At 47.9% G+C, this 52,134-nt stretch carries 50 protein-coding genes and 1 tRNA gene; 30 read left to right on the top strand and 21 right to left on the bottom strand.

All coding sequences use genetic code 11. The annotated features are described in order from the left end of the window. Window positions 1-52: 52 nt before the first annotated feature. Entirely contained in the window at window positions 53-718 is a 666-nt protein-coding gene (locus ACN08X_RS07835) for a TetR/AcrR family transcriptional regulator (RefSeq protein ID WP_419103822.1), read from the bottom strand. 150 nt (window positions 719-868) lie between these two features. Between ACN08X_RS07835 and ACN08X_RS07830 the strand changes: the two genes are divergently transcribed. From ACN08X_RS07830 to ykgO, 6 genes are all read left to right on the top strand, one after another. Then, window positions 869-1,672 (top strand): hydroxymethylpyrimidine/phosphomethylpyrimidine kinase, encoded by an 804-nt coding sequence (locus ACN08X_RS07830; RefSeq protein WP_419108408.1) that lies wholly within the window; start codon window positions 869-871, stop codon window positions 1,670-1,672. Between the two features lie 241 nt (window positions 1,673-1,913). Beyond that, window positions 1,914-2,606, top strand: coding sequence for a queuosine precursor transporter (locus ACN08X_RS07825; RefSeq protein WP_419103820.1), 693 nt, complete (start codon window positions 1,914-1,916; stop codon window positions 2,604-2,606). 153 nt (window positions 2,607-2,759) lie between these two features. Continuing rightward, entirely contained in the window at window positions 2,760-4,190 is a 1,431-nt protein-coding gene (locus ACN08X_RS07820; protein WP_419106231.1) for an amino acid permease, read from the top strand. Between the two features lie 268 nt (window positions 4,191-4,458). Then, window positions 4,459-5,829 carry an amino acid permease gene (locus tag ACN08X_RS07815; RefSeq protein ID WP_419108410.1) on the top strand — a complete coding sequence of 457 codons (1,371 nt, stop codon included), beginning with the start codon at window positions 4,459-4,461 and terminating at the stop codon, window positions 5,827-5,829. A 216-nt stretch (window positions 5,830-6,045) separates the two neighbouring features. After that, the gene (locus tag ACN08X_RS07810) at window positions 6,046-7,146 is read left to right on the top strand and encodes a GTP-binding protein (protein WP_419108407.1); all 1,101 of its coding nucleotides are present in this window, start codon (window positions 6,046-6,048) and stop codon (window positions 7,144-7,146) included. 34 nt (window positions 7,147-7,180) lie between these two features. Beyond that, window positions 7,181-7,303 (top strand): type B 50S ribosomal protein L36, encoded by a 123-nt coding sequence (gene ykgO / locus ACN08X_RS07805; RefSeq protein ID WP_419102357.1) that lies wholly within the window; start codon window positions 7,181-7,183, stop codon window positions 7,301-7,303. A gap of 98 nt (window positions 7,304-7,401) precedes the next feature. Here ykgO and ACN08X_RS07800 read toward each other — a convergent pair whose 3' ends face one another. Together ACN08X_RS07800 and tgt are read right to left on the bottom strand one after the other, a co-directional pair. Beyond that, window positions 7,402-7,857, bottom strand: coding sequence for a hypothetical protein (locus ACN08X_RS07800; RefSeq protein ID WP_419107455.1), 456 nt, complete (start codon window positions 7,855-7,857; stop codon window positions 7,402-7,404). 75 nt (window positions 7,858-7,932) lie between these two features. Beyond that, window positions 7,933-9,237 carry a tRNA guanosine(34) transglycosylase Tgt gene (gene tgt / locus ACN08X_RS07795; RefSeq protein ID WP_419108409.1) on the bottom strand — a complete coding sequence of 435 codons (1,305 nt, stop codon included), beginning with the start codon at window positions 9,235-9,237 and terminating at the stop codon, window positions 7,933-7,935. Between the two features lie 161 nt (window positions 9,238-9,398). Between tgt and ACN08X_RS07790 the strand changes: the two genes are divergently transcribed. Next, window positions 9,399-10,895, top strand: a complete 1,497-nt coding sequence (locus ACN08X_RS07790; protein WP_419108406.1) for a SulP family inorganic anion transporter — start codon at window positions 9,399-9,401, stop codon at window positions 10,893-10,895. Window positions 10,896-11,054: 159 nt separating this feature from the next. On the opposite strand, the gene ACN08X_RS07785 is transcribed toward ACN08X_RS07790, so the two are convergent. The 5 genes from ACN08X_RS07785 to ACN08X_RS07765 form a co-directional block, all read right to left on the bottom strand. Next, on the bottom strand, window positions 11,055-12,233 hold the full coding sequence (locus tag ACN08X_RS07785) for a glycosyltransferase 87 family protein (RefSeq protein ID WP_419108405.1): 1,179 nt from the start codon (window positions 12,231-12,233) through the stop codon (window positions 11,055-11,057). 586 nt (window positions 12,234-12,819) lie between these two features. After that, a complete protein-coding gene (locus tag ACN08X_RS07780) occupies window positions 12,820-13,047 on the bottom strand; it encodes a hypothetical protein (RefSeq protein ID WP_419108404.1) in 228 nt (75 codons plus the stop codon). A gap of 311 nt (window positions 13,048-13,358) precedes the next feature. After that, a complete protein-coding gene (locus tag ACN08X_RS07775; RefSeq protein WP_419108403.1) occupies window positions 13,359-14,591 on the bottom strand; it encodes an MFS transporter in 1,233 nt (410 codons plus the stop codon). 191 nt (window positions 14,592-14,782) lie between these two features. Then, window positions 14,783-16,045 carry a glycoside hydrolase family 76 protein gene (locus tag ACN08X_RS07770; protein ID WP_419102361.1) on the bottom strand — a complete coding sequence of 421 codons (1,263 nt, stop codon included), beginning with the start codon at window positions 16,043-16,045 and terminating at the stop codon, window positions 14,783-14,785. A gap of 83 nt (window positions 16,046-16,128) precedes the next feature. After that, complete coding sequence (locus ACN08X_RS07765) at window positions 16,129-17,193, bottom strand: pseudouridine synthase (protein ID WP_419108402.1); 1,065 nt, start codon at window positions 17,191-17,193, stop codon at window positions 16,129-16,131. A 148-nt stretch (window positions 17,194-17,341) separates the two neighbouring features. Here ACN08X_RS07765 and ACN08X_RS07760 point away from each other — a divergent pair, with 148 nt between their 5' ends. Then, window positions 17,342-17,932, top strand: a complete 591-nt coding sequence (locus ACN08X_RS07760; RefSeq protein ID WP_419108401.1) for a malonic semialdehyde reductase — start codon at window positions 17,342-17,344, stop codon at window positions 17,930-17,932. A 42-nt stretch (window positions 17,933-17,974) separates the two neighbouring features. Here the strand turns inward: ACN08X_RS07760 and ACN08X_RS07755 are convergent, their stop codons facing one another. The 3 genes from ACN08X_RS07755 to ACN08X_RS07745 all read right to left on the bottom strand — a co-directional run bounded on the left by ACN08X_RS07755 (window position 17,975) and on the right by ACN08X_RS07745 (window position 19,529). Continuing rightward, window positions 17,975-18,919, bottom strand: a complete 945-nt coding sequence (locus tag ACN08X_RS07755) for a DUF4232 domain-containing protein (RefSeq protein WP_419108400.1) — start codon at window positions 18,917-18,919, stop codon at window positions 17,975-17,977. A gap of 1 nt (window position 18,920) precedes the next feature. Further along, entirely contained in the window at window positions 18,921-19,241 is a 321-nt protein-coding gene (locus ACN08X_RS07750) for a 2Fe-2S iron-sulfur cluster-binding protein (RefSeq protein ID WP_419102365.1), read from the bottom strand. Window positions 19,242-19,453: 212 nt separating this feature from the next. Beyond that, window positions 19,454-19,529 (bottom strand) — tRNA-Arg (locus tag ACN08X_RS07745). A 446-nt stretch (window positions 19,530-19,975) separates the two neighbouring features. On the opposite strand from ACN08X_RS07745, the gene ACN08X_RS07740 reads away from it, so the two are divergent. Further along, complete coding sequence (locus tag ACN08X_RS07740) at window positions 19,976-21,838, top strand: phosphoenolpyruvate carboxykinase (GTP) (RefSeq protein ID WP_419108399.1); 1,863 nt, start codon at window positions 19,976-19,978, stop codon at window positions 21,836-21,838. Window positions 21,839-22,065: 227 nt separating this feature from the next. Further along, window positions 22,066-23,553 (top strand): sugar ABC transporter ATP-binding protein, encoded by a 1,488-nt coding sequence (locus ACN08X_RS07735; protein WP_419108398.1) that lies wholly within the window; start codon window positions 22,066-22,068, stop codon window positions 23,551-23,553. Window positions 23,554-23,673: 120 nt separating this feature from the next. Here the strand turns inward: ACN08X_RS07735 and ACN08X_RS07730 are convergent, their stop codons facing one another. Beyond that, a complete protein-coding gene (locus ACN08X_RS07730) occupies window positions 23,674-24,042 on the bottom strand; it encodes a hypothetical protein (RefSeq protein ID WP_419102368.1) in 369 nt (122 codons plus the stop codon). Window positions 24,043-24,396: 354 nt separating this feature from the next. Between ACN08X_RS07730 and ACN08X_RS07725 the strand changes: the two genes are divergently transcribed. Together ACN08X_RS07725 and ACN08X_RS07720 are read left to right on the top strand one after the other, a co-directional pair. Continuing rightward, window positions 24,397-24,849 (top strand): RrF2 family transcriptional regulator, encoded by a 453-nt coding sequence (locus ACN08X_RS07725; protein ID WP_419108397.1) that lies wholly within the window; start codon window positions 24,397-24,399, stop codon window positions 24,847-24,849. A gap of 138 nt (window positions 24,850-24,987) precedes the next feature. Beyond that, window positions 24,988-26,181 carry a globin domain-containing protein gene (locus ACN08X_RS07720; RefSeq protein WP_419102370.1) on the top strand — a complete coding sequence of 398 codons (1,194 nt, stop codon included), beginning with the start codon at window positions 24,988-24,990 and terminating at the stop codon, window positions 26,179-26,181. Between the two features lie 86 nt (window positions 26,182-26,267). On the opposite strand, the gene ACN08X_RS07715 is transcribed toward ACN08X_RS07720, so the two are convergent. Beyond that, window positions 26,268-27,671 carry a phosphomannomutase/phosphoglucomutase gene (locus ACN08X_RS07715; RefSeq protein WP_419102371.1) on the bottom strand — a complete coding sequence of 468 codons (1,404 nt, stop codon included), beginning with the start codon at window positions 27,669-27,671 and terminating at the stop codon, window positions 26,268-26,270. Window positions 27,672-27,786: 115 nt separating this feature from the next. Here ACN08X_RS07715 and manA point away from each other — a divergent pair, with 115 nt between their 5' ends. The 3 genes from manA to ACN08X_RS07700 are packed head-to-tail and all read left to right on the top strand — an operon-like array spanning window position 27,787 to window position 30,664. Then, window positions 27,787-28,989, top strand: a complete 1,203-nt coding sequence (gene manA / locus ACN08X_RS07710) for a mannose-6-phosphate isomerase, class I (RefSeq protein ID WP_419108396.1) — start codon at window positions 27,787-27,789, stop codon at window positions 28,987-28,989. A gap of 31 nt (window positions 28,990-29,020) precedes the next feature. Next, window positions 29,021-29,290, top strand: coding sequence for an ACT domain-containing protein (locus ACN08X_RS07705; RefSeq protein WP_419102373.1), 270 nt, complete (start codon window positions 29,021-29,023; stop codon window positions 29,288-29,290). A 9-nt stretch (window positions 29,291-29,299) separates the two neighbouring features. After that, entirely contained in the window at window positions 29,300-30,664 is a 1,365-nt protein-coding gene (locus tag ACN08X_RS07700; protein ID WP_419102374.1) for a PFL family protein, read from the top strand. A gap of 110 nt (window positions 30,665-30,774) precedes the next feature. Here the strand turns inward: ACN08X_RS07700 and ACN08X_RS07695 are convergent, their stop codons facing one another. The 4 genes from ACN08X_RS07695 to ACN08X_RS07680 form a co-directional block, all read right to left on the bottom strand. Beyond that, complete coding sequence (locus ACN08X_RS07695; RefSeq protein WP_419107442.1) at window positions 30,775-31,524, bottom strand: sugar isomerase domain-containing protein; 750 nt, start codon at window positions 31,522-31,524, stop codon at window positions 30,775-30,777. A 67-nt stretch (window positions 31,525-31,591) separates the two neighbouring features. After that, a complete protein-coding gene (locus ACN08X_RS07690; protein WP_419102376.1) occupies window positions 31,592-32,932 on the bottom strand; it encodes a PTS ascorbate transporter subunit IIC in 1,341 nt (446 codons plus the stop codon). Window positions 32,933-32,974: 42 nt separating this feature from the next. After that, a complete protein-coding gene (locus tag ACN08X_RS07685; protein WP_419103799.1) occupies window positions 32,975-33,262 on the bottom strand; it encodes a PTS sugar transporter subunit IIB in 288 nt (95 codons plus the stop codon). Window positions 33,263-33,291: 29 nt separating this feature from the next. After that, entirely contained in the window at window positions 33,292-33,723 is a 432-nt protein-coding gene (locus ACN08X_RS07680) for a PTS sugar transporter subunit IIA (protein WP_419107441.1), read from the bottom strand. A gap of 356 nt (window positions 33,724-34,079) precedes the next feature. Here ACN08X_RS07680 and ACN08X_RS07675 point away from each other — a divergent pair, with 356 nt between their 5' ends. The 5 genes from ACN08X_RS07675 to nagA are packed head-to-tail and all read left to right on the top strand — an operon-like array spanning window position 34,080 to window position 38,892. Then, window positions 34,080-34,967, top strand: a complete 888-nt coding sequence (locus ACN08X_RS07675) for an SIS domain-containing protein (RefSeq protein ID WP_419108395.1) — start codon at window positions 34,080-34,082, stop codon at window positions 34,965-34,967. A gap of 28 nt (window positions 34,968-34,995) precedes the next feature. Next, entirely contained in the window at window positions 34,996-35,955 is a 960-nt protein-coding gene (locus ACN08X_RS07670; protein ID WP_419108394.1) for a 1-phosphofructokinase family hexose kinase, read from the top strand. A gap of 59 nt (window positions 35,956-36,014) precedes the next feature. After that, a complete protein-coding gene (locus tag ACN08X_RS07665) occupies window positions 36,015-36,848 on the top strand; it encodes a class II fructose-bisphosphate aldolase (protein ID WP_419108393.1) in 834 nt (277 codons plus the stop codon). A gap of 57 nt (window positions 36,849-36,905) precedes the next feature. After that, entirely contained in the window at window positions 36,906-37,703 is a 798-nt protein-coding gene (locus tag ACN08X_RS07660) for a DeoR/GlpR family DNA-binding transcription regulator (protein ID WP_419108392.1), read from the top strand. 25 nt (window positions 37,704-37,728) lie between these two features. Beyond that, on the top strand, window positions 37,729-38,892 hold the full coding sequence (gene nagA / locus ACN08X_RS07655; RefSeq protein WP_419108391.1) for an N-acetylglucosamine-6-phosphate deacetylase: 1,164 nt from the start codon (window positions 37,729-37,731) through the stop codon (window positions 38,890-38,892). Between the two features lie 24 nt (window positions 38,893-38,916). On the opposite strand, the gene ACN08X_RS07650 is transcribed toward nagA, so the two are convergent. From ACN08X_RS07650 to tmk, 3 genes are all read right to left on the bottom strand, one after another. Then, entirely contained in the window at window positions 38,917-40,116 is a 1,200-nt protein-coding gene (locus ACN08X_RS07650; protein WP_419108390.1) for an MFS transporter, read from the bottom strand. A 97-nt stretch (window positions 40,117-40,213) separates the two neighbouring features. After that, complete coding sequence (locus ACN08X_RS07645; RefSeq protein WP_419102385.1) at window positions 40,214-41,359, bottom strand: DNA polymerase III subunit delta'; 1,146 nt, start codon at window positions 41,357-41,359, stop codon at window positions 40,214-40,216. Then, complete coding sequence (gene tmk, locus ACN08X_RS07640; RefSeq protein ID WP_419108389.1) at window positions 41,356-42,045, bottom strand: dTMP kinase; 690 nt, start codon at window positions 42,043-42,045, stop codon at window positions 41,356-41,358. Before tmk ends, ACN08X_RS07645 begins: the two co-directional genes overlap by 4 nt. A 138-nt stretch (window positions 42,046-42,183) precedes the next feature. Here tmk and ACN08X_RS07635 point away from each other — a divergent pair, with 138 nt between their 5' ends. From ACN08X_RS07635 to ACN08X_RS07615, 5 genes are all read left to right on the top strand, one after another. Continuing rightward, window positions 42,184-43,380: a trans-sulfuration enzyme family protein gene (locus tag ACN08X_RS07635; protein ID WP_419108388.1), complete on the top strand. Its 1,197-nt coding sequence runs from the start codon at window positions 42,184-42,186 to the stop codon at window positions 43,378-43,380. A 13-nt stretch (window positions 43,381-43,393) separates the two neighbouring features. After that, window positions 43,394-43,717 (top strand): DUF2516 family protein, encoded by a 324-nt coding sequence (locus tag ACN08X_RS07630; protein ID WP_419103788.1) that lies wholly within the window; start codon window positions 43,394-43,396, stop codon window positions 43,715-43,717. A gap of 203 nt (window positions 43,718-43,920) precedes the next feature. Continuing rightward, window positions 43,921-44,661 carry a phosphoglyceromutase gene (locus tag ACN08X_RS07625; RefSeq protein WP_419103787.1) on the top strand — a complete coding sequence of 247 codons (741 nt, stop codon included), beginning with the start codon at window positions 43,921-43,923 and terminating at the stop codon, window positions 44,659-44,661. A 141-nt stretch (window positions 44,662-44,802) separates the two neighbouring features. Beyond that, entirely contained in the window at window positions 44,803-45,975 is a 1,173-nt protein-coding gene (locus tag ACN08X_RS07620) for a sensor histidine kinase (RefSeq protein WP_419102401.1), read from the top strand. A gap of 81 nt (window positions 45,976-46,056) precedes the next feature. Next, window positions 46,057-46,740 (top strand): winged helix-turn-helix domain-containing protein, encoded by a 684-nt coding sequence (locus ACN08X_RS07615; protein WP_419108387.1) that lies wholly within the window; start codon window positions 46,057-46,059, stop codon window positions 46,738-46,740. Window positions 46,741-46,837: 97 nt separating this feature from the next. Here the strand turns inward: ACN08X_RS07615 and ACN08X_RS07610 are convergent, their stop codons facing one another. Next, window positions 46,838-47,362: a hypothetical protein gene (locus ACN08X_RS07610; protein ID WP_419106540.1), complete on the bottom strand. Its 525-nt coding sequence runs from the start codon at window positions 47,360-47,362 to the stop codon at window positions 46,838-46,840. 258 nt (window positions 47,363-47,620) lie between these two features. On the opposite strand from ACN08X_RS07610, the gene ACN08X_RS07605 reads away from it, so the two are divergent. The 5 genes from ACN08X_RS07605 to rlmB all read left to right on the top strand — a co-directional run bounded on the left by ACN08X_RS07605 (window position 47,621) and on the right by rlmB (window position 52,050). Beyond that, window positions 47,621-48,106 carry a CarD family transcriptional regulator gene (locus ACN08X_RS07605; RefSeq protein ID WP_419102392.1) on the top strand — a complete coding sequence of 162 codons (486 nt, stop codon included), beginning with the start codon at window positions 47,621-47,623 and terminating at the stop codon, window positions 48,104-48,106. Window positions 48,107-48,150: 44 nt separating this feature from the next. Beyond that, window positions 48,151-48,945: a 2-C-methyl-D-erythritol 4-phosphate cytidylyltransferase gene (gene ispD / locus ACN08X_RS07600; RefSeq protein ID WP_419108386.1), complete on the top strand. Its 795-nt coding sequence runs from the start codon at window positions 48,151-48,153 to the stop codon at window positions 48,943-48,945. Between the two features lie 8 nt (window positions 48,946-48,953). Continuing rightward, window positions 48,954-49,454 (top strand): 2-C-methyl-D-erythritol 2,4-cyclodiphosphate synthase, encoded by a 501-nt coding sequence (gene ispF, locus ACN08X_RS07595; protein ID WP_419102402.1) that lies wholly within the window; start codon window positions 48,954-48,956, stop codon window positions 49,452-49,454. An 82-nt stretch (window positions 49,455-49,536) separates the two neighbouring features. After that, window positions 49,537-50,958, top strand: coding sequence for a cysteine--tRNA ligase (gene cysS, locus ACN08X_RS07590; protein WP_419108385.1), 1,422 nt, complete (start codon window positions 49,537-49,539; stop codon window positions 50,956-50,958). A gap of 108 nt (window positions 50,959-51,066) precedes the next feature. Beyond that, window positions 51,067-52,050, top strand: a complete 984-nt coding sequence (gene rlmB, locus ACN08X_RS07585) for a 23S rRNA (guanosine(2251)-2'-O)-methyltransferase RlmB (protein WP_419108384.1) — start codon at window positions 51,067-51,069, stop codon at window positions 52,048-52,050. Window positions 52,051-52,134: the final 84 nt, after the last annotated feature.

Below are 52,134 nucleotides of genomic sequence, written 5' to 3'. Positions count from 1 at the left end.
GGGGTTTGATAAAACTTATCAAACCCCACGCATATAAATAAGAGGTGTACGGCTAAGAAACAGCTACTAAATAAGGGCTCTTTCCGTCCAAACGTACAGGATTTCCAACCTCATCAAAACGAGCGCCTAGACCCATTTGAATAAAACGAATCGTTGAATCAATATGACGTTGACGTGCCTTAGCGTCAGGTGTCTCGTCAGTGCGTTCTGCACTAGAAGAGAGAGAACCATGAATAAGACGAGCCATTTCGCGAATGTCGTTCTCTAGAATGTAACCTTGGTCGATAGCTTCTTGAAGTATTTTCCCCAGAACAATCTGTAACGCGGATACGTGCTTACCTAGTTTTGCGAAAGACTCGGGGGAGAGTACTGAGCGCATTGCTGGCCCCGGTGGCATGTGGTGTAGGGAAAGACGCTCAATTTCTAGGCGGATATATACGGCAAGTTTGTCAATCGGGTTGGTAATACCCTCAAGGCCCTCGTTAAGATCGGAGAGGAACTTGTCCGTTTCGTCCATTGCGTATGCTACAAGTAGCTCGCCCATATCTGCAAAATAGTTATAGACTGCGGTGCGTCCAATACCAGCGTTTTTTGCGACGTCGGTCATGGTGAGTCCGGGTAGTCCACGCATGTAGAGGAGCCGACCAAAAGAGTCGAGAATGGCACGTTTGGTGTTCTCGCGTTGTGCCGCGTTTGAGGCTGCAGAAATTCTAGGCATAACGCTACTGTATACTAACTTTGCTCAGATAGTGACAAAAACCGGAAAACTGTCAGCGTAATCTCAGAATGCAGAGTAGCCTGAATCACAAAAACACGGGTTTAGTGTAAAAAACGAGCGAATATCGCTACCACGCGGTACATTGACGCTATGACAAAACGACCCTACGCGTTAACCATCGCCGGTAACGAGGCAACCGGCGGAGCAGGCGCACAAGCAGACCTCAAAACATTCCAAGCCCTCGGCGTTTATGGTTCCCTCGCACTGACCTGCATTGTCTCATTCGACCCTAAGAACGACTGGGCACATCGCTTCGTTCCCGTGGACGCTCAGACTGTGCACGACCAATTAGAAGTAGTGCACGCAACCTACAATCTTGACGCCGTGAAAATTGGAATGCTCGGCACCGTTCCCACCATCGAAACAGTGGCACGCTTCCTTGAAGAACACACCCCTAAAAACCTCGTACTAGACCCCGTACTTATCTGTAAGGGACAAGAACCCGGTGCCGCATTAGATATTGACAACGCTCTTAAAGAAAAAATTCTACCGCTGGCAACTTTCGTCACCCCAAACCATTTTGAGTCAATGAGCCTGTCTGGTATGGATTCCATCACCACCGTTAAAGAGCTAGAGCAAGCAGTGCGCATCATCCACGAAAAGTCTGGCGCAACAGTTCTGGCAAAAGGTTCTATCCGACTCGAAGGTGATAATGCAGTGGACGTCTACTATGACGGAAACACCCTCGAAGTATTAGAAACACCCAAAATTGATGATGGTGCAGTTGTCGCTGGTGCAGGTTGTACCCTTGCCGCTGCCATTACCGGCTACTTGGCGCAAGGAAAGACGCCCCTTGAAGCAGCACAACAGGCGAAAAAGTTTGTGAGTGCCGGTATTGCAGAACGCGTCCGTTCTAACGCGCCCTTTGATGCGCTCTACCAAATCAACCAATAGCGCCATCCCTACACAAGCTACGCTGTAACACTCTTGGAGTGTTTATGACAACGCGCAATATGAGGGTACATCGTAGCTTCTGCGGTGACGAATACTATGTATGACCATAAAATTCGTCACCGCAGAAGTTTATCTTCTACCCTGAAGGCACTATACTTCTTCTAGAGAAAATGCCTGGGTGGCAGACGGGCAGCATATCTCAATGACACTCCCTACCTATTTAAGTTCAAGGAGCGACTTTATGCCCGCCACCGCCTCACAACAACACTATGCCCAGCCTTCTCGTACCTACTACGACCTATTACTGTGTGCCTCGGCTATTATTCTTATCCTCTCTAACATTGCTGCCACGAAAGGTGTTGCTTTCGGCAGTATCCTCACTGACGGCGGTTTCTTCCTCTTTCCCTTGGCTTACATTATTGGGGATGTTCTCTCCGAAATTTATGGTTTTGCGCGCACTCGCAGAGTCATTATTATCTCGTTTCTAGCGGCAGCTTTTGCAAGCCTTAGTTTCTGGATACTCATTAAACTTCCGAGTGCAGACTACTACGAGAACCAACAAGCCTTAGAAGCTGTGCTGGGTCCGGTGCCGTTGATTGTTGCTGGCTCTCTTGCTGGATACCTTATTGGGCAGCTACTGAACTCATGGGTTATGGTTGCCATGAAAAAACGTTTTGACGGTAAGTTCCTTGTTGGACGGCTTGTTGGATCTACCTTAGTAGGCGAACTTGCGGACACTATTATTTTCTGCACGGTTGCTGCACCGATTCTTGGAATTAGTACTTTTGATAATTACCTCAATTATGTTCTTGTCGGCTATTTCTATAAATGTCTTGTCGAACTTGTGCTGATGCCCGTCACTGTTCCGGTGATTTCGTGGTTTAAGAAGAATGAGCCAACTTATCGGAGCGTATCTGAGACGGCTTCTTCGTAGATTCGTGATGCTGTATAGAGAAGATAAGATGTGGCGCATCTAAAAGACCATAATCTGAACAAAACTCCGAAAGAGTGAGCCAAGAGCTGTAGCATATGTATCATCCAGTATGCATGTATATGCATTACCATCCACACCCATAAGGTACACCCCATGGCTTCTCAACAAGAACCCACCCCAGACGGCGGACTCGAACGCTCACTGAGCCACGGTCAAATGACCATGATTGCCCTCGGACTAGCCGTCGGCACAGGACTATTTCTCGGCTCTGGCGGAGCCATTGCCATTGCCGGCCCAGCCGTCATTATCTCCTACATGATTGGCTCACTCATTGCCGCAATCATCGGCGCTTGTGCCGGTGAAATGGCCGTACGCTATCCCGTTCGTGGTGGCTTTGGCACACTCGCCGGAAAATTCCTCGGCCCCTACGCCGGATACACTACACGATGGGCATATTGGGCGACGACTGTACCTCTCACCGGCGCCGAACTTGTAGCCGTCGGACAATACATGACCTACTGGTACCCCACCGTACCCCTCTGGATATGGGTTGCCCTCTCAGGGGCAATCATTGTGGGGCTGAACCTCACGAGCGTTAAATCTTTTGGAACACTTGAATTCTTCCTTTCTTCCATCAAAGTTATTGCCGTAATCGTTTTCATCATCTTTGGCTTATTGCTGGTCTTTGTTGGTCTTCCATCAAGCCCCGCAGTTGGTATCCAAAACCTCACCAACGACGGCGGATTCATGCCAAATGGATTGTCCTCAATCTGGCTCGCCTTGGCTATCGTGATGTTCTCCTTCGGCGGTATCGAACTCATCTCTATCTCTGCTGCAGAGGCGAAAGACCCCGTGCGCTCAGTTCGAGCATCCGCAAAAGCGATGATGTGGCGTCTTGCAACGTTCTATGTACTAGCACTTTTCGTTGTCGTTTCTATCATTCCTTGGCGTGAAGCCTCATCCCTTCACGGAGAGATTGAGACCTCTCCTTTTGTACTCGTCTTCTCTCAACTGAACATCCCCTATATTGCGGGTATCACTAACTTTGTTGTTCTGATTGCTGCTCTTTCTGGAGCTAATGCCGCCCTTTACGCCGCAACACGGCAGCTTCACGCCTTGGGACACGATCGTATGGCGCCCGCAATTTTTGCGCGAACCACCTCGCAGGGTATTCCGGCACTTGCTTTAGGCGTTTCGATGCTTGGCTCTGTTGTTGCTATTGTGATGGCTATTTCTGGTGTTGGCGGTATTTTCTCGTTGATGATGGCTTTGGTCATTCTCTGCGTCCTTGTTACGTGGACGATGATTCTTCTGAGCTACATCAGCTTTAAACGCGTTGAGGGTAACAGTTCTCCATTCCGTGTATGGGGCGGTTCTGCAACTGCTTCACTAGGTCTAATTGGTGTTTTTGCAACCTTTTTAGCGCTTTTCTTCATTGGTAATATGACCACTTCTGCGATGGTTGGTGTTGGCTTCTTCGCCCTCATCACTGTGGTCTATTTTGCAGGTGTTCGCTCTCGTCAACACGTTGATGACACTGCTTTTGAAGAGGCTCGTTCACATGTTGAGCATTATCAAAACTAGTGGATAACACACTAGACGGTTCGCACCATATTGCACGGTTGATATGAACTATCGCGCATCATATGGTGCGAACCGTAACGTTTTTCTTCTCTTTTTGTTTATCTTCTTCATCTTTTTGAGGGTTCTGTCTATCTTTTGGTAGTTTTGAAAACTCTACGGAGGACGAGGAACTCTCGCATCATAAAGGATATATATTGTGGCAACTTCGGTGACTAGATCTACATTCGAAGATTCTCGAAACCTTAAGCGTTCTTTGACCCATGGTCAGATGACGATGATTGTGTTGGGCTCAGCATTAGGTACGGGGCTTTTCCTTGGCTCTGGTAGCGCTATTGCGTTAGCTGGTCCAGCAGTTATTCTCTCGTATGCTTGTGGCTCTTTGCTTGCTGCCATTATTGGCGGAGCAACGGGGGAGATGGCAGTTCATTCTCCGGTGCGTGGCGGTTTTGGGTCTATCGCTGGTAAGTATCTTGGGCCTTTCGCCGGATTTTTGACGCGTTGGGCTTATTGGACGTGCACCATGGTCATTACCGGTATTGAGCTTGTTGCGGTGGCTTCTTATCTAAAGTTTTGGTGGCCTCAGCTTCCGTTGTGGGTCGGTATTGTGGCTTTTGGTGCTCTGATTATTCTGTTGAATATTCGTTCTGTGCATTATTTTGGCGTGATGGAGTTTGCTTTATCGTCGGTGAAGGTGATTGCGCTGAGTGCCTTTATTCTGGTGGGTTTGTGCTTGGTGTTCTTCGGTCTGCCGGGGCATGCTGCTACGGGTATTGCGCATTTGAGTGATGATGGTGGTTTTATGCCGGGCGGTATTAAGTCTGTGTGGCTTTCGTTGGCGATTGTGATGTTTTCTTTTGGCGGTATTGAGATGATTTCTATTTCTGCTGCTGAAGCGAAAAATCCGGCTCGTTCGGTGCGTTCTTCTGCCAAAGCGATGATGTGGCGTCTTGCAACGTTTTATATTCTTTCGTTGTTTGTGGTTGTTTCGGTGATTCCTTGGCGTCAGGCTGCAACGTTTAATGGGGAAGTTGAGGGTTCACCTTTTGTGTTGGTGTTCTCTGAGCTGGGTATTCCTGCGATTGCGACGATTACTAACCTTGTGGTGTTGGTGGCTTCGCTTTCTGCGGCGAATGCAAATCTTTATGCGGGTACTCGTTTGATGCATTCTTTGGCTGCTGATTCTATGGCTCCTCGGATGATGTCTCGTACGAATCGTCAAGGTATTCCTGTTCGGGCGATGTGGCTTTCTACGCTGGGTGTTGTTTTAGCTATTCTTTTGGCAGTGTTTAAACCTGGTGATGCTTTTGGCACGATGATTACGCTGGTTATGGTGAGTGCTTTGACGGTGTGGGTGCTGATTCTTTTGGCGTATCTTGCGTTTAAACGTGTTGAAGGTAATTCGTCTGCGTTTCGTCTTTGGGGCGGTCGTGCGACGGGTGCTCTGGGAATTGTAGGACTTTGTGCCGTATGGTCTGCGCTTTTTGCTACTCAGGGGACGATTGCTCCTGCTACGGTTGGGGTTGCGTATTTTGTGGTTTTGACGATGATGTATTTTGCGGTGGTACGTAAGGTTCATGTCGTGGATGAGAGTGCGTTTGAGGAGGCTCGGCGTGCTAGTGGGTCTTCTTCAGAGGCTTGATGTTTTATTAAAACTTTTTCTGCACAACTCTTGTATATGAGAATCGTTATCGTTTAGACTATAGGTATTAGAACGCGTGATCTTCTCATGCATTCAATGTCTGTGTGTTGCTCAAGGCCCCCGCCTCAAGGGGGCCTTGGCGTTTAATATCTCGTGTCGAACAACATGCTTCTTCTGAAGTTTACATGAGAACGATTCTCATTTATGCTTAGGTGTATGTCCATCACAGCTATCTCATCACTAAGCCATTGGGCACGAGACAACGCCCTCAATACCGCCCTCAAAGCGCTTAAAAACAACGCAGAGACCACGCCTACCATCCTCAGCTTCGACATCCTCGACCCCGAAGAAAACGCGCACCCCGAAAAAATCACCATACGAGTCACCCGAAACCACCACGAAATCACCAAAACCACCGACATCATCCTCAAAAGTAACTGCTCATCCTGCGCAACTACACTCCTCCTCTCCGACTGCCTACAACTATCAGATAACACAGAAGACATTCTCATCCTCCTACCACCAGGAGTATCCCTCAACACCGTCATCAACGTCGCAGAAAAACTAGAACACCACATACACAGCGCCATCCTCGCCCTCGACATCAGCACCATCGAAGACGAACTCTGGGACAACAAACCCCTCGAACAACGAGGCCTCAACGGCGGCTGCGAAGACGAACGAACCCCCGGAGAATTCATCATCACCGAAATCGCCTGGGCAGACACCGCCATCACCTCAGAAATACCTTTCACCCACAGCACCGACGCCGAAAAACACCGCGCCCAAGAACTCCTCGCACACCTCGGAACACACCTAAAAATCATCTCCTGCACAGAAACAACACAACCCATCTGCGGATGCCACCAACGAGAAGACAGCATTCAACGAGCACAAGCCGGACACCTAGGAATCAACACCCAAGAACTCACCCCCATCACCAACGAAACCCCACAACACACACCTATCAACACCGCCATACGCACCGGAAAAAACTTCACCACCGTCGTCCTCACAACCTCCGGAATCCTCCACCACGACAGATTCGCCTCCGCACTACCACACCTAGCAGAAGGCAACTGCCGACTTCGCGGAACACTCTGCATCAACAGCTACGGTTCAGAACGTATCGCCATCGAAGGCATCGGCCCCTTCGTCTGGCTCGAACAACAAGGGCAATGGGAACAACAAGAACCACACAACACCATCGCCATCACCGGAGACGACCTCAACCCCACCGAACTCCAAGAGCTTCTCAACCAATGCATTATCACTGGAGAAGAAATAGCAGAAAACCTCCTCAACAGCACCAGCTAACGAGGAACCAACACCCACCCAGAAAAGGAAAAACATGAAAGTTCGTAAATCACTACGCTCACTCAAAAACCTACCCGGAGCACAAGTCGTCCGCAGACGCGGAAAAACCTACGTCATCAACAAGAAAAACCCACGATACAAAGCCCGCCAAGGCTAAAACCCCACCAAAAAGCCCCTGCTGTACCACCTCCAAAAGAACACCAACGAACCACGAGGACACAGCAGGGGCTTACCACCACCTAAAATAGGCGACAACTACGAAGAAAGAACCTCCTCCAACTTCGTCAAAGAACCCTTCCACGTAGCAGCCACATCATCATGAACCTGCTCCGGCAACGGACCTACCTCAACCTTCACCGTAATACCTTCACCAACACCAGAAGACGTAATCACCGTACCCGGAACAAAACCAATACGAATACCCATCAAATGATCCGTCGGCTCACCCATCGGCCCAGCAATAGACTCCACCAACTCCAAACCCTCAAGAGAAATCGACTCAAAACGAAGATACACCGGAGCAAAAACATTCAGCTCAGACTCATGCTTCATCGCCAGCTGAACACGCCCACCACGCTGAGGCTCAAAAGTCACCGTATCCGGCTGAACTGACCAACCACGCGGCGGATACCACTGCAAAAAGAGATCACGCGAAGTAAACGCAGCCAACAACTCATCAGAACTGACCACAAAATCATGAGAAACACTCACAACCTCATTCTCAGAAACATGATCTAACGGAAAACCCGACACAAAACCTCCAAAAAATCAGAAAAAGAATAAACCCTACTCAGGGCGACGATCAGAATAATAATTACCGAGAAACTCATCACGATACGCAAAATAATCACCCTGATTAATTGCTTCACGAGCATCATCAACCATCTTCACAATAAAACGCTCATTATGGATAGACGCCAACGTCGCAGACAAACGCTCTTCAGCCTTAAACAAGTGATGAAGATACGCACGAGTGTAATGACCGCAGGTATAACAATCGCAACCCTCAAAAATCGGACGAAAATCAGTCTTAAAACGAGCATTCGTCAAATTCATACGCCCATCAGGGGTATATACCGCAGAATTACGGGCAACACGAGTCGGCGAAACACAGTCAAAAGTATCAACACCATTCTCAATACCGGTAAAAATATCGTCCGGCTCAGAAATACCCAAAAGATGACGAGGCTTATTCTCCGGCAACTCCTCAGTACACCAGCGAACAATCGTCCCCAAATTCTCTTTTTCTAAAGCGCCACCAATACCAAAACCATCAAACGGCATCGCACCCAAATCACGACAAGCCTGCCGACGTAAATCCTCATACTGGGCGCCCTGAATAACACCAAACAAAGCCTGATACGGCTTATCAGAACGCTCAACCGTCAAACGCTCATGCTCAGCAATACAACGCAAAGCCCACAAACGAGTACGCTCTAACGCCTTCTCCTGATAACGACGAGAATTATAAAGCGTCGTCAACTCATCAAAAGCAAACATAATGTCAGCACCAATTTTATGCTGAACCTGCATCGACACCTCAGGCGTAAACCGGTGCATACTGCCATTAATATGAGACTTAAAATTAACGCCATCATCATCAACATGCGCCATACGCTCACGCCCACGAGCAACATCATCATCACCCAACGGACGCCCATCAACACCGCGAGCCTGCTCAACGGTGCCCATATCAATCACCTTTTTGAACCCAGAACCTAAGCTCATCACCTGAAAACCACCAGAATCGGTAAACGTTGGACCCGACCAATTCATAAAACGACCAAGACCACCAGCAGTGTCAAGAACATCAGGCCCCGGCTGCAAATACAAGTGATACGCATTCGCCAAAAGAGCCTGCGAACCAAGCTCCTTCATCGCCTCAGGCAAAACAGCCTTAACCGTTGCCTTCGTCCCCACCGGAGTAAAAGCAGGAGTTTGAATATCACCATGAGGAGTATGAATCACACCAGTTCTACCACGAAACTCACCACCATTAGCAGCAGTACGTTCAGCAGAAATCTGCTCACGCTCGGCAAGACGCTCACCCAGCTCAAAAGAAAATGTTGGATTAGAAAAATCAGTATTCAGCACGGACACTAGTCTACTCGGTCGCCAGCTACAGACTCCATGACATCCGCACCTGCACACACTAAGCCGTGCTAACTCACACTCCCCACATCAGACACCAGCACATAACCCTGCTAGGCTTGTTCAAATATTCTGTCACCACACAACCGGCAAAAGAGAGCATGCACACCACAGCCCACCCCGCACTAAGCCCCACACAACGTGGAGTAACACTCACCGTCCTCAAACACCCCAAACTCTTACTCATCGAAATACTCGCCGGACTCGTCACCGCGTTAGCGCTCATCCCCGAAGCACTCGCATTCTCCGTCGTCGCCGGAGTAGACCCGCAAGTTGGGCTCTTCGCCTGCTTCACCATGGCAACAACTATCGCCATAACTGGTGGACGTCGCGCCATGATATCCGGCGCAGCAGGATCTACCGCCCTCGTTATCGCACCACTTATGGCAACCCACGGATTGCCCCACCTCATTGCAGCAGTGCTCCTTGCCGGAGTTCTTCAAATACTTCTAGCAGTTTTCGGCGTCGCTAAACTCATGCGTTTTATTCCGCGCCAAGTCATGGTCGGCTTCGTCAACGCGCTCGCTATCCTGATTTTTTCTTCTCAACTACCACAGCTCATCGACGTGCCTTTCGCCGTCTATCCGCTAGTTGTTGTTGGACTCATCATTGTGTTTGGTCTCCCTAAAATCACCACAACTATTCCAGCGCCTCTCATCGCTATTATTCTTCTCACCGCCGTGACAATATACGCGGGTATTAAAGTGCCTACTGTCGGTGAATATGGCGATCTTCCACATTCATTGCCGGTGTTGAGCGTTATCGACGTACCGCTCACTGTAGAAACTCTTAAAACCATTTTCCCCTTTGCGCTCGCTATGGCATTTGTGGGTCTGGTCGAATCCCTCATGACCGCAAAACTGGTCGATGATATTACGGACACTCATTCCAATAAAACCCGTGAATCATGGGGACAGGGTGTGGCGAATATCGTTACTGCAGCCTTTGGCGGTATGGGAGGATGCGCCATGATTGGGCAAACCATGATTAACGTTAAAACAGGTAACGCTCGTTCACGTGTTTCTACTTTCTGTGCAGGAATTTTTGTTTTGGTGCTCTCTGTTGTTCTTGGAGATATCGTTGCGAGAATTCCTATGGCTGCGCTTGTTGCTGTCATGATTCTTGTTGCTATTAGTACATTTAACTGGCATTCCGTACGCTGGAGCACCCTTAAAGCTATGCCACGAGCAGAGACCGCCGTCATGCTGATGACGGTGCTTGTTACTGTCGGTACACATAATCTTGCTCTTGGTGTTGGTGTCGGTATTCTTGTTGCGATGGTTCTTTTTGCTCGACGTGTTGCCCATGTGGTCACGGTGGAGCGTGCTGTGCAGGGCGAAAATACTGTAACGTACAGTGTCAACGGCCCATTATTCTTCGCCTCATCAAACGACTTGTACTACCAGTTCTCGTATAGTGATGACCCCAAGAATATTGTGATTGATTTGAGTAACTCTCATGTGTGGGATGCTTCTACTGTTTCAGCATTAGATTCCATTATTTTTAAGTATGAGACTCTTGGGAAAACAGCAACAGTTTTTGGTCTGAACGAGATGAGCCACGGAATGAATAACCGTCTTAGCGGAAAACTTGGCTAAAGAGCTACGTAACACCAACTAAAAATGCATCGCAGGACCTATTCCTGCGTATTGTGGTTGAAAGCGTCGCAGTAGAATCTAACTCAACTCTACATTTTTGATGATGCATGCAATACTGCATATCACTGTTTGCCACGGGGCTATGTCGGTACTGACCGATTATAGCCCCGTTTTATTATTTAAAATTCTTCTAGTGGTGTTCGCAAACATGTATATAATCCAAAGTATTCCGCACAACACAAGTGATGATCGGAAGAACTCGTAAAATAGTAGTGGTGCACCAACTGATGCAAGATAGTCACCTAAATCTGTTCCTTGGACCATACATACTAGCGACCATGCTACTGCAAGAGGTATCTTAAACAGCTGTCGGGTTGAGCGTAGGAGCCATATGATTGAAGGAACAGCCCAGACCCAATGGTGTAACCACGATACTGGTGAGAGCAGGCATGACGCGACTCCAATGATAGAAGCTACAGCTAGATAATCACCTAATTGTAATAGACGCGATGCTGCTATGAACGATATTGATATTACAAAAAGTGAAAGTAAGGCAACTAGTGCACTGTCGTGATTACCAGTCCATCTAGAGATAACACCTTGTATTGAGCTATTCCCCGACGTTGAAAAGTTTTGGCCTAAGTCTACTACTGAAGAGAGGTTAAAGATTTTAGAGGTAAAATATTCCACCGTATTGTGGGGAGTAAAAAGAAAACCTATAATGACTGTTATCAAAAATGAAATAGAAGAATAAATAAAATATTTCCATCTCTTTGAAAATAAGAAAAATGCGATAAATAGCGCGGGGGTCAGTTTAATTCCTGCAGCGATTCCTATTAATATACCTCGGGGGAGCACCTTTATGTTCTTGCGAAGCAAGTCATAAAGACATAAAAAGCATAGTATTATATTTATTTGCCCAAACATAAAGTGCTGAGCTATGATATTAAACGACGAAAAAATTAGTGAAAATAAAAATATTTTTATTCCGCTAATATCATTAATAGATATCTTGACTATATAAAATAGTAAAATTGCGTTTAAAAAAGTCCAAGTAAATACACCTAAAGGTTCTGGGAAATATCCTAAGGGATAGAGTATTATGGCAGAGAAAGGTGTGTATACAAAAGGAAGTCCCTGTTCTACATATGTTCCAATAGCATCATTGTCGTAGATACTTAAGCCGTGTTGCAGGAGACTGCTTACATTTTTATAGACACCGTAATCTACTGGATTATACCCAATATGAAGATGTATAAGAGATGTTCTAATAGAGGCTACTAATACCCCGTAAGATACTGCGAGTAAAAATACTTTATGATGTTTTATATTTCCCATTTATATTTTTGCTTATTGGTTACTGCAAAAGGTGTGATTTGTGATATATTCTTTACTCATGATAACTCCTTGGGTGGGTTTTGGAAGCAATAAAGATGATACAAGTCACTTTAGCATATTATTTTAATTGCCTCTAGATAGAAAATTAAGAATTTTTATAATAACTGTTAGTGTGAAGCGTTCAAAATAACTTTCATCTTGAGGTGGCTCGCAGAATTTGATGCAAAAGGTATCCGTTCTGAGCTGCTTGCACAGAAGGGCAAGAATACGCCATATGGCGATATGAGCAACCTTTGAGTTTAACATTTGAACAAAATTAGTATGACATATATTCAGTCAAGATACCTAGTAAGTTCCATATTTGGTGGGTCCAAGCAGGGGTTACTTACAAGAGGGGGTTCTTCTCTTCGGCGTTCGTTCAGGCTTCAGTAGAAGAAGATGAGAAGAGTTAAATCTTAGCTGCCTCAGATTCTTCTGGACGCTCCTACGGGAAAAATGTGAAGACAGCTCGAAAGAAACACTCAGCGCGTGACTTCTCAACAAAAGTCACGCGCTGACACTAACGATGCGATGAAAAAATCAACTACTATTTCTGGGTCTTCTTGCCCTTAGTAGAGTGTGAATCTTTCCAGACGTGCCATGCTAGGCTAGCCAAAAAAGTCACCATACCAAAACAATAGGTAACCCAGAATTCTTTTGAAATTCCTGCCCATCCGCTGGTAAAGAGTTCCCCTCCACTGAGCACTAACGCAATAGGTAATGGCATGAATAATAAAACTGCTACAGTGACAAGAAAAGCAACGAACTTATCCATGTGCTTACCCCCTTTACTTTATGCGTCCTCGCAATATGCTTTAGAAGCCCATCAAGAAAGACCTTATGAGCAGTATCTCTGCCCATAAAATTGCACCTTTTGAAGCGCAAATCATTAATTTTTTATACTACAGTCTTATACAAAACAAAACAACGGGCCATACAAGAAGTTCTCCTATTTCATCTTGTCAAAATACCCCACATCACACTCTCACCCCACCTTCCTTGAAGATAGAACAAAGCTCAAAGAACGTGATTTACAGAATATCCACACAATGACGTTCACTAAGATGAACTCTACACATAGGCTAATTAGCCGTTTTCAGATAAAACCGGAAGTTTTCTTATCTCGCCTGAAACTATAACCCACAACGGCGATACGCACAGCAACAACAGAAATACGATAAATACCGTACCAGCCTGCAAATACGCTAAAAGAAAAGATGCGAGAACAGCACCCAACGGATCAGCTCCCCACGTTAACAACCGCTGAGACATCGAGAACCTTCCCAACACATCATGCGGAACCAAAAGATGCTTAAGCGTCTCCGAAATCGAAATATTAATCATCATAGAGCTAGACCATAAGGCAAGCGAAACTCCCACGATAACAATCGAAAAAACATTATTAAAATACTGAGAAATATAGATTCCAACCCCAGAGACAACCGGAAGCAGAAAAGTCACGATGAGGACATAATACGGTTTTAAGGTATCTACCTTTCGACCAGAAAAATGAGCAAGAATAACTCCAAGGACCCCACCAAGAGAACTCGCAACACCTAAACTAAGTACCGAAAAATCTGTGTTCCGAAGCAGATAAATAATATAGACTGCCTGAATTCCTGAGGTTATAAAGTTAAAGTAAACGATACTCTTGGTCAGTGGAAACTGGATGTTGTCCCTCACTAAGAAAGTTAACCCTGCCCAATACCCTGTATGGGTATCTTCCGAAACCTTTTGTTCGGTATCAGCGACACCCCTGTAACTTCTCGCGGCAGATACCGGTCCAATCAACGACAACGCATACAGGACACCAAAAATTATGAAGAGATTTGAACTGTTCATCATGCCAAATGCAACTCCAGCGGCAGCACCAACGACTATATCTGCCACCGAATGAAGGCTGGCAAACCATCGATTTGCCCGAGGAATATACTTTTTATCAATCACCGCAGGAATCAAGGACGAGAACAAGCTGTCGTAGAAAACCGTAATCCCCGAAATAAGAAACGCGAAGAAGAAAAGAAAGACAATCTTGAACTCACCGATAGCCAGCAAGTAGCTAACTGAGAAGCACAATAGCGCCCGTATAAGAGAACATAAAGAAAGAAGCATAATCTTCTTGTGAGAATCACCCAGACGCTGCAACAAAAGAAGAAAAGAAAGCGTGCCAACCCCTACCGCAACATTAATGGCAGAGACCTGAGAATTCTCAAGATTAAGTGAAGATATGGCTATGATAGGGAGTATAAATAATATGAACTGCGTTGAGGTGAAGCTGAGCAGCTCTCCAGACCAGAGAGCACGAAAAATATTAGGCATATTTGATTTCTGTGATTCAAAACGTGTTTTAGATATAGATTATCTGGTTGTACAGGTTTCTCATCATTCCTGTACAACTTAATCGCAGAACAATTTAAGCGAGATACCGTTTTGTCTCTATTTTCCCTTTTTATGCTGAGAACATCATGGACTACATTTTAAAGCACCACTACTCAAAATGAGTGTAAAACTTATTGTTCTAACACCCGTGCAGCAGCCTCAAGAATCATCCACCCCTGAAGCTGAGACGACAGTTCCACCGGAGCACCAGGCACTAACGTTTGCGAAGAATGTTGAAGAATATCCGGAGAGAAAAGAACGACCGGCTCCCCACGAATCTCACGAACATCAATTCCCGCCTCGTTGACCGGCAATGTTGGATCAAATTCTCTTCTGCCTTCCCACAAAACTTCTGCTGTATGAACCACTAAATCACCAGCAAGAGAACGAGAAGATTCTTTAACGTTGGCAGAGAGCGCAACTTGAGCCAAATATCGGACAAGAATACCGGTAAACAGGCCACCATCACCATCTTTGCCTGTGCGAAGAATCCTCAAACGTTCCGTATCAGAAATATCAAAATCCTCTGTAAAATGTTCGACTATTCCCTCAAGCAAAGCGGAAATATGGTCTTGAACTTTATCCGGTAAAGGCATACCCACACCGTGAATTTCAAGAAGAGCAGACAAAATAGGGCCCTGATTATACGAAAAGAGAGAATCTTCTAGTTGAGACTGCTCGGAAAGAATCTTAATACCATCAAGATATGCACGACGCTGTTCATCCCACAAATTCTCTTGAAGCCAATCAACAAGAGCACGCGCCTGATCGTGCTGATGTGCCCGTGCAAAAGCTAGAGCTGCAGGAGCAGTAGCCGGAGTATTTTTAAAATCATGGTCAGTAGACCAAAACATTCCACCACCAAGATGGTCCGTAGCACCTCGACGTAACGCCTTAAAAAGTTGCACCCCTGCATCTTGTGCTGGCATATACCCGCGACCATACAACAGCTCAGATAACGCATTCATACGCCCCACAGCGAGAGCAAGCCACGCCATATCGTCGTAGAAAGTATTCGTGTAGAGACCAAAATTTCTAGCCCGAATACCGCGTAAAATCTGTTGAGAACGTTCAAACCATCTCGTCGCCTGTGAAGAATCCATATGTCGATGAGCGCGGAATGACGCATCAAGAGCACAATCCAAGAAATGTGCCTGCCACCAAAAATGCCAATGCGTCAAACGTTCTTTAACTGAACGGCAATCAGGCACCTGAGGAGCCCCCAAAAGAGTACCAGGAATGGATAATGCACGCTGAGCAAAAAAGTGTAATACCGAAGAACCAGCAGTTTCAGCCCGCATGCTCATAGTTTGAGCATACTCAGCTTTTAGCTGGCGACTTTCGGCCTCTGAAATCTCATAACGATGCGACTTGCGACTAGGTGCCTGCTCCATATATCTCCTTCAGTGAGAGAAACCCAATAACCGAGTACGAAGAAAAGTCTAAACCTTTACCGTTCCCTCAGTACTGACCCTAACTATTGGGCTAAAGCCAAAGTTCGTGAACTCGTGACGACAAGATCTTCTCCCGTTAGCGGGTGTCTAAGAGAAATCCTCTTGGCAAGTAACTGTAGCGGTAAATTCTGTTCATCAGGAAACTCATGACACACCGTAGGGTAGAGAGTGTCACCAAGAATAGGGGCACCTAAAAGGAGCATATGGGCACGTAACTGGTGAGTTTTACCACTATGAGGTTTCAGGCGATATACCCCATAAAGATTACGCGAGTTAGGGGCTACAAGACGAGGATTATGCTCCAGTCTCAGCTGATGAAGCTGCTCCGTCGAATAGTGAATACTTCGAACTAACTCAACCTCAGAGAGCGCATTAGGCTCAAGTCCTAGACTCAGACACTGCTGTTCAGAATGCTGAATAACTTGAACTTGCTGACGATTTTTAACGATGTGACTACGTACCACCTGCCATGGGGAAGCCGAACCCTCCAACTGAGGAATCAGTGGGGCAACTGCCTCATACTCTTTGACAATGCGGCGGCTCTGAAACAACGTCTGAAAAGGGCCACGGCTCTGGGGAACCTTTGAAAAAACTAAAACACCCGCCGTCGCTCTATCTAAACGATGCACCGGCGAAAGTAACGGATTCTGATGCTGAACTCGCAATTTGGTTAACGCTGTTTGCGCAACAAACATGCCGCGAGGAGTGGTGGGTAAAAAGTGTGGTTTATCTACTACAAGAATCCACTCATCCTCATAAAGAACAGGAATATCATCAGGTAGTTGAGGTTCTTGAGACAGTTCACGGTAATACCAAATTGTTAAACCGCCTTCAAAAGGCGCATCGGCAGGTAAGGGCACTCCGTCCCCAGCGACAACCTCTCTACGGTGAAAGAGACGGTTAACAACCTCTGGCGTATCAGGATAAAAACGGGCAATAAGATACTGCGCAATGGTGGGGGTAGGGGTATCTACCCGTGCACGTAAATCTTCGGGAAACTCGAGGGGGAGTCTGAGCGAGATAGGGTCAATGCCCAGACGCTGAGGCAGCGGTTTAGTAAGAAGACGTCTGCGACTTCGACCAGCCATGAACACCACACTTTGACATATGAGACACACAAAGAAACAAAAAGATAACACCAACGATAACGTAAAGAACCCCAACAACCCCTTTTATGAGAGGAGAAGAAAAGTTTATGCTTAGTAGCAATTAATTCGTTAGTTCAAGAGGATCATCATGACACTAGAGCCCCTCGATACAGAAATTCTTCATAAAATTTTTGTGCAACCGCGCACCGCATACCGGTTCACTCATCAAGAGGTTACTGAAGAACAGCTACGTACAATATATGACCTCACTAAAATGGGTCCGACAGCGTTTAACTCTCAACCTTTGCGCCTGACCTTTTTGAGAAGCACCACTGCCCGAGAACGTCTGCTACCTCATGTAGCGCCGTCAAACCAGCCGCAGATTCAGCAAGCGCCTGTGAGCGCTATCCTCAGTTTTGACACCTGTTGGGTTGACAAATTTGAGCAATTTAACCCGTCGATGGCGCATGCTGCGCAAAAGTTCTCACGAGAAGAATCACGTCTTCATTCTGCTGAACAATCAGCAACACTTTCTGCAGGATATCTCATCACTGCTATTCGTGCGCTCGGATTATCTGCTGGGCCAATGACCGGCGCAAACTTCTCTGCTATCAACCAGGAGTTCTTCCCAGACGGAAAGCAACGTGCCTTTATGATCGTGAACATCGGGTATAGTACGCCAACCCCGTACAAACGAAATCCACGTTTTAGTTTTGAGGAAGTTGCAGAGATTCTTTAACTTTCATCTAGCTGGCAGGAATAGGTGCCAGCTAGATGAATCTTATGAGGAGCTGGCGCCTATCTGCCCAATGCTAAGCTGCGCGACAGAATCATTGGAGCATGCTTCTGCTGGAAATTTCAACACTAACGAGTTTGAAGTTCCAGGGATGTGCACACGATAGCCGGCAGCTGTTGTTGGTTGGCACATTTGTTCGCTATAAAGACCGGCTCGGGTTTCTCTAAGAATTGCTGTTGCAGACTCCTGAGAACGTAAGACCTTACCTGAACTTGTCCATTCTCCAGCTGGTACCGCGCTTGCCCCAATCTGGTGCCCATTTGCATCTACATAGTTCACGCCTGGGTAACCGCTAAGAGAGCACGGAGTTGTGCCGGTGTTGCTGAACGTCAAACTAATATAACGAGAACCGGCAGCACCAGCACCGGGGTTTGCTTGAGCGTCGATACGGATATGCCCATAATCGCAGGTAGGGGTACTTGCTGTAACTGGCGCTGTTGAAGCTGGTGCTGGAACAGCAGGCTCAGGGCGTGCACTCTGGGACGTTGCGTTAGATTCACCGCGGGTAGGTTGAGCAGCTATAGGAGGTTCTGGAGGAACTGTAATAACTGTTCCACGTGGAACAGGAGGCTCACTGTACTCTGTAACCGGTGGCTGTTGAGTTGGGGTGAGAGGGCTTTCTGGCTCTTGTGCAGGTGCTGATGATTGAGTATTCTGTACGTTTTCTTCAGATTTTGCGTCAGATTCACTCGATGATGGAGCAGAAGAAGGGTTTACTGTCGCAGATTCTGCTGTGGGGTTCGGGCCAGCTGCTTTTGGTGGAGCCGTTGGAGCGGAAGCAGAAGAGGTAGAGGCGGGGGAGGAAGTCTCTGCTGAAGGGGTAGGCGCAGAAGAATGATGTTGCGGGCTTTGTGAGCACGCATTGAGTGCGAATAGCCCGATTGCTAAGTAAGGAAGAAATCTTGTGGTGGGGGAACTGAAGATTTTCATATCACATCCCAGGTTTAAGTGTTATCGTTGCGCCGTCCATGCCTTCTGCGTATTCGGCTTGGCAGCATAGTCGAGAGTATTCATTTGCGACGTCATCTACCATGTCAAGAAGGTCTTCTTCTGCTTCGGTGCGTTCACCAGATGCTTCAAAGTGTTCTGGGTCGATGAAGGCGTGGCAGGTTGCGCATGAGGCGTTTCCGCCACAGGTTGCTAGCACGGGGAATTGATTGGCAAGAAGTGCGTCAAGTAGTGTTTGGTCTTCTTCCCACTCTGCTGAGCGGGTTTCTCCGTTTTCGTCGGTGACGTTGATGTTGATGCTCATATGCGATGTACTCCTTGGATGACGTTGGTATGTTTTGGTCTTGTGCTGATGGAACGCTCTTAGATTAACTATTATTCCTATTTATTCTGTGTTGTGCGTAGTAGGTGTGAGAAAATACTCCATAAATATGGTGTGTAGAGCGTTCTTCTCTGTTGTTATGAAGCTGATGATAAAAATAAAACCCGATTCCTAAGAACCGGGTTTATTTTCCGTGGTGCGCCCGAAGGGATTCGAACCCCCAACCTTCTGATCCGTAGTCAGATGCTCTATCCGTTGAGCTACAGGCGCATGTTTCTCGGCTTGGTTCTGAACCCTTGCCGTTGCAACAGGTAATACTTTACAGAGTCTTCTGGTGAAAAGACAAATTAAAAACGAGTGACGCTTATCTCATTGTAGGTAAGTCGGGTGTTGGTGTGGGGTAATGGTCACTTTTTTCTAAAAAACACAGCTTCTGACGAGCGAAAACTATTTTGGTACGGATAAATCCAACATGATTGGAGAAAAACGTGTAATTACACAAGCGCCACAAAACCCAGACGATACTCTTGGTCTATCACGATGAGGTGAGCAACCTTTGGTTGTTTGGCTCCTAAACCTTGCGCGGTACAGTACCGTCTGCACAAAGATTTAGGAGCTTTTGGCGTTTATCGCACAAAAACCAACACAACCAAGGGGCGTTGTTTCAGCACATCGAGGTACTGAAACCATCAACACACTAAAAGGGGAAGCTCCTAATGAGCAACAAACATCAAAACACCGATGAAAACGCTCTCAACACAGCCGTACTAGAACAGCTAGAGAACGCACCAACCACCTACACCGATATCATCGACTGGGTTCGAGATATTGCACAGATGACACAACCTAAAAATATCCACTGGGTTGACGGAAGCGAAGAAGAATACAACCGCTTAGCGTCAGAACTTGTCGAAGCCGGAACTTTCATTCGACTCTCTGACCACGAATTCCCTAACTCTTACGCCGCTTTCTCTGACCCTGACGACGTCGCCCGCGTCGAAGAACGAACCTTCATCTGCTCAGAAACCGAACAAGGAGCAGGAGCCACCAACAACTGGCGCGACCCCGCACAAATGCGCGAACTCATGAGCAAACTATACGCCGGCTCCATGCGCGGACGCACCATGTACGTTATTCCTTTTGTCATGGGTTCACTCGATGCAACCGAACCAAAATACGGTATTGAAATCACCGATTCTGCCTACGTCGTATGCTCCATGCGCATTATGGCCACTATCGGTACAGCAGTCCTCGATAAGCTCTCTGCAACACAAGGGTTCTTCGTCAAAGCACTTCACAGCGTCGGCGCACCCTTAGAGGACGGCCAAACAGACGTGCCGTGGCCATGCAACCCAGAAAAGTACATCGTTCAGTTCCCCGAAACTCGAGAGATCTGGTCCTTTGGCTCTGGCTACGGCGGAAACGCCCTCCTCGGCAAAAAATGCTATGCACTACGTATAGCGTCCGCTATGGGGCGAGACGAAGGATGGATGGCAGAACATATGCTCATCCTCAAAGTCACCAACCCCGAACAGAAAACCCACTATCTGGCTGCAGCCTTCCCATCAGCTTGCGGAAAAACAAACTTTGCAATGATGGAGCCAACCATCGAAGGTTGGAAAGCTGAAATGATTGGCGACGACATCTCATGGATTACCTTCAACGAAGACGGTAAGCCCCACGTCGTCAACCCCGAGGCGGGAATGTTTGGTGTTGCTCCTGGTACTGGTTGGAGCACCAACCCTAATGCAATGCGAGCTATCGCTAAAGGCAACACTATCTTTACCAACGTTGCTCTCACTGACGACAACTCTGTCTGGTGGGAAGGAAAAACTGAAGATGTGCCAGAACACCTCACGGACTGGCGCGGTGAGTCATGGACTCCTGATTGTGGGCGTCCGGCAGCTCACCCGAACTCTCGTTTCTGCACCCCTATTGAACAGGTTGATATGTTGGCACCTGAATTTAGCGAACCTGACGGTGTTCCGTTGAGCGCTATTATTTTTGGTGGACGACGTAAAACAACGGTGCCACTTGTTTCTCAAGCGCGCACATGGGAAGAAGGTGTCTTCCGCGGTGCAACGCTATCATCCGAGACCACTGCTGCGGCAAAAGGTGCAGTAGGTGTGGTGCGTCGTGACCCTATGGCGATGTTGCCTTTTATCGGTTACAACGTCAACGACTACTTCGCTCATTGGCTTGCTCTAGGAGAAAAGCACGGCGAAGAGAACATGCCCAAAATCTACTATGTGAACTGGTTCCGTCGCACACCTGATGGAGGTTTCGCGTGGCCTGGTTTTGGTGAGAACTCTCGCGTTGTTAAATGGATTTTTGACCGTCTTGAAGGAAAAGCTCACGGCGAAGAGACTGCTTTAGGTATTGTGCCGGGTGTAGAAGATATCGACACCGATGGTCTGGATATTACAGAAGACCAAATGCGTGCGGCGTTGGCTGTTAATCCCGAAGAATGCCGTGAAGAACTCGAAAGTATCGATCAATGGCTTGAAAGCTTAGGGGAAGGTCTTCCCGATGCGATTAAAGCTCAGCGTCGTGCTTTCGCTGAGCGCATTGGAAAGTAATATCAGCAATATATGAGCGTCATATCAGAAACGGCAGTGATGTGTTCATACACATTACTGCCGTTTTTGATGTTTTAAGGGACGCAGTGCAATATAATTACCTAATTGACACTAATTACTATTAGTATCTTTATTTGGGGAAAGTATTCTAGGAATCTCATAAGAGATTCTTGATACTTTACATAAAGTATTGTCGCCGCATTATTTCTTTCGGAGGGTAAGCAACGGTGGAGAACCTGCTCAGCGTTAGAGGATTAACTAAGAAGCATGATCACCTTCTCGCATTGAAGGGCGCCGATTTTGACGTCGCCAGAGGTGAGGTTCTAGGCTTACTCGGTGAGAACGGCGCTGGAAAATCAACGTTAATATCTATTCTTGGTGGCTGGGACGTTGCCAGCTCTGGCACTATGATACTCGCCGGAGAGCCTTATAACCCTAAAACCCCAGATGAAGCGCTTGCTTGTGGTGTTGGGTCTATCCGCCAGAAATTCAAAGTTGATCCTGAACTAACTGTTGCTCAAGCTATTTTCCGTGCGACATTCCACGCCGATAAATCTGAAGAAGAACAGAACGAGCGTGCCCAAAAACTTCTTGATGACGCTGGTCTATCTATTGACCCCACCACAAAGATGGGTGAACTGGTTCGCGCTGAACAAGCTCTCATTGAGGTTGTTCGTATGGAAGCAGAAGAAACTCAGCTGGTGCTCATGGATGAGGTAGCAGCAACCTTTAACGACTACGAAATCTATCAGTTCCACGAGATTACTCGTCGTCTCGTAGCAGAGGGACGTTCCGTCATTTACATTACGCATCGTCTTGACGAGATTCGTTCATTGGCTGATCGCGCCGTCATTTTAGATAATGGAATTATCTCTCACGAGATTTCCCCTAATATGATGAGCTCTCAAGAGATTGCCTTTAAGATGTTCCATCGTGAAATTCCTATGGGGCAGCGCCCCGAAGAATTCTCTGGTGAGCATGAGAAACTTCAGGTCGAAGGACTATGTGGCGCAGACGGTTTCTTGAAAGATGTGACATTCTCCGTTAATAAGGGAGAGGTTCTTGGTCTGACAGGTCTTCGTCGTTCTGGTATTAACGAGGTAGCAGCAGCTCTCGTCGGTGTTGATCAAAAAGCTACTTTTAAGACGCTAAAAATCAACGGTGAAGATGTTACTTTGGGAAGCCCCGAAGCCTCTGTTTCGTATGGTATTGGTTATCTTTCCGACGATGACGATGAGCTTGGTATCGCCAATGAGCGTTCTATCGCAAAGACTCTCATGGAATCTGCGGGAATTGAAAGTAATGCAGAGGGCTTCTTACATGAGGTTTCTGCTCTTCGTGAGGTTGCTGACCAAATCCAGAAGCTTCATATCAAGACCACTAACATTCAAAGTGAAGTCGGTAAACTTTCTGGCGGTGATCAACAGAAGGTTGCGCTCGCTCGGTGGATGACTACTGACTGTGAGATTCTGATTCTTAACCACCCCACTCGTGGCATTGATGTGAGCGCTAAATCTGAAATTTACAAGATGCTTAAGGAACTCACAGAAAAAGGTACCTCGATTATTCTGATTGGTTCGGATATGTCTGAATTGATTGAGCTGTGCAACCGTATCGCTGTGATGCACGACGGCAAGCTGGTGTCTATTCAGAGTAATGAAGAAGCTACTGAAGATACGTTGATGGAAGCTGCTATTGGCGACGACGAGCTTTAAATAATATTTGGGGTCTACCTTTCAAAGGTAGACCCCAAATATTATTTAAAGAATAAGGGTGTATCGTTTCGTGTGACGAGACGATACACCCTTATTTCGTACCTCTAGAAACGAAGAAGTTTAGAGGGAAATGCGTGAAGCAATGCTGTTGAGCTTGTGGCGCGCAAGTGCCAAGTTAGCGGTGTTGCGGTCAAGTACGAGGTAAACGAAAAGACCTGAAGTCTCAGAAGCGTTGAGTACGTTCACGAGGTGGTACTGGCTAGAGAGGGTAATCATAATGTCTTCAATGTTTCCGCCAAGGCCAAGGTCGGTCATGGTCTTGAGCTTTGCGCGAACTACGTTAGAGTTACCTGCTGCAGCAACGGTCAAATCAAAACCGGGAGCACCGCCAGAAGCGAGAGCCATACCAGAAGAAATATCAACAAGTGCTGCACCGGAAGCGCCCTCGATGGAGAGGAGTTCCTGAATTGAGGATTCTAGAGAGGACATTGAAATCCCTTTCTTAGTTTCGAGTGAAAAAAGTCTATTGCGTTGTTGCCGAAGATCCTTGATGTATCGGGCATACCCGCCACACGAGGTTCGTGCAAGTAGATTCACTGAGGAATCTTAAAATGCAAATGCTTTATACATATTACCCCTTGCACAACAAATTAGGGGACACGGCGGGAGTGTCGTTAGCTGAGATAGGAAAACTTTTGACATAAAAAAGGACATTTTTTGGGTTTTATCAGGGTAATAAACACTTCTGTGCCTGAGTGTCAGGGAGTTTTATTCGGGTTTTTCTCTTCTAACAGATACAGTTTTATTGTTGTCTTTTGTGCAAAGTCTATGGGAGGTGAGCGTATGCGACTTACAGCGTTTTCAGATGTTTCTTTACGCATCATGATGCTACTTTCTGGCGCTGAGGGGCATCAGCTCTCTACTCAGGCTATTGCTGAAGGGGTAGGAACTCCTTATCACCATGTGACAAAATCAGTTGCTTTCTTAGCTCATCAGGGTTGGGTGCTTTCAAGTCGAGGGCGCGCAGGGGGTGTGAAACTCTCTGAAGAAGGTCGGAAAGTGACGATTGGGCAGTTGTTGCGGCATACTGAGCGCGATAGCCCGATTGTTGAATGTGAAGGTGCAAAAAGTTCTTGTCTGCTCAATACTGAGTGTGATGTACGTGTTCATTTGGCGCGTGCTCGTCAGGCGTTTTATGAGGTGTTGGACCCTGTTGTTATCTCTTCGTTGCCGACGCAGAAGCAATTGCAACCGGTTTTTATTCAACTAGGATTATCGCCTTCTGGTAAGGGGTAATAGCCTTTTTGCTGTGCTATGGCAGGTTGTCTCTTGATTGAGATGACCTGCTTTTTGTTTCCCAATACGTAATTCTTGCATGAAATATGCTAATTTAATAACGGGTTTATACACAACCTGTCACTAAGGAGACATCACATGCTTTCAGAAAAGTCACGCCCCATCATCGAGGCAACACTGGCAGTCGTCGCAGAACGAATGCCACATATCACCCCAGAGTTCTACCGCCGAATGTTTGCCGCACGACCAGACCTCATGGACGGAATGTTCTCACGTTCCTCCCAACTCGAAGGAACCCAACCCCAAGCACTCGCCGGTTCCGTCGTCATCTTCGCAGACTACATCTTCAAAAACCCCGACAAATACCCCGACGAAGTCCTCTCACGTGTTGCCCACAAACACGCATCCCTCGGACTCCAAGCCGTCGAATACACCACCGTCTACAAATACCTCTTTGAAGCCATCGCCGCAGACCTCGGAGACGCCTGCACCCCAGAAGTAGCCGAAGCCTGGAGCGAAGTATACTGGCTCATGGGCAACGCCCTCATCAACATCGAAAAAGGCCTCTACGCTTCCCAAGCAAATGATGTTATGCACGCCCCCTTCCGCCTCATCAAACGCGTAGAAACCGGCGATAACGTCGTCGACATGACCTTTGAAGCAGCTAACGACGTCCCCCTCACCCCAGCAAAAGCAGGACAATACGTCAGCCTCATCGCAAAAGCTGAAGACGGCCTCAACCAAGCCCGACAATACACCCTGCTACCAGCCGGAGAAAACCAGCGCCGCATTGCCAGCAAACTTGACCCCAACGGTGAAATGACAAAAATTCACCACGCACTCAAAGTCGGCGACATCATCCAGCTCTCCAACCCCTACGGCGACATCACCCTCGGCGGGTTTGGCGACGACGGAAACAGCCCCCTCTACCTCTTCTCCGCAGGTATCGGCATCACCCCTATGATCGCTTTCCTCGACGAAATGGTACGCGAAAACTCCACCCGTGAAGTCGTCCTCGTACATAGCGACCGCACCCCCGAAAGCTGGCCACTACGTGAAGAAGCAGAAAAACTCGTCTCTTCACTGCAGAACGGAAAAATTGTGCGATTCTTTGAAGACTCCCACGACGGAGAACATCAAGGGCGACTAGATATCACCCAACTCGATATCGACCCCAACGCCATGGCATACCTATGCGGGCCTCTTCCCTTCATGAAGAACGCAAGAAGCCAACTCATTGACGCAGGTATCCCCGGTGTTCGTATCCAATACGAAATTTTTGGTCCTGACCAGTGGATGCTTCGCGACACCGCCCGCGCAGCACAACACTAATTCTCTTCCCCTCAATAAAAGAAGCTGCCCTGACGTCCTAAAACGTCAGGGCAGCTTCTTCACTTTAACGTGAACAGAAAAACGACTTAGCCGGCACGTACAATGCTAAGAATCTGATCACGAACACGTTCCATCGTCTGCTGATCCGGAGCTTCCAAATTCAAGCGTAAGAACGGCTCCGTATTAGACGGGCGAAGATTAGCCCACCATCCTTCAGAACGGTGCTCAAAAGTGGTACCGTCCATGGTCGATACCTCCACAGCGTCGCCCAACGCTTCAACCACACGAGCAATGGTGGCGTCTTTATCAGCAACTTCAGAGTTAATCTCGCCAGAAGCCACATATGGAGAATACTCAGCAGCAATCTGAGAAAGAGAATTCTCTGAAGAACCAAGAACAGCCAAAACATGCATTGCCGCAAGCATGCCAGTATCAGCATTGAAAAAGTCCTTGAAATAATAGTGAGCAGAATGCTCACCACCAAAGACACCATTTTCTTCAGCCATAACAGCCTTAATGAAAGAATGACCCACACGAGTCTTTACGGCGCGAGCGCCCTTCTTCTCCACAAGTTCAGGTACAGCCTTAGACGTAATGAGGTTATAGATAATAACGGGCTCTTCAACGCCTTCAGCTTGCGCACGAGCAATTTCTCGTTCGGCAACAATAGCGGTAATGGCGGAAGGAGAAACCGGTTCACCCTTTTCATCGACGACGAAGCAACGGTCTGCGTCACCGTCAAAAGCTAGACCAATATCAGCACCATGCTCTACAACAGCTTTTTGTAAATCAACGAGGTTTGCTGGTTCTAGCGGGTTAGCTGGGTGATTCGGAAAAGTTCCATCAAGCTCAAAATAGAGTGGAACAATTTCGAGAGGTAGACCAGGAAGAATAGAGTCGCCAAGAACTGCTGGGGTGGTCATTCCACCCATACCGTTACCGGCATCGACAACAACTTTAAGAGGGCGAATATTCGACAGGTCAACGAGATTACGCAGATATTCCGAGTAGTCTTTGAGGACGTCTTTTTCGCTGACAGAGCCAACATTCTCTACCGAAGGAATAGACCCTTCATTGAGGTAGTCTTGGGCACGGTCACGAACATCAAAAAGTCCGGTTTCAGAAGAAATAGGTACGGCACCAGCTTTAGACATCTTCATGCCGTTATATTCCGCTGGATTATGGCTTGCAGTGAAGGTCACGCCAGCAGCATTTTCTACACCACACGCGAAATACAGCTCATCAGTAGAAATAAGGCCAATCTTGATGACGTTTGCCCCACGAGCAGTAGCACCTTCAGCGAACGCTTCGGTGAAGCTCTCGCCAGATGGGCGCATGTCGCTACCTACGAGGACGTTCTGACCAGAAAGTTCTAAAACATCAACGAATGCAGCTGCCGTAGCACGGACAGTTTCTTCAGTAATAGTTTCCCCAACGATGCCGCGAACATCGTACGCTTTAAAGGATGCGGTTAGATCAATTGTATTCACGGGGTTATTCTAACTGTTTCTCACAGTAATACCGGACTATTTTCCTAGGGTATGGCTATAAACACTGAAAAATACTTCTGGCTGATGAAACAATCCCGAGAGTATAGATAAGGATATGATGGACGCTATGGGTGAACTAATACGTTTAGAAAACACAATACAAAATTATGCTTGGGGTTCTTTGACCGCCTTAGCAAAAATGCGAGGAGAAGAAACTCCCTCAACACAACCAGAAGCAGAACTTTGGGTTGGTGCACATGATGCTGCCCCTTCATACGCGTTAATTGGTGAAGACCGCATAGCTCTCAATCAGCTCATCGAACAGAACCCTCAACACTTCTTACCTTCGAATTATGAGGGCACAACTTTTCCATTTCTTTTCAAGATTCTTGCTATTGACGCCCCTCTTTCTATTCAAGTCCACCCAACGCCTGAACAAGCGCTCGCCGGCTATCACGCCGAAAATGAGCAAAATATTCCTGTAGATGCTCCACACCGAAACTATAAAGATGAGCATTCCAAACCGGAGACTGTTATTGCTCTATCTGATATGACGATTCTGACCGGTGTACGTCCTGTTGAAGAGCTACAACATATTGCGCAGGTATTTGACCTTCAGTGGCTTCTACCTCTACTAACAGCACCTAACGATAAAGAATTTCTTGCCGCTATTTTGCGTATGGATACAGCTGACGCGAAGCGTCACCTAGAGGTGACGCTATCTCATACTGCTCAATGGTTAGAACAGAACCCTACTGTTGTAGAGGGTGTCCTTTACGATGTTGCACAGTTGATGCAACTTCTTCAGCAGAAGCACCCTGCCGATATTGGGGCGCTGGTTGCGATGGTGATGAATCTTTTGCACTTGCACCCTGGCGATTCTGCGTATACTCCAGACGGGCAAGTTCATGCGTACGTATCAGGTACAGCGATTGAACTGATGAACCCCTCCGATAACGTCATGAGAGCAGGGCTCACCCCCAAACATATTGATGTTGAAGAGCTCATCCGTATTCTTGCGGTACAACAGGATGCGCCGGTGGTTCAGCGTGCTCAACCTGATGATGACGCTCTTGGGGTGTTTAGCATGTGGGATCCACGATTGAGCGTAACACGCGTTAAACTTTCTCAAGGTCAGAGCGTTTCTTATACCTTTAAAGGTGCTGCTGCAGTGATTGGCACAAGCGGAGAACTGACGATAAGCACCCCTAATGTTCAGCTCACTCTCGGTGCTACAGAATCACTGTTACATGCTGGCAGCGATACCCCCACCACTATGAGCGGTGTTGGCGAAGCCTACATCGCCGCGTACATATAGACTCAGCTACTGAGCCAAAAGAAAGACCCCCATGAATATCATTTTGACTGTTACCGGACACGACCATCAAGGAATTGTGGCAGCTGTTGCCGCAGAATTGGCAAAGAATCAGGTAAATATTCTCAATATTTCGCAGACTCTCATGGACGATTATTTCACCATGATTTTGCACGGACGTTTCGATGACGAGACTCAAAGTATCCAAGAACTACAAGAGGCTATGCGCAGTGTAGAAGAGGAACAGCGTCTGAAAATTCGTATTCAATCTGAAGCTATTTTCGACGCAATGCACACCCTCTAGGAGTCTGTGATGGTTTTTGATCGTAACGCTAATATCCTCGAAACTCTGCAAATGATTGAGGAGGATAAGCTTGATATTCGTACGGTAACGATGGGTATTTCTCTGCTGGACTGTGCTGATGCACAGGCCGAGGTTGCCTGCCAAAAGATTTACCAAAAAATTACTCAACGCGCACAAAACCTTGTTGAAGTTGTTGAGGGCATTGAAGCCGAACTGGGTATTCCCATCATCAATAAACGTATTTCTGTTACCCCTATTTCTTTAGTTGCCGGTGCTAGCGAGGCAACAGAGTATGTGGAGTACGCGAAAGCTTTAGACGCTGCAGCGAAAGCCACTGGGGTAGATTTTATCGGTGGTTTCAGCGCCCTTGTCGATAAAGGTATGACTCCTGCAGATAGCCGTTTGCTTGAGAGTATCCCACGGGCGCTTAACGAAACGGACGTTGTGTGCGCGTCGGTTAATATTGGGTCTTCTCGAGCCGGCATTAATATGAGCGCTGTCGCTAAGATGGGTGAAGTTATTCGTCAAACGGCAGAAGGCTCAGCTCATAAACATGGTTTTGCGTGCTCTAAACTTGTGGTTTTTGCGAATGCCGTATCTGATAATCCTTTTATGGCGGGTGCATTCCACGGTGTACAAGAAGCTGACACCGTTATTTCTGTAGGAGTTTCTGGACCCGGCGTGGTTAAACGTGCTCTTGAACGAGTCCGCGGCGAATCTTTTGATGCATGCGCAGAAGCAGTGAAGAAAGCGGCCTTTAAAATTACTCGTGTTGGGCAGCTCGTCGGAAACCTCGCCGCAGAACGTCTAGGCGTTCAGTTCGGCATCGTTGATTTATCTCTTGCCCCTACCGCCGAGGTGGGAGATTCTGTGGCACATATCCTTGAGGAAATGGGCCTAGAGAGCGTTGGTACACACGGCACAATTGCTGCTTTAGCGCTAGTCAATGATGCTGTGAAAAAAGGTGGCATGATGGCCTGCTCTCATGTTGGTGGGTTATCTGGATCTTTCATCCCAGTATCAGAAGATATTGGCATGATTGAAGCAGCTGCCGCACAGAAAATTACTCTTGATAAGCTCGAAGCAATGACAGCCATTTGTTCTGTCGGGTTAGACATGGTCGCTATTCCCGGTGATACGTCAGCATCTACGATTGCTGCCATGATTGCTGATGAAGCTGCAATAGGCGTCATGAATCATAAGACAACTGCGGTGCGTGTTATTCCTGCTATTGGTCTTGAGGTCGGGCAGATGGTGGAGTTTGGTGGGCTTCTAGGGCGGGCTCCTGTGATGCCTATTCACGCTGAATCTTCTGAACTATTTGCGGCTCGCGGTGGAAGAATTCCTTCTCCTGTTCACGGTTTTAGGAACTAATATGTGTTGAGCGGTTTGCTCATTTTCCCCATATTTAAAGCGGTGGCGTTCTCTTAAAAGATGAGAGAACGCCACCGCTTCATACTGCTTGTGAAGAGTTATATATCTTCTTAGTTGAGGTAGAAGATTTTGTCCTTATTCTCAGCCATGTGCTGTGCGTTCCAGTCTGCACCGCCGTCAAGGTTTGCAGCGAGGAATACTGGTGCGCTGATACCTTGTGCCACAAGATTCTCGATAATACCTGCAGATAGTGAATGCAAGATTGCGGTGGAGGTGACTCCAGATGCAGGGGTGAACTTCTGAGGCACGCCCTCTAGGCTCAGCACTGCGTCTCCTGCATCTACTTGGTTGTCGATGAGGATATCTGCATGGTCTTTGAGTTTGGTTCCGTCGGGTACACGTGAGGTGACCGCTTCGGTGTATTTAGAGGAGGTGAGTCCTACGACGAAAATGCCGCGAGCGCGTGCTTCACGTGCGAGCTCTACGGGGAGTGCGTTGCGTCCGGAGACGGAGACTACGATGAGGACGTCTCCTTCTTTGAGTGGTGCATTGTTGAGCACTACTTCAGCGTATCCGGGCATCTGTTCCATCTGCGACCCGAGGGTGGTTGGGCGTGTGGTGAGTGCTTCAACACCGGGTGCGTAGAGTGGGTTGATGAGCATGAGTCCGCCGGCACGGTAGACGATGTCTTGTACGGGAAGGCTGGAGTGTGAAGCGCCGAAAGCGAAGATGCGTGCGCCTTGTGCTACGCGTTCTGCGATAGCTTGTGCGGCTTTGTCGATGGTGGGGACTTCTTCTTCACGAATTTTTTCGAGAAGTGAGATGATTTGTTGGTAGTAGCTATCCAGTAGCTGTGACATGATGACCATCCTTTACGATGTATGAGTCGAATGGGGGGGGTATGTGATGTGGATTGGGGGAGTGTTCTTAGGCGAGGATGCCGAGAAGTTGTCCAATCCAGTGGATGATGATGCCCGGTACAATGGCGTCAGGAACAGTGAAGCCTAGTCCTGATGCGCCGAGGGCGGGTAGGTCGCCGAAGGCGTTGATGTGGTAGGCGAAGGAGATGAGAATCCAGCCGAGGAATCCCCAGAGGAAGCCTCCTAGCCATGCTGCGGTTCGTCCGCCGGTAGAGTTTGCGAAGATTGCTGCGGTACCGGATGCGAAGAATGCAACGATCATGGAGGGGATTGGTACTGGCCAACCTAGTGCAACGCAGATAACCATGCCGGTGATTTGGCCGATGAGACCTGAGATGAGGCCGATGAGTAGTGCGTTGGGGGCGAAGGCGAAGAGTACAGGAACGTCCAGCGCGGGGATGGCGTTGGGGATAACTTTTTGGGAGATACCTTCGAATGCGGGAACGATTTCGCCGATGAGCATGCGGACACCGTAGAGGAGGATGAGCATACCTGCGGTGAATTGCATGGCCATCATGAAGGAGAAGATGACCCAGCTTTGTCCGTCGGAGATGCCGCCGTCTGCTACGGGTGCTTCGAAGGCGCTTACTCCTGCGGAGCTGACTGCTGCTAGTGCTGAGCCGAGTGAGACAATCATCATGACGATGGAGGTGGATACTGCAACGTCGCGGAAGAATGAGAGTTTCTCGGGGAGTTTGATGTCTTCGGTGGATTTTTCTTTGTTTCCTACGACCATGCCGAGGTATCCGGCGAGGACGTTGAGGAGGGTTTGTCCGTGTGCGAAGCCGACGTCATTTCCGCCGGTGATACGACGGACGAAGGGTTGTGCGATGGCGGGGGCGAACGTCATGTATGCGCCGTCGATGAGGGAGGCGATGATGACGGTCCATACGGGGCCTAGTCCGAGTTGGTAGATGGCGATGGTGAATGCGCCGGCGTGTACCCAGATCATATGTCCGGTGAGGTAGACGTAGTGCCATGGGGTGAATCGTGCGAGGAGTAGGTGCACGATGTAGCCGAAGAGCATGGTGAGACCAATTTGTGAGCCGAGGGCTGCTACTGGTCCGGTTTGTACTGCTGAGACGACGGCTTCGTCGAAGGTGACGAATGTGGTGATGTTGCTGGCGGGGAACGCCATTTCGAACATCTTTTGGATGGGTGCTAGGCCTTGGATGAGGACTGTTGCACCGCCGGCGATGATAAGTAGTGATAGTGCTGTTTTGATGGTGCCGGTGATGACTTCATCGGCTGCTTTTTTCTGTGCGACTAACCCAATGAACGCAATGAATCCGACGATGATTGCGGGGATTTGGATGAGTTGTACGAAAAAGTCAAGGAGAGAGTTCATTGCTTCTACCTCAAGCTATATGGGGAATGGGGAGTGGTGTGGCTAGTTGCCTGCGGTGAAGTCGTTTACTGCGGCGAGTACTTTGGTTTTGACTTCATTTTTGTCGATGAGGTTGTCGATGAGTACGACGATTGCTTTGGTTCCTTCAACATTTTTTGCCATTCCGGTGGTGGTGACGACGATGTCTGAGGGTTGTGATTTGAAGGAGCCAAGGTCGATGGCTTGTACTTTTGCGTCGATGTTTTCTGCGTTGAGGAGGGTGCGGATTTGGCTTGCGAGCATCATAGAGGTTCCGAGTCCCATGCCGCATACGGTTGCAATTGAAATCATGATGATTATTACCTTTTCTTTGTGTTGTTTTATTGGGTGAAAACTTCCATCAGTTGAACGTCGCTGCTCGCCTGACGGGCTTTTTCGATGAGTTCTTGTTGTCCGAGGACGTCTGCTAGTTCTTGGATTTTTTCCATGTGTCCGTCGGTGCTTTCGGATGCGAAAGAAATGAGGAAGTCGACGGGGTCGTTGTTTTTGCTGCCGAATTTTACGGGGGTAGCTAGTGTGACGACTGCTGTTCCTGCTTTGAGGACTCCGCTGGTTGCTTTTGCGTGGGGCATGGCAATGCCGGGGATGAAGACCATATATGGTCCGAAGTCTTCGACACCTTTGATCATTGCTTCGGTATATTCTTTGGTCGCTATTCCGGCTTCTTCGTAGAGTTCACCAACGATGCTGATGGCTTCTCTCCAGTCTTTTGCTGTGCGTTGGGCTGAAACAACGTCTGGTACGAAGGTCATTGAGACCACCTCATCTTTCTCAACTGTTACACAAGCCATCATAATGATTGAAAATGACTGATGTAAAGCAAGTTGAGTGAAGTTTTCGCAAAATAATCAAAATTAGTCACTTTGTTAAATAAAGTGATTTCTGACTTTTAGTAACGTGCTTTTCATGTTAAATGCCGATTTTCTAGGGTAATCTTCTTGGTTTCTAGGGTTTTTGGTGGAGTATTGGCGAGTAAATGTGACTGATTGAAAATTATTCTTGTAGACACCAAAAGAATCATATGTAATCATAATTGTGAAAACTTTTGATTAATTGGGTGATGGATTTTGAGAAAAACCCCAACACCAAACACAGAAAGGCCACAACTATGACAACCCCCGGCGCCCACATGAAAGAAGAACTCCTCAGCCAACCACAAACCTGGGCACAAGCACTCGAACTAGACACCTCAGCACTACCCCAAGACGGCACAAAAGTCGCAGCCGTAGGATGCGGAACATCCTGGTTCATGGCACAAAGCTACGCCGCACTACGCGAAAACGAAGGACACGGAATCACCGACGCCTTCACCGCAACCGAAGTACCCACCGAACGCGACTACGACGAATACCTCATCATCTGCCGCTCCGGAACCACCAGCGAAATCATCACCTTCATGGAATCCGTCAAAGGGAAAAAACCCATCACCGTACTTGTCGGAGTCGCAGACTCACCCGTAGCAGAACTAGCAGACCGCGTCATAGACCTCGGCTTCGCCGACGAACAATCCGTCGTACAAACCCGCTTCGCCACCACCGCACTCATGCTCCTCCGCTCCTCCATCCACAGCCGCGACATCTGCCAAAACGCCATCAAAGACTGCGAACGAGCACTATCCGAACCACTAGATCCAGAACTCATCAACGCAGAACAATACTCATTCCTCGGTACCGGCTGGACAGCACCCATCGCCACCGAAGCGGCACTAAAAATGCGTGAATCCTCGCAAAAATGGACAGAATCCTACAACTCCATGGAATACCGACACGGCCCCATCGCTATCGCCTCAAAAGGTCGTATCACCTGGCAATTCGGACCAGCACCAGCAGGCCTTCGCGAACAAGTAGAAGCCACCGGTGCACGCTTCGAAAACCAAGACCTAGACCCCATGGCAGACCTTGCACGCCAACACCTCGTAGCACTCGAAACAGCCCTAGCCAACGAGCTAGACCCCGACCAGCCACGCAACCTCACACGCTCAGTCATCCTCAACTAAGCACAAACTGAAGGTAGAGGTAAAAGCCATGAACACATCAGCCGTTGTCGCTATCACGCTCAACCCCGCACTAGACATCACCATCACCATCGAGCACCTCAGCGCAGAATCAACACTACGCATTCCCGCTGCTCAACGTCGCCTCGGAGGTAAAGGACTCAACGTCGCCAACGTCGCCGCCGAACAAGGCTATACGGCTGTGGCTCTAGGGCCCATCTGTCAAGAATCTCTCCAAGAGCTTCACCAACGACAAGCTGAGCAACGCAACACAACGTACCCCCTCAACGACGGTGTGCACACGGCTTTTACCCCTACCCCCACACCTTTACGTAGCACCTACGCAATACACCAAAAACACGACTCCTCCACCACCATCATCAACGAAAACGGTGCAGAACACCCAAGCCACGTGTATGAAGGAATCCTCAATACCCTAGAAGACACCCTCAAACACTACGAGCACTGTGCCGTAACGCTCTCTGGCTCTTTCCCACCAGCAGCACCCACCACACTCATCAGCGACATCAGCACGCTCTGCCAACGCTACGGCAGCACTTTCATCGTAGACACCTCAGGGCAACACCTCCTCGACGCAGCACAAGCACACGCCGACTACCTCAAACCCAACTACTCTGAACTTCTCGAAGCCACCCAATCAGACGAACTCTTCACCGCTGTCAAAAAACTTCAAAACCTCGGCGCTCAAAACATCATCGTCTCTTGCGCAGAAGACGGGCTGTACTTCATCAACCACCATCAGGCATACCGTGCCAAACTCGCCCAACCACTGCAAGGTAACCCCACCGGCGCCGGAGACGCACTCGTCGCAGCACTCGCTACCGGACTTATCGACAAACTTCCCACCGAAGAACTCCTCCGCCGAGCAATCTGCTGGTCTGCCTCAGCGCTCACACAACCTATCGCCGGAGCTATTGGCACCGAATGGGAATCCCTCAACACCAACATCCTGATGGAAAAAATCCGCTAACCCAAACCTTTATCCCCTGAACACAACCACTGAACACAACCACGACAGGAAAGAAAACCATGCCACAAATCAACACCATCGACCTCGTACGCGCCGCCGACCAAAACCGCAGAGGAATCGGAGCCTTCAACGTCGTCCACCTAGAAACAGCAGAAGCCATCGCACAAGCTGCCGAAACAACAGGCTTACCCGTTATCATGCAACTAAGCCATAACTGCATCAACTTCCACGGCAACCTCACCCCACTGGGGCAAGCCATGATCGACATCGCACAACTCTCCACCGCAAACATCGCAGTACACCTAGACCACTGCGAATCAGTAGACTTAGCCTGCCAAGCTATCGACCTCGGTTTTAACTCCGTCATGTACGACGGCTCCACCCTACCGTATGAAGAAAACCTCGCCGCCACGGTCAAAGTTGTAGAGTACGCCCACCGCAACGGCGCCAGCGTAGAAGCCGAACTTGGAGAAATCGGAGGCAAAAAAGGTGCCCACACCCCTGGTGTACGCACCGACCCCACCGAAGCACACGAGTTTGTACAAGCCACAGGGGTAGACACCCTAGCTGTTGCCGTCGGTAGCGAACACGCCATGACCGAACGCACCGCACGACTAGACCACGAACTCATCACACAATTACGTGAATCTGCTGGTGTCCCACTCGTCCTTCACGGATCTTCTGGTGTCAGCGATGAACAGATTCTCCAAGGAATCCGCTCCGGTATGACTAAAATCAATGTATCAACACACCTTAACAGTTTCTTTACTGAAGCTATTGCACAATACCTTCACCAAAACCCAACAGTTGTGGACTCCCGCAAATACTTGGGTGCTGCACGAGAAGCGTTAAGCGCAGAAGCCGCCCGACTATTGAGCGTCTTCGCCGGTTAAAGTGCGTTGAGAATAACCTCAAATAACTAGCTCATAGTGAATGGAACACGACCGACGATGCGCAGCCAACGACATGCCGAAATACTGGAACTCCTCAACGAACGCCAGTGCCTTAGCGTCAACGAAATTATTGACGCCCTAGACATCTCAGCTGCAACAGCCCGACGAGACCTCGACTACCTCGCCGGCGAAGGTCTTCTGCAACGAACCCGTGGCGGAGCACAAAGTAACCAAAACGTCCTCGCCAGCCCTATGAGCCGTAGAGACTCTTCTCACCTACCACAAAAAACCGCTATCGCACGTGCTGCTATCGAGCATCTACAACCTGGCATGATTATTGGCTTTACAGGAGGTAGCACCGTCGGAGAAGTCGCCCGCGAACTATCACAATGGGTCTACCAACACCAAGATGTTGAACTTACCCCCGCTCAACCTCTTCTGACCGTTGTCACCAACGCCGTAGACATCGCTTATGCGCTCGCCGAGAACTCGCGTATCAAAATTGTTCTCATCGGTGGTGAAGTCAACAGCTACTCCTACGAAATTACAGGGCCTTTTGCGACCGACATGCTCAAAAACATCTCCCTCGATTTGGCATTTATCGGTGTAAACGGTTTTGACCAAAATGGGCCGGGAACAGTGAACGAATATGAGGCCATGGTGAACTCTGCGATGGCAACACGTGCAGAAAAAACTTTTATTGTCGCTGATTCTTCAAAGTTTGGAAAACGCTCATTCTCTAGTGTGGGCGGAGTCGAAAATATCTCAGAAGTGATTACCGACTCTCAGCTGCGACCAGAACTTGCTGAGGAAGTTCAAAACCTCGGCTATAACCTCAAAATTGTTGATTTATAACATCCTAAAGGTGTGAATATATACCATGTCTTCTCTTCTGATTCATTCAGCAACCGTCTACGACGGAACCATCGGCGGCGTTTATCCCGATAGTGCAGTTCTCGTTGAGGACGGAAAAATCATCGATATTCTGAGCACCTCTGAATGGAAGACAAAACAAACCCCTGATACCCGTATTGTTGATGCACAGGGCGCGCCCGTCGTTCCCGGATATCTTGATATACATCATCATGGCGGGGGAGGGCATGCCTATGATGAGGCAAATCTTGATACTGCACGTGTTGCACTCAACGCCCACCGTCAGCATGGAACAACCCGAAGCGTCTTATCGTTCGTGACGAACTCGATAGAACATATGGCAGGCGCTCTGAGCACTTTTCAACAGCTACTCAAAGACGATTCGCAGGTTCTTGGATTCCACGCCGAAGGGCCGTTTCTTCACCCACAACATAAGGGTGCTCACCCCGAAAAACTGCTCAAAGACCCATTAGCTGAAGACGTCGAGAGACTGCTTGAAGCTTCAGACGGACACCTCCGACAGATTACTTTAGCCCCTGAACGTCATGGTGCTTTATCTGCAATACAACGTTTTACTAGTGCTGGAACAGCTGTAGCTGTTGGCCATACAAACGCCACCTATGAGCAAGCTCAGCAGGCTTTTGCTGCAGGCGCTTCACTACTGACCCACACGTTTAATGGGATGAACGGTATTCACCATCGTGCCCCCGGTCCGGTGATCGCCGCTTTAGAAGAACAATCTGTGTCTCTAGAAGTTATTAATGACGGTATTCATGTCCACCCATCAGTAGTGCATACTCTTTTCCGTGAGGCTCCAGAACGTATTGTCTTGGTAACTGATGCGATGTCAGCTGCTTGTAACCCCGACGGCTTGTATATTTTGGGTACTTTAGATGTCAAAGTCGAGAATGGTGTTGCTCGTTTAGTACATGGGGATTCTCTTGCTGGCTCCACTTTGACGATGGACTACGCCGTGCAGCACGCTGTACGTTCTGTTGGTGTGGGATTGGACGTTGCGGTTGCTTCGGCAACGTCTCATGCTGCTCATGCTATTGGTTTGGGGCGAAGCTATGGGCGAATTGCTCCAGGGTATTCGGGAGATATCCTGATTTTGGATGAGCAGACGTTACTTCCAAACCATATTTATGTAGATGGCGTCCCTCAACGATAGTATGTTTGCGTATTTCACCGATGTTTAGCGAACTTCATCGCTGGTAGGTTTGGTAGAAGTCATCGAGATAGTAGCAATTTCTCGTGCTCCTTGACCGAACGTGAAACTGCATATTGTTGAGGTGATAAAAATGATGCCAGCTAAAACCATTGCCCATTGAGGACCTAACCTATCCGATAACGGGCCAACGAGTGAATTTCCGATGAGCATTCCGCCGGTCATGACAACTGTCATAAGAGAAAACAATCGCCCTTGAAACTCTTCTGGTGCAGATTGAACAAATACTAAGTTGCCAACAACTTCTTCTGGGCCATACGCAAGACCCCATATGAACCATAAGATGCAAAACATCAGAAATTGGGGTTCAAAGCCCATCAGCATATTGGTGAGTCCGTATATTGTTCCAGATGCTAGAAGCCAGGACCGTGCTCCTCCTCGGAACTTCATTTTGCCAGCGATTATAGAACTAGAAATCGTTGCTACACCATAGCAAGCTGACGCAATCCCAAACTCAAAACTGGTTAGCCCTAAATTTTCGCTCACGTATGGAACTGCAGAAAGAACACCAATAGGAACTGCTGTCATTGAGAAGAACCAGAAAATATACAGGGTCTTTAATGCTGGGATATTTCTGGCTATCTCAATGCCCGCTTTGACCATGTCGATATTCTTTTGGCCTTGATGTTTTTTGGCCCGATTTTTATAGTCTGTATCAAAATTTTTGATGGTGTATATGAGCAAAGCATATACACCATAGAGAATGCCACAGATGACAAGTGTGTGCGAAGCGCCGATAAAACCTACTAGAGCGCCACCCATTACGGGGCTAACTGATTGCATGAAGAATGAGACACCAGCTCTTTTTCCGATAAAGTCTTGATAGTTCTCTCCAAAGATAAGAGGCAGGCTAGAGTACATCGCGGGTCGTTCTAATGCACCTACGCTAGAAGAAATAAAAGAGATAACCATCATCGCAAAAATACCGGCAGAAGCCCATGTCAGAGGCAATGTTATTAATAGAATAGATTGCAGAATGTTAGAGTAAGCAATGATTTTTTGCCTGTTGAGCTTCTCAACTTGTGGAGAGCCTAGTATTCCTACAAGAATTGCAGGAATAGCACCAGAGACTGCAACTAGAGACGCCGATGAGAGCCTTCCTGTTGCTGTATACACCAGAAACGGAGATGCTATTGTTCTTATTCCCTCAGACGCTTCTGAAAGCATGAGAGCAGATAAAATTCTATACTCTAAAAATTTAGAAGATTTACATATAACGGCCATTGGTCTTCACTCGAGGCTTCTCTTCCTATAACACGGTTGATTATCGTTGAATAAAGGAACACATCATCGCTTCAAAAGCGAGTTTTGCACTAGCATTCGTTGAAATACGTTTACGTGTTAGCCTCAAAGTATCTAAATGTCCGAGTGCTTGTTCTGGGCTCATTCGTTGCGCATAATCATGTAATTCTGCGGTGAGGTGAGTATTAATCAGTGCAGAACCAGTACCAAGCTGTATCGTCAGCACGTCTCTAAACACCGTTTGCAGATCAATGAGAAAACGGTCTAACGTGTCGGTAGCCATTCGCCGACTACGACGTTTCTGCTCTTCTTCTAACTGACGAATCTGAGCTTTAACATTGGGTGTTATCTGTTCGTCTTCTGCTATTCCAAGGGACCTCAAAAGCTCTTGCAGCTCACGTTCATGTCGTTCTTTTGACGTATGATCGGCTTCTGCCTGAGCGATATTAACGAGCTCTTGAGCAGCACGCATTGCTGCTGGAACAGATGAAAGAAAAATAGGCATACGAACTACCTGTTCACGGCGTTGACGTGCCTCAGCAGAACGTACAAGATGACGGGCAACCCCAATATGTCCTTGTGCCAGTGACGCACAATGACGTGCAAGAGCTTCTGGATACCCTTCGATACCGGCAAGAAGTTTAACGACTTCTTCTCGATGAGGTACTCGCAGCGTGACGGGTCTACAACGAGAACGAATTGTTACCAGAACATCTACGGGGGATGGTGCACAAAGAATCCAGATGGTATGTTCTGGTGGTTCTTCAATGGCTTTGAGCAAGACGTTAGATGTTCTTTCTGGCATCCTATCGGCATCTTCGACGATGATAATACGCCAGCGCCCTACGGCAGGTCTATCTTGAGCTTTGGTGACGAGTTCTCTTGCCTGCTCAATTTTAATGTTGATATTCTCAGTGGAAAAGTGCGTCAAATCTGCGTGGGTACCGCGTAAAACACTATGGCAGGTTTTGCATACTCCACACCCACGACGTTGAGGGTTGGGCTCTTCACAGAGTAAGGATGCGGCAAATGCTCGTGCCATGGTTGATCGTCCTGAACCGGGCGGGCCTGTAAAAAGCCATGCATGTGTAGGACGTTCTAACTGGGCTTGTTGACGGAGTTGTTCTACAACTTCTGGTTGTCCGATGAGTGTATTCCAGATGCTCATCCTTGCTCCTGAATATATTGGATGAGGTGGGCATAGATATTTTGGTGAATCTGTTCAATGTCTTCTTGCGCATCAATACACACGTAATGGTGTGTTTTTGCTGAAGCTGATTGTGGTAAATCATTGAATGCTTGTTGTATTTTTTGGTGAAAGCTATCTGGTTCTGCTTCTAGACGGTCTTGTTGTCCTCGACGATGAGTGCGTTGTCGGCTTTTCTCTAAGGGCAGGTTGAGTAAGAACGTAATATCTGGGTGCAGGTTTTCAGTGGCCCAGAGTGAAAGGTTTGTGATGTTTTCTTGGCCAAGTTCCCGCCCAACACCTTGATAAACGGCAGAAGAATCAATATACCGGTCGCATAGTACAATTTTACCTTCTGCTAAGGCTGGGCGGATGAGTTGTTGGGCGTGAGCGGCACGTGATGCCGCAAAGATGAGAGCTTCAGTTCTCGCGTCAATAGTTGTTTCTGCATTTTCGAGGACGAGCTGACGCAGTTTCTCACCGATGGCGGTGCCTCCCGGCTCTCGGGTGCATATAACATCGTAGTTTTCTTGGCGTAGTCGTCGCTCCAAGAGTTTGACTTGGGTAGATTTACCAGCACCATCGCCACCTTCAAAGACAACGAATATTCCGTTACCTAGATGTCCTGTTGCGCGGTGCTGTGCACTATAGTTTAGAGATTCGCTCACGCTTATAAGAGTATCAAAGCAATAGAAATAGGTACTTAGCTCAAAAGTGTCTTCTGCGGTAAGTAATAGAAATGTTTTCTGCTGTTAAAAAGTGTACGTACTATTGTGGATGGTTGAGTTCAGCGTAGTCTAATGGGTATGAGTACAGCAAAAGACATTTCTGCAGCAACATATGTGGTCAGCGCTGGTCGTCCAGCCCCAGAGCACGATGCTCCGGTGAACCCTCCTGTTATTTTCTCCTCAACGTATCGTGGAGCAGGCACTGTAGACCCTGACCATGACAAGGTCTATGCACGCTTTGACAACCCTACGTGGAATGGTTTTGAAGAAGTCGTCGCTGGTATTGAGGGCGCGTCTCTTCCGGGGCTTGTCTTTTCGTCAGGAATGGCAGCTATATCTGCGGTCATGGATTTAGTTCCTGCTGGTGCAACGATCCTGATTCCACGTCACGTGTACATGAGCTCAGCAACAATTGCTGAAGACTTGCAACGTCGTGGTGTTGCTGAGGTGATTCGCTTAGATATCGAGAACACTCAAGAAGTTCTTGATGCTTTAGAGAGAGTCTCTCAAAAATATGATTTAGCTGGAAAAACTCCTCATTATTCTGCCCCTGAAGCGCTTTTATGGTTAGAGAGCCCCACAAACCCCATGCTAGAAGTCGCTGATTTACCCACGATTTTGAGTGCTGCTCAACGGCTTGGCGTGCTTTCTGTTGTCGATAATACTTTTTCAACAGGTTTAGTTCAGCAGCCTTTAGCTTTGGGCGCTGACGTGGTGGTTCATTCTGCAACGAAGTATCTATCAGGGCATTCTGACGTTCTTTTAGGGATTGCGATAACTTCTCATCAGCCGTTACGGGAAGCTATTTTGCGTTATCGTACGTTACATGGCGCTATTGCTGGCCCGATGGAAGCATGGTTAGCGTTAAGGGGTATTCGTACATTGTCTTTACGTATGGAACGTTCTATGAGTAATGCGCTGGAACTGGCTCAGCGTTTGAGTAAGCATCCTGCTGTCGCACAGGTGCGTTATCCGGGTCTTCCGGAGGATGCTGGGTATGAGCGCGCTCGCCAACAGATGAATGGTTTTGGTGCTGTACTGTGTATTGTTCTTGACGCTGATGCGGTGCAGACTCAGCAGGTGGTGGAGCGTTTGCGGTTGTGGACTCCTGCAACGAGTTTAGGTGGTGTGGAATCTTTGGTGGAGCGTCGTCGTCGTCATCCCTCGGAGCCAGAGAGTATTCCTGAATCGTTGATTCGTTTATCTGTGGGTATTGAGCATGTTGATGATTTATACGCTGACTTGTGTGAAGCTCTTGATGGTTTAGCCAAATGATAGGCTGTGTTATATGAGTCCTCTATCTATTGTTGTGTATTTTCAGTGGGGCGTATCTGCTTTGTTCGCTCTGGTTGTTGCTGGTTTGTCTTTATGGGCATTGTTAGATGCTGTTCGTGCTACTGATTATGCTTATCAGTCGGCTTTTAAACGGACTAAGACTTTTTGGGTTGCCTTAACTGGTGGTAGTGTCTTGGCTTCTGCTTTGGCTCTTTTGACGTTGTCTCAGGGTGGTGTCCCTAATTTGTTCTTCCAGCTTTTTGCGGCGATTGCGGCTGGTGTGTTCTTAGCTGATGTCCGCCCAGTTGTTACGGTACGTCGCAATAAAGACTATTAAACACAACTAAACGCAAAAGATTCTGAGGGGTTTGTGATGTGCTGTTATCGCGCATCATAAACCCCTCTATTGTGCATTGATTAGTGTATTTATAAGATTTCTTGTATTTTTTCTTGATGTTCATCGCGTATTTTCCAGAACTTTTAGGGATTTTTAAGTGGGAATACCTTTGCATGTGTGGATAGTAGTGGAACAATGGAGATATGACTTACAAACTAGTATTACTCCGTCACGGCCAGTCCGAATGGAACGAACTCAACCTCTTTACCGGTTGGGTGGACGTTAACCTCACCGAACAGGGCCGCGCAGAAGCTCAACGCGGTGGACAAATGCTCAAAGAGCGCAATATCCTTCCCGATGTTGTTCACACCTCTCTACAACGCCGCGCTATCAATACCGCAAACCTCGCTCTTGACGCTGCAGATCGTCTGTGGATTCCTGTCAAACGTAACTGGCGTTTGAACGAGCGTCACTATGGTGCTCTACAGGGCAAAAATAAATCCGAAACTCTTGAAAAATACGGTGAAGAGCAGTTCATGACATGGCGTCGTTCTTATGACGTTCCACCTCCTGCACTCGACGATAACGACGAGTACTCTCAGGCGAACGATCCTCGTTATGCTGATATCGAGAACGCGCCTCGTACCGAATGCCTCAAGGATGTTCTAGAACGTATGCTTCCTTACTGGGAATCAGACATTAAACCAGACCTAGCTTCTGGTAAGACTGTTCTCGTTGCAGCTCACGGTAACTCCTTGCGTTCTTTGGTCAAGCACCTTGAAGGTATCTCTGACGAAGACATCGCTGGTTTGAACATTCCTACTGGCATTCCGCTGTACTACGAGTTGGACGAGAATTTCCAACCGCTTAAAGCTGGTGAATATCTTGATCCTGCTGCTGCAGCTGAAGCAATTAAGGCTGTTGCTAACCAAGGCAAAAAATAATATCTAGATTGTTTTCTTCGGCGTCTCTAGCTTGTCTAGGGGCGCCGTCGTTTTGTCTGGAAGGGAAATTGCAGGTGAACATTCATCTTTTGATGTTCTTCTAGTTTTCCTTCTGCGTCTGTTAAGAATAAGCTGGTGTTTGTGGACCCTATCCTCATTGCTCTAATTTTTATTATGGTTGGTCTTGCTATTGGCGTATTGAGCATGTGGGCTGTCACTAAAAGTGACCGTGAACGTGCGCAATGGGCAGATATTGAAGAGCCAAGTATTCAAGACGGCGCTGCCGAAGTGCTTGCCGTAATTGGTCGCGCCTATGTTGTGGTGGACGCTGTTGACGGTGTGGTTCAAGCTTCACCCGGTGCATATGCTTTAGGGCTGGTCCGTGGGCACACCATCGTGTGCGAAGAGATGATTGAGATGATTCGTCAGGCTCGTAGCGGTGGCACTATCGCAGAACGTGAAATATCTTTAATCCGTGGAGTAACGACTAAGAGTACTCTTGTCATTGATTTACGTGTCGCTCCTTTGCGCGATGAATATATTTTAGTTCTTGCCGATGACCGTACCGAAATCGCTCGAGTTCAAACCATTCGTAATGACTTTGTTGCCAACGTCTCTCATGAACTTAAAACACCTGTTGGTGCTATTGGGTTGATGGCAGAGGCCATCGAATCGTCTTCAGACGACCCAGAATCAGTAGAGTATTTTTCACAACGGTTACAGAAAGAGTCTCGTCGTTTAGCTTCTTTGGTCCAAGACGTCATCGAGCTTTCTCGGTTGCAGTCTGCTGATGTGGTGCGTCAATCTCAGCTTGTTGACGTCAACGACCTAATAACCGGTGCCATTGATAGAAACCGTATTACTGCTGAGGGTAAAAATATCACGTTGAGTTCTCAAGGGTGGGCGAAGCATTTGGTGCACGGAGACCCTGAGCTTTTAGGTACTGCGTTACGTAACCTCATTGAGAACGCTATCCGTTATTCTCCTGAATCAACGCATGTGACGGTTTCTGTTCGTCAGGATGAAGAGAATATTTATATCTCTGTGACGGACGAGGGTAATGGTATCGCTCGCGAGGAACAAGACCGTATCTTTGAACGTTTTTATCGTATTGATCCTGCTCGTTCTCGTCAGACCGGTGGCACTGGCTTGGGGCTAAGTATCGTCAAGCACGTGATGGCTCAGCATGGCGGCGAGATATCTCTTGAGTCAGAGGTTGGTCAAGGATCTACGTTTACGATGTCTTTGCCGATGGTTGATGAACAAACTGAGCATGACTTATTAGGGTCAGAAAGCGTCACCTACGCCCCGTAGACGAGGTGTGCTCGTACAATTTTTGTAGAGGCTCAAACATTGTTGAGAGCTATATTTTCTGAATGTAAAGGACATAACTATATGGCTAGGATCTTAGTTGTTGAAGATGAAGAAGCTTTGAGCGAGCCTCTCGCCTTCTTACTAGGACGTGAAGGGTTTGACGTTCAGGTCGTTGATAACGGTATTGACGCTGTTGTTGAGTTTGAACGTAATGGTGCTGACCTTGTTCTTCTTGATGTCATGCTTCCTGGTCAGTCGGGTATGGAAGTGTGCAAGCAACTACGTTCCCAGTCTTCTGTTCCTATCATTATGCTCACTGCTAAAGACAGTGAGATTGATAAGGTACTTGGTTTAGAGCTTGGCGCTGACGACTATGTCACAAAGCCTTATTCTTCTCGTGAGCTTATTGCTCGTGTACGAGCGGTGTTGCGCCGTCAAAGTGATGGTGAAGAATTAGAGCCTTCGAGCGCTGTCGAAGTTGGTCCTGTGCGTATGGACGTTGAACGGCACATCGTCACTGTTGACGGTGAGACGGTGACAATGCCGTTAAAAGAGTTTGAGCTACTTGAGATGCTCTTGCGTAATGCTGGTCGAGTTTTGACACGTTCTCAGCTGATTGACCGTGTATGGGGCTCTAATTATGTGGGAGATACGAAGACTCTTGATGTTCATATTAAGCGTATTCGTTCAAAGATTGAGCCAGATCCTTCAGCTCCTCGCTATGTTGTGACGGTGCGTGGCTTGGGCTATAAGTTTGAGTCTTAGGTTTTACGGTTTAATAGGCAGATAAAAAAAAGCTGGTGGGCACTCACATCACAGTGAGTGCCCACCAGCTTTTTTATGACAGAAGCGGTGCCGTGTTTTAGTGTCCGCTAGATTCTGCTGGTGTTGCGCTTGCGCTAGACATTGCGGCATTGGGAACGAATGGTTTGTACTCTGGTAGTGTGCCGTCAAGTACGGGAATGTTTACCGGTTCGCTATGTCCGTTGGAGCTGACTTTTACGTCAAGTAGCATGAGCCCAGGGTTTGCACCAGCTGGGTCGATGATGAGTTTGTGGGATTCATCTTCTAAACGAATTTCTTTGCCTGCTGGTACGGTGATGTTTTCTGCACCGGCAGGGAAGTTGATGGTGACGGTAGCGTCTTCTTTGCCGTTGTTGAGGATAGTTCCGAGAACTCGCCCGTCAGCGTCTGCTGATTCTGCGATCACCATAATGTTACGTACGGCAATGTCTCCTACGTTTGCTGATACGCCGTCAGAGGGTGAGTATTGGAATGTTGTTGGCTGGGTGTAGATGTATCCACAGCCTGTTGTGGTGAGCGCTGCAAGTGCGATGGTGGTGCAAGCGGCTGCACGTTTGAGCGTGGAGGAGACGGCAAACTTCACGGCATGAACTCCTTGATGGTTACGAAGCATTATCGTTGTGCTGAGGTAAATGTGTGTGTCTCAATACAACTGAAAATATTAGGGTCTTTCGTATACAGTCTAACGGTTTAACGACGGAACGTCTGTATCTGCTCAATGGAGGGTGGATGAAAAGGCGGATAAATGCTAAATATAAGGTTTTTGTGGCTTAAAAATTACTTCTGGTGGTTCTTAAATCTTCCCATGATAGACTAGTTAAGCTGAAAGGGGTTTATCCATATGCTTTTTGAGGTTGGCGAAACCGTCGTTTACCCTCACCACGGTGCTGCAACAATCGAAGAAATTAAGATGCGCACTATTCGTGGTGAAGAAAAAATGTACTTAAAACTCAAGGTTGCTCAGGGCGACCTTGTGATTGAGGTACCTGCTGAGAACGTTGATATGGTGGGCATGCGTGATGTCGTTGATGAACGCGGCTTACAAGAAGTTATCGACGTGTTGCAGGCTCAAGATACTGAAGAAGCCGCGAACTGGTCTCGTCGTTATAAAGCAAATGTTGAGAAACTTGCTTCCGGCGACGTGATTAAGGTTGCTGAGGTCGTTCGTGACTTATGGCGTCGCGAGAACGACCGTGGTCTTTCTGCTGGTGAGAAACGTATGCTCGCTAAAGCTCGTCAGATTCTTTCGTCCGAGGTTGCTTTGGCTAAAGATATTGACGAACAATCTGCTGAGAAAGAACTCGATAAAATTCTCGAAGACGTCTAAAAATCTAGAATATTTATTCTTTTCTATCCGGTAGGCTCATGGCTGTGACTAATACCGATAGTTTTTCTCAGATGGCGGACGACGTTGCTGGAACATCTCCAGTAGCGTCGTTCGCCGTCGTCGTTCTTGCCGCTGGTTCTGGTACTCGTCTTGGATACGGTATCCCTAAAGCTGCTGTTCAACATTCTGGCAAGACCTTATTAGAGTGGGCTCTAGCTGGCGTTGATGCTTCTGGTGTTGCTTCACGTATCGTTGTTACTGTTCCGAAAGGCGATACTGCTCTGACGAAGATTGTTGCTAACTATGGTGCTCTTACAGTGTCTGGCGGGTCAAGCCGTGCTGAGTCTGTTGCTTTAGCATTATCTGCCTTAGACAATGCTCCCGTGCGTTCTGGCTTCTCTTCTGACGCTCCTTCTCACGTGCTCATCCACGATGCGGCACGAAGTTTTACACCTGTTGAGGTGTTTCATCGGGTCTGCCAGTCATTATCTTCAGGGCAGGCTGCCGTCATTCCTGTTCTTCCGGTTGTCGATACGATTAAGACGGTAGATACAGACGGGTACGTGCGTTCTACTGTGCAGCGTTCTGTTTTGCGTTCTGTTCAGACTCCGCAAGGTTTCCATCTCAAAACGTTATTAGAGGCATACCGGCAGACAGAACAGCAAGGTTTAAATGATGAGATCACCGACGATGCATCTGTTGCTGAAATGTGCGGTATCCCCGTAAAAACTGTTCTTGGAGATTTCCGTTCACTAAAAATTACTGTCGCTGAGGATTTGGCGTTAGCTTCAGCGTTAAAACTTGCAGATGAGTTATCTGCTGTTTCAGAGAAAGATTGATGTCTAGAATGATAATTCCTCGTACTGGGATTGGTATTGACGTTCATGCTTTTAGCACAGACCCTCAGACACCACTGTGGGTTGCTGGGCTGCTGTGGGATGGAGAAGTTGGGCTATCGGGTCATTCTGATGGTGACGTTGTGGCTCACGCTGCTGCTGACGCTCTTTTTTCTGCTAGCGGTACTGGGGATTTAGGGTCAAATTTTGGAGTCGACCGTCCGGAACTCAAAGGTGCTTCTGGCATTTTCTTGTTGGAGGAAGCTGCACGGATTGTGCGTTCTTCTGGTTTTGAGATTGGCAATATTGCGGTTCAGCTGGTAGGCAACCGTCCCAAGTTTTCTCCTCGTCGTCAGGAGGCTCATGACGTTCTTTCGAAGGCGGTTGGTGCACCGGTAACGGTTACTGCTACGACAACTGATGGCTTGGGGCTAACCGGTCGAGGTGAAGGCATTGCCGCTATTGCTACAGCATTGGTGTATCCGTCTTCTTCCGTTGCAGATAAAGAGTAACGGGTAGTAACTACTCACACTTATCGCGGGGTGTCGTTGGTTAAAACGTGCGCCTTTGCTCAGCTTTGCATAGACTAAGGGAGTGACTTTGCGTTTTTACGATACTGCTACTGCTTCTATTCGAGATTTTGTTCCTGTCCGCCCCGGACATGCGTCGCTTTATTATTGTGGTGCGACGGTTCAGGGCGCCCCTCATATTGGGCATGTGCGTTCTGCCTTGGTTTTTGACCAGCTGTCTCGGTGGCTTCGCTACCGTGGTTATCAGGTGACAACGGTTCGTAATGTCACTGATATTGACGATAAGATTCTTGTGAACTCTGCGCGCTCTTTTGAGGAGGCTTATGAGGGTAAGTACCCTTGTGAGCCTTGGTGGGCTTTAGCGTATCGTTACGAGAAAGTTTTTGCGCAGGCCTATGATGCTCTTGGTATTGACCCACCAACCTATGAGCCTCGAGCGACGGGGCATATTCCGCAGATGTTTGCCTTGATTGAGCGGTTGATTGCTGCCGGCCATGCGTATCCCGCGTTGGATGATTCTGGTGACGTATATTTTGATGTTCGTTCGTGGCCTAGCTATGGTGCGTTGACTCATCAGCATATTGATGACATGCAAGATGCGGCTGATGCTGATCCTCGCGGTAAGCGTGACCCTCGTGACTTTGCGTTATGGAAGGGCTACAAAGCGGGTGAGCCAGAGTCTGCTTCATGGGATTCTCCGTGGGGCCGTGGTCGTCCAGGCTGGCATTTGGAGTGCTCTGCGATGGCTGGCCGTTATCTTGGTTCTCATTTTGATTTTCATGGTGGCGGTTTAGATTTACGTTTCCCTCATCATGAGAATGAGTTGGCGCAGTCTACTGCTGCTGGTGATGCTTTCGCGAATTTCTGGCTTCATAATGGTCTGGTCACTTATGAGGGTGAGAAGATGTCGAAGTCTATCGGCAATACGGTTTCTCCTGAGCAGATGCTTCAGAGTGCGCGGGCTCTTGCTGTTCGTTATTATTTGGGTCAGGCTCATTATCGTTCAGTGCTTGATTATCGTCCGACGTCGTTGGAAGAGGCTACGGCTTCGGTAGAACGTATTGAGGCGTTTCTTGCTGCAACTGTTTCTGAGCATCGTTTGGGTGAGGTTCCTGAAGAGTTTGCTCAGGCAATGGACGATGATTTGAACATTCCTCGTGCACTAGCTGTTGTTCATGAGTATGTTCGTGCCGGTAATTCTGCTCTTGCTCAGGGTGAGGATGTTTCTTCTATCGTTGTTGCTGTTTATACGATGGTTGATGTTTTGGGTCTTCGTTCGTTGATGAGTTTTTCTGCCTCTGGTCAGGGTTCTTCGGCTGCTGCTGAGGTTGCGTTGGATTCGTTGATTCAGGGCATGTTGTCTGAGCGTTCTGTTGCTCGGGAACAAAAAGATTGGGCACGCGCTGATGAGATTCGTGATGCTCTTTCTGCTGCTGGTGTGACGATTAAGGACGGGGCTTCAGGTTCTACTTGGTCGTTGTCGTAGTTTTTTAGTTTTGGTATAGATATGTTCTCTGCTTGTCTCAGGGCGCATATATTGGATATATAGATGTGAAGTCGTAGAGGTTTCTACGCAGGATATTGAGGAATAGTTATGGCTAAGGCTGGGCGTCGTCCTGGAGCGACGACAAAGAAAAAGGGTCCTACTAAGGGAACCGGTGGTAAGAACCGTAAGTCTCTTGAGGGTAAGGGGCCTACTCCTAAGGCGGAGGATCGTCCGTATCATAAGGCGTATAAGATGAAGCGTGCGGCTGAGCGTCGTCAGGTTGGTTTGCATTCTCGTCCGCAGCCTCGTTTGGGTGGTAAGCGTACGAGCGAGGAGTTAGTGACTGGTCGTAATGCGGTGTTGGAAGCGTTGAAGACAGATATTCCGGCGAAGCATTTGTATGTGATGAGTCGTATTGATGCTGATGAGCGTGTTCGTGAGATTATGACGTTGGCGAATAAGGCTGATTTGCCGATGCTTGAGATTTCTCGTGGTGAGTTGGATCGTTTGACGGAGGGTTCTGTTCATCAGGGTATTGCTTTGCAGATTCCTCCGTATAAGTATCCTGATGCTACGGATTTGGTTTTGTCGGTGATGGAGTCTCATCATGCTGGTGAACTTTCTTCTGCTCCTCTTTTTGTTGCGTTGGATGGTATTACTGATCCTCGTAATTTGGGTGCCATTATTCGTAGTGTTTCGGCGTTCTCTGGTGATGGTGTGATTATTCCTGAGCGTCGGTCTGCTGCGGTGACTGCTTCTGCTTGGAAGACTTCTGCTGGTGCTGCTGCTCGTATTCCTGTTGCGATGGCTACGAATTTGACTCGTGTTGTTCAGCAGGCGAAAGATGCTGGTGTTTTTGTTGTTGGTCTTGATGGTGGTGGAGACATTCTTCTTCCTGAGTTGGAGCTTGCTTCTGAGCCGTTGATGATTGTTGTTGGTTCTGAGGGTAAGGGTCTGTCTCGTTTGGTGACGGAGAACTGTGATCAGATTGTTTCTATTCCTATTGATTCTGCGATGGAGTCGTTGAATGCGTCGATGGCGGTGGGTATTTCTTTGTATGAGGTATCTCGTCGTCGTGCGTTAAACAGCTAGTTGTGAGTTGTTTGAGCCGGTTATTTCTTCTTGTATGAGGGGAGGTAGCCGGCTTTTTTGTGTATTTTGGGTGCTTTGAGAACT

The organism is Rothia sp. P6271 (genome assembly GCF_048512995.1).
GTDB lineage: Bacteria > Actinomycetota > Actinomycetes > Actinomycetales > Micrococcaceae > Rothia.
The sequence above is the reverse complement of the archived record's forward strand: the minus strand, read 5'-3'. Positions and strand labels throughout refer to the sequence as shown.

Coding starts and splice junctions, on each gene's coding strand:
- ACN08X_RS07835 (WP_419103822.1), bottom strand. CDS start 718: ATGCCTAGAATTTCTGCAGCCTCAAACGCGGCACAACGCGAGAACACC.
- ACN08X_RS07830 (WP_419108408.1), top strand. CDS start 869: ATGACAAAACGACCCTACGCGTTAACCATCGCCGGTAACGAGGCAACC.
- ACN08X_RS07825 (WP_419103820.1), top strand. CDS start 1,914: ATGCCCGCCACCGCCTCACAACAACACTATGCCCAGCCTTCTCGTACC.
- ACN08X_RS07820 (WP_419106231.1), top strand. CDS start 2,760: ATGGCTTCTCAACAAGAACCCACCCCAGACGGCGGACTCGAACGCTCA.
- ACN08X_RS07815 (WP_419108410.1), top strand. CDS start 4,459: ATGACGATGATTGTGTTGGGCTCAGCATTAGGTACGGGGCTTTTCCTT.
- ACN08X_RS07810 (WP_419108407.1), top strand. CDS start 6,046: ATGTCCATCACAGCTATCTCATCACTAAGCCATTGGGCACGAGACAAC.
- ykgO (WP_419102357.1), top strand. CDS start 7,181: ATGAAAGTTCGTAAATCACTACGCTCACTCAAAAACCTACCCGGAGCA.
- ACN08X_RS07790 (WP_419108406.1), top strand. CDS start 9,399: ATGCACACCACAGCCCACCCCGCACTAAGCCCCACACAACGTGGAGTA.
- ACN08X_RS07785 (WP_419108405.1), bottom strand. CDS start 12,233: ATGGGAAATATAAAACATCATAAAGTATTTTTACTCGCAGTATCTTAC.
- ACN08X_RS07780 (WP_419108404.1), bottom strand. CDS start 13,047: ATGGATAAGTTCGTTGCTTTTCTTGTCACTGTAGCAGTTTTATTATTC.
- ACN08X_RS07775 (WP_419108403.1), bottom strand. CDS start 14,591: ATGCCTAATATTTTTCGTGCTCTCTGGTCTGGAGAGCTGCTCAGCTTC.
- ACN08X_RS07770 (WP_419102361.1), bottom strand. CDS start 16,045: ATGGAGCAGGCACCTAGTCGCAAGTCGCATCGTTATGAGATTTCAGAG.
- ACN08X_RS07765 (WP_419108402.1), bottom strand. CDS start 17,193: ATGGCTGGTCGAAGTCGCAGACGTCTTCTTACTAAACCGCTGCCTCAG.
- ACN08X_RS07760 (WP_419108401.1), top strand. CDS start 17,342: ATGACACTAGAGCCCCTCGATACAGAAATTCTTCATAAAATTTTTGTG.
- ACN08X_RS07755 (WP_419108400.1), bottom strand. CDS start 18,919: ATGAAAATCTTCAGTTCCCCCACCACAAGATTTCTTCCTTACTTAGCA.
- ACN08X_RS07750 (WP_419102365.1), bottom strand. CDS start 19,241: ATGAGCATCAACATCAACGTCACCGACGAAAACGGAGAAACCCGCTCA.
- ACN08X_RS07740 (WP_419108399.1), top strand. CDS start 19,976: ATGAGCAACAAACATCAAAACACCGATGAAAACGCTCTCAACACAGCC.
- ACN08X_RS07730 (WP_419102368.1), bottom strand. CDS start 24,042: ATGTCCTCTCTAGAATCCTCAATTCAGGAACTCCTCTCCATCGAGGGC.
- ACN08X_RS07725 (WP_419108397.1), top strand. CDS start 24,397: ATGCGACTTACAGCGTTTTCAGATGTTTCTTTACGCATCATGATGCTA.
- ACN08X_RS07720 (WP_419102370.1), top strand. CDS start 24,988: ATGCTTTCAGAAAAGTCACGCCCCATCATCGAGGCAACACTGGCAGTC.
- manA (WP_419108396.1), top strand. CDS start 27,787: ATGATGGACGCTATGGGTGAACTAATACGTTTAGAAAACACAATACAA.
- ACN08X_RS07705 (WP_419102373.1), top strand. CDS start 29,021: ATGAATATCATTTTGACTGTTACCGGACACGACCATCAAGGAATTGTG.
- ACN08X_RS07700 (WP_419102374.1), top strand. CDS start 29,300: ATGGTTTTTGATCGTAACGCTAATATCCTCGAAACTCTGCAAATGATT.
- ACN08X_RS07695 (WP_419107442.1), bottom strand. CDS start 31,524: ATGTCACAGCTACTGGATAGCTACTACCAACAAATCATCTCACTTCTC.
- ACN08X_RS07690 (WP_419102376.1), bottom strand. CDS start 32,932: ATGAACTCTCTCCTTGACTTTTTCGTACAACTCATCCAAATCCCCGCA.
- ACN08X_RS07685 (WP_419103799.1), bottom strand. CDS start 33,262: ATGATTTCAATTGCAACCGTATGCGGCATGGGACTCGGAACCTCTATG.
- ACN08X_RS07680 (WP_419107441.1), bottom strand. CDS start 33,723: ATGACCTTCGTACCAGACGTTGTTTCAGCCCAACGCACAGCAAAAGAC.
- ACN08X_RS07675 (WP_419108395.1), top strand. CDS start 34,080: ATGACAACCCCCGGCGCCCACATGAAAGAAGAACTCCTCAGCCAACCA.
- ACN08X_RS07670 (WP_419108394.1), top strand. CDS start 34,996: ATGAACACATCAGCCGTTGTCGCTATCACGCTCAACCCCGCACTAGAC.
- ACN08X_RS07665 (WP_419108393.1), top strand. CDS start 36,015: ATGCCACAAATCAACACCATCGACCTCGTACGCGCCGCCGACCAAAAC.
- ACN08X_RS07660 (WP_419108392.1), top strand. CDS start 36,906: ATGCGCAGCCAACGACATGCCGAAATACTGGAACTCCTCAACGAACGC.
- nagA (WP_419108391.1), top strand. CDS start 37,729: ATGTCTTCTCTTCTGATTCATTCAGCAACCGTCTACGACGGAACCATC.
- ACN08X_RS07650 (WP_419108390.1), bottom strand. CDS start 40,116: ATGCTTTCAGAAGCGTCTGAGGGAATAAGAACAATAGCATCTCCGTTT.
- ACN08X_RS07645 (WP_419102385.1), bottom strand. CDS start 41,359: ATGAGCATCTGGAATACACTCATCGGACAACCAGAAGTTGTAGAACAA.
- ACN08X_RS07635 (WP_419108388.1), top strand. CDS start 42,184: ATGAGTACAGCAAAAGACATTTCTGCAGCAACATATGTGGTCAGCGCT.
- ACN08X_RS07630 (WP_419103788.1), top strand. CDS start 43,394: ATGAGTCCTCTATCTATTGTTGTGTATTTTCAGTGGGGCGTATCTGCT.
- ACN08X_RS07625 (WP_419103787.1), top strand. CDS start 43,921: ATGACTTACAAACTAGTATTACTCCGTCACGGCCAGTCCGAATGGAAC.
- ACN08X_RS07615 (WP_419108387.1), top strand. CDS start 46,057: ATGGCTAGGATCTTAGTTGTTGAAGATGAAGAAGCTTTGAGCGAGCCT.
- ACN08X_RS07605 (WP_419102392.1), top strand. CDS start 47,621: ATGCTTTTTGAGGTTGGCGAAACCGTCGTTTACCCTCACCACGGTGCT.
- ispF (WP_419102402.1), top strand. CDS start 48,954: ATGATAATTCCTCGTACTGGGATTGGTATTGACGTTCATGCTTTTAGC.
- rlmB (WP_419108384.1), top strand. CDS start 51,067: ATGGCTAAGGCTGGGCGTCGTCCTGGAGCGACGACAAAGAAAAAGGGT.